We start from the raw sequence: 57,277 nt of genomic DNA on the forward strand, positions 1-57,277 counted from the left end.
ATCGATGAGCCGGCGCTCGGCCGCCGACTTACGCAAATCCCAGCATGATTTCCTCGCCACCCGCGACGCCAGCTTCCGCCGCCCCGGCTACGATCTGAAGAAGGTCATGCAGGACCGGTTGCAGCGGTTGAACGCGATGGAGGGGTAGGCGCTTCTCTCGTCGCCTCTCCCCGCGCGCGGGGCGGGGGAGCGCAGCCGCTGTCCCTCCTCCAAAAGGCCCATCCTTTTCAGCTTGAACCGCGGCCCGTTCCCGGGAAAATAGCCCTCAAACAAGGGCCGGCACTTGATCCCTGTCATGGCGGGACTGACGTCCAGCCGCCAGGTCAAGGCGAGGCCAATAAGGGAACGGGAGCGCGGGAATGAACGTCCGAGGGAACGGCGACGGAAAGAGTGCCTATCACGAGGTCCATGCGCGCTCGCTGGCCGATCCCGCGGGCTTCTGGGCCGAGGCGGCCAAGGAGATCGACTGGATCGAGCCGCCGAAGGCAATCTTCGACCCTAGCCAGGGCGTCTACGGCCGCTGGTTCGCCGGCGGCGTCGTCAACACCTGCTACAACGCGCTCGACCGCCATGTCGAACGCGGCCGCGCCGACCAGGTCGCGCTGATCCATGATTCGCCGCTGACCAATTCGGTCACGAAATTCACCTATGCCGAGCTGCTGGCCGAGGTGCAGGCGCTCGCCGCCGTCATGCAGGACTTTGGCGTCGCCAAGGGCGACCGCGTCATCCTCTATATGCCGATGGTGCCGGAGGCCGTGGTTGCGATGCTCGCCTGCGCGCGCATCGGTGCGGTGCATTCCGTGGTGTTCGGCGGCTTTGCCGCAAAAGAGCTTGCGACCCGCATCGACGACGCGCAGCCAAAGCTCATTCTCTCCGCGAGCTGCGGCATCGAACCCGGCCGCATTGTGCACTACAAGCCGCTGCTCGACGAGGCGATCAAGCTGGCGTCCGCCAAGCCCAAGGCCTGCATCGTGCTGCAGCGTCCGCAGCTCACGTGCGACCTCATGCCGAAGCGCGACTATGACTGGGCGAGCCTGCGCCGCAAGGCGATAAACGACGGAAAGAAGGCGCCTTGCGTGCCCGTTGCCGCGACCGATCCGCTCTACATCCTCTACACGTCCGGCACCACAGGTATTCCCAAGGGCGTCGTGCGCGACAATGGCGGGCACCTGGTTGCGGTGAAATGGTCGATGTTCAACCTCTATGGCGTCAAGCCGGGCGAGGTCTGGTGGTGCGGCTCCGACATCGGCTGGGTGGTCGGCCACAGCTACATCATCTACGGCCCGCTGCTGCACGGCGCGACCTCGATCATGTATGAGGGCAAGCCGGTCGGAACGCCCGACGCCGGCGCGTTCTGGCGGGTGATCAGCCAGCACAAGGCGGTCGCCTTCTTCACCGCGCCGACAGCGTTCCGCGCCATCCGCAAGGAGGACCCGGAAGGCAAGTTCATCCGGCAATACGATCTGTCGACATTCCGCACGCTGTTCCTCGCCGGCGAGCGTGCCGATCCGCCGACGGTGGAATGGGCGGAGCAGCAGTTGAAGGTGCCTGTCATCGACCATTGGTGGCAGACCGAGACCGGCTGGTGCATTGCCGGCAATCCGATCGGCCTCGGCCCGCTGCCGGTGAAGCACGGCTCGCCGACGGTGCCGATGCCGGGCTACCAGGTCGACGTGGTGGATGAGGCAGCGAAGCCCGTGCCGGCGAACACCATGGGCTCGATCGTGATAAAACTGCCGATGCCGCCGGGTTGCCTGCCGACGCTGTGGAATCAGGACGAACGCTTCAAGGAGGCGTACCTCACCGAATTCCCCGGCTACTACAAGACCTCGGATGCCGGCTACAAGGACGAGGACGGCTATGTCTTCGTGATGGGCCGCACCGACGACATCATCAACGTGGCCGGCCATCGTCTCTCCACCGGCGGCATGGAGGAGATTCTGGCGTCGCATCCGGATGTCGCCGAATGTGCCGTGCTCGGCGTCAAGGACGCGATCAAGGGCGAGGTGCCTTGCGGCTTCCTGGTGCTGAAAGCCGGCGTGAAGCGGCAGCCCGCCGAGATCGAGAAGGAGATCGTTGCACTTGTGCGCGACCGGCTCGGCCCCGTCGCCGCCTTCAAGCTCGCTATCACCGTCGGCCGCCTGCCGAAGACGCGCTCGGGCAAGATCCTGCGCGGCACCATCAAGAAGATCGCCGACGGCGAGGCCTGGACCATGCCCGCCACGATCGAGGACCCCAGGGTGCTGGACGAGATCGGCGAGGCGCTGAAGGGGCGGGTGTGAGGCCTTCGACAAAAACCTGAGAGCCACGTCACTTCCGTCTCCGTGTGCGTTCTCTCAGACAGCTGCGAGCCGCAGCTGTGCGGCGCTTTTGACGCTTGATGTACAATTTTGAGTTGTGATATCGTGCTTCGGTAATTTCCGACGGCAAGTCGTTCGATTTTTTGAAAACTCATTTCAGCAGGAGGCAGGAATGCCCAAATACGTTCTGGTCAATCGTCGTGCCGGAAGGTTTACCGAGCAAGCCAAGCTGGCCTCGCGAGCATCGATCGCGAGTGCTTTGTCGCTGGTCCCAAACAACGCCATTCTCGATGACCGCGTTCCCTCGGACAAGCTCGCGCGCCGGGTCGCCGTGCTTGATCTCGACGAGGCCGAAGCGACCAGGCTCGCAAGCCAGGTGACCTCCGACGTTGTCCTCGAACCGCTTATCATTCGCAAGCTTCATCACAGAAAGCCTGCGGAGTTGCGCAATGCAACGCTCGTGACCACCGCCGCCGCAGTAGCGGCAGGCGCAGGCCGCTATCAAGTCACGATCATGGGCGGCGGCAAGCCGCTTGGCGACATCGACGTGATGTTTTATGTCGCCGACCCGTTCGGTACCATCACGACGATTACGGCGCGAGCGTCCGCCAACGGTCAGGCTTCGGTTGCTCTCCGTCCGGGAGACCGCATCAGCTTCGTTGAGCCCATTCCCTATTCCGGCTTCTGGATCATGCTGGCAGAAGCGCCGCCCTCAGGATCGACTATCGATTGTACACCGGTGGCGCCGGCGCCGCAGGGCGGTAAGGCCTGGTGGCACACGGTCACAAAAACTGGCGCCGCGACCGACGGCAAGGGGATCAACGTGGGCGTTATCGATACAGGTTGCGGCCCTCACCCGAATCTCCAGCATGTCACGCTGGTGGGGGCATTCGTCGACGGCGGCGCACTTCCCGCCGCGCAAGCGGTTGATGTCGCGGAACATGGGACCCACACCAGCGGTATCGTCGGTGCGCGGCCACAACAAGCTGGCGACTACATTGGCATGGCACCCGGGAGCAATCTGTTCCATGCCCGCGTATTCAAAGGGGAAGGGCCGGACGATGGTCCGAGCCAGGCGGACCTCATCAACGCCATTGACGCGCTATCGCGCGATCACCAGTGCGATCTCATCAACATGAGCCTTGGCGGCGGCCCGCAATCGGGTGCGGAGGAGGATTGCATTCGCGACGCTCTGGAGCGCGGCACGCTGTGCATCTGTTCCGCCGGAAATGACGGCGGTTCGGTGAATTTCCCTGGTGCCTACCCCGAATGCGTTTCTGTTTCTGCGATCGGGCAAGTTGGTTGGGCGCCGGCGGGGACTTTTTCGGCAGGCAATCGTCCGCGTGAGCCGGGAAAGATGGGGCGGGACAACCTGTTCCTTGCTTCGTTCTCGAGCAATGGTACCGGTCTCGATGCGACCGGGCCGGGTGTGGGGATCGTTTCGACCGTACCCAATCGCGCCGGTGCCACCGGCCTCTATATGGAGATGGACGGAACGTCGATGGCGAGCCCGGCCGTCTGCGCAACCCTCGCCGCAATTCTATCCAGAGACAGCGCCTACGCCGCTCTTCCGCGCGATGCGTCGCGATCCAAGGCAGCCCGGCATCTGCTCGAAGCGAATTGCGTCAGCGTAGGTTTGGCGACTACTCTGCAGGGGTTCGGCCTTCCTGTTGTGGATGATAGCCATGCCCAAGTTTCTAGTAACGTTACGGCGGGATCGACGCCAAAGCCAAAGCGCAAAGCCCGCAGTTGAGGCGGTCAAGCCGTTTCCGGACGTATCGGTCGAACAGGTTCATTCGACCGACATGGTCACTGTGGAGGCGTCGGATGCGGCGGCACAGAAGCTGAAGGACGCGATCGGAGACGACTTTTTCGTCGAACCCGAGATTCGGCGTTCCCTTCACTGAGGGGGCGATTGGGCGCGGCCGTCCGCTTTTGGCTGGCGGTCGCGGTGTCCCGTCATCAGTCTTAGAAATCCCGCATTTGGATTCTTGAACAGGGCGCGCTAATCATCCGCGATGATTGAAGGATGCGTTATGTTCAAGACCAGCGGGCCGCGCCTGCTTGCAGCCGTTGTGCTCGCCATCGCTCTCTCCGCCTGCTCGGCGCGCTACCAGACGCCGACGGCGATGGGCAATGACGACGACGATGCGGTGTGCCAGAGCCGCGGTTACGCTCAGGGCTCGCCGGAATATGTGGCCTGCCGCAAGGACCGCGACGTGCAGCGCAATGCGGCGATCGCTCGCGCCGACAGAAGTCAGCGTAATCTTGGCGAATACATGCTGAACCATCCGTAGCGACGCTTCTTCCGTCATTGCTTCGCTGCGCTCGCAATGACGAGATGGAGCTGCCCAAAACAAAACGCGGCGGTTGCCCCGCCGCGTTTTGCGTTTCGATGACGAAAGAAAGAGCGAGGACTACTCCTCCTCTTCCTCGTGCTTCTTGCCGCCGAGGGTCTTGAGCTTGGCGAACACGGCGTCGACGTTGAGGTCGTCGCTCGACTTCTCGGACGGTTCGTACTCGTCCTTCTTGGTGGTCTCGGATGCCGGCAGCAGGGTGGCGCCGCCATAGGCCGCGTCGATCGGCTTCTCCTTCGCCGCGCGCGCCACTTCGAAATCGAGCTCGATCTGCGAGCAGAGGCCGAGGGTGACCGGGTCGATCGGGGTCAGCTGCGAGGTGTTCCAGTGGGTGCGGTCGCGGACGCTGGCGATCGTGCTCTTGGTGGTGCCGACCAGGCGCATGACCTGGGCGTCCTTGAGCTCCGGATGGCTGCGCAGCAGCCAGAGGATGGCGCTGGGGCGCTCGTGGCGGCGCGACACCGGGGTGTAGCGCGGGCCCTTGCGCTTGGGCTGGGGCGGCAGCACCACCTTGCTCTCCTGGAGGCGGAGCCGGTAGTCCTGGTTCCTCTCGCCCTTCTCGATCTCCTCGCGGGTCAGCTGGCCGTTCGAAATCGGGTCCATGCCCTTGATGCCCTGCGCGGCGTCACCGTCGGCGATCGCGCGTACCTCGAGGGGGTGCATCTTGGTGAAATCGGCGACCTGGTCGAAGGTCAGCGCGGTGTTGTCGAGCAGCCAGACGGCGGTCGCCTTGGGCATCAGAGGTGCGTTGCTCATGGCAAATCTCCTTTGTGCTTCGCCCACCCCTCTGGAGGCGAAACCGGTGGTCATCAGCGATGACAGGGAATTCGCGCTATATAAGCCCGGAGGGGGTAGCCACGCAATGGTTCTGCTATAGATAGTGCCTTGACAGCGCCCGAAAGGGGGCCCAATTCCCTCTCAAGTCGCTATAACGTCCAAGCCGACCGTTTTAGGCCCTTTTCCATCCATCGACCGTCCCCCGCCAGAAGGCGAATGGGTGATTCGGTCCCGAGATCGCTCAATGTCAGCCAAACCAGACCTCAAGATCGTGCTTTGTTCTCCCCGCGGCTTCTGCGCCGGGGTGGTCCGGGCGATCGACACCGTGGAACGGGCGCTCGATAAATACGGCGCCCCCGTCTATGTTCGCCATGAGATTGTGCACAACAAATACGTCGTCGACGGGTTGAAAAAGAAGGGCGCCATCTTCGTCGAGGAGCTGGCGGAGATCCCGGAAAATACCACCGCGCCGGTGGTATTCTCGGCCCATGGCGTGCCGAAGTCGGTTCCGGCCGACGCCACGTCCCGCAATCTGTTTTCGCTCGACGCGACCTGTCCGCTGGTGACCAAGGTGCACCGCGAGGCCGCGATCCACTTCAAGCGTGGCCGCGAGATCTTCCTGATCGGCCATTCGCATCATCCCGAAGTGGTCGGCACGCTCGGCCAGTTGCCGGTCGGCGCGGTCACCCTGATCGAGACCGCCGAGGACGCCAAGACCATCTCGCCGAAGGATCCGAACAACCTCGCCTTCGTGACCCAGACCACGCTGTCGATCGACGACACCGCGGAGATCGTGGCGCTGCTCAAGGAGCGCTTCCCGAACATCAACGGGCCGCACAAGGAAGACATTTGCTACGCCACCACCAACCGCCAGCTCGCGGTGAAGAAGGTGGCGCCGGTGGTCGACGCGCTCATCGTGGTCGGCGCCCCCAATTCGTCGAACTCGCAGCGCCTGCGTGAGGTCGCCGAACGCGAAGGCTGCAGGATCGCGGTGCTGGCGCAGCGCGCCGCCGACATCGACTGGGACAAGTTCGGCAACATCGCGAGCCTCGGTATCACCGCGGGTGCGTCGGCGCCGGAAGTGATCGTCGAGGAGATCATGGACGCGTTCGCCGAGCGCTACACGCTGCATGTGGAGACGGTCTCGGCCGCGGAAGAGAACGAGTTCTTCCCGTTGCCGCGCCAGGTGCGCCCCGAAGCCGCCGCCGAGTAGACCTTTATGGCGGTCTACACCGACGTTGCCGCCGACGAGCTTGCGGATTTCCTGAGGCAATACGATCTCGGCGAGTTGCTCTCCTACAAGGGCATCGCCGAGGGCGTCGAGAACACCAACTTCCTGCTGCACACCAGCAAGGGCTCGTTCATCCTCACGCTCTATGAGAAGCGCGTGGCGAAGAACGACCTGCCGTTCTTCCTCGCGCTGATGACGCATCTCGCCGAGCACGGCGTCAGCTGCCCGCTGCCGGTGAAGGCGAGAGACGGCGAGGCGCTGCACGAGCTGCAGGGACGGCCGGCTGCGATCATCACCTTTCTCGAAGGCATCTGGCCGCGCAAGCCGAACGCGACCCATTGCGCCGGCGTCGGCGAAGGGCTGGCGAAGATGCATCTGGCCGGCGCCAATTTTCCGATCAAGCGTGCCAACGCGCTGTCCGTCGCGGGCTGGCGGCCGCTGTTCGATGCCGCCGCGCACCGTGCCGACGAGGTGCAGCCGGGCCTGCATGCGTTCCTCGCGACCGAGCTCGATTATCTCTCGGGTGGCGTCTGGCCGACCAGTCTGCTCGAGGGCGTGATCCACGCCGACCTCTTCAACGACAACGTCTTCTTCCTCGGCGACAAGCTCTCGGGCATCATCGACTTCACCTTCGCCTGCAACGACATGCTGGCCTATGACGTCGCGATCTGCCTGAACGCCTGGTGTTTCGAGCCGGATCATTCCTTCAATGTCACCAAGGCGCGCGCCTTCCTCAACGCCTATGGCCGTGTGCGAAAGCTCTCCGAGGCGGAAGAGGCTGCGCTGCCGCTGCTGGCGCGTGGCGCTGCGATCCGCTTCCTGCTGACGCGGCTGGTCGACTGGCTCAACGTGCCGCCGGGCGCGCTGGTGAAGCCGAAGGATCCGCTGGAGTATTTTCGCAAGCTGCGCTTCCACCAGAGCGTCTCCAGCGCGCGCGACTATGGGCTGATGCCGTCAGGATTGGTCGCGTGAGCGAGCGTCCCGTTGTCACGATCTATACCGACGGCGCCTGCTCGGGAAACCCCGGGCCCGGCGGCTGGGGCGCGATCCTGAAGTTCGGCGACAAGGAAAAAGAGCTGAACGGCGGCGAGCGCCACACCACCAACAACCAGATGGAATTGATGGCGGCGATCTCCGCGCTCGAAGCGCTGAAGAAGCCGTGCAGCGTCGATCTCTACACCGACAGCCAATATGTCCGGCAAGGCATCACCGGCTGGATCCACGGCTGGAAGCGCAACGGCTGGCGCACCGCCGACAAGAAGCCGGTCAAGAACGTCGAGCTATGGCAGCGCCTCGATGCCGCGCTGAAGGCGCATGAGGTGCGCTGGCACTGGGTGAAAGGCCACGCCGGGCATCCGGAGAACGAGCGGGCGGACCAGCTCGCGCGCGACGGGATCGTGAAGGCGAGGACGCAAGCGCGGGTGGCGGAGTAGGGCGCGCTGTTGGCGCTGTGGCCCAACTGTCATCGCCCGGCTTGACCGGGCGACCCAGTATTCCAGAGACAATTGTGATTGAGCCGAGACGCCTCGGCGTACTGGATGCCCCGCCTTCGCGGGGCATGACAGTGTCTCTTGCCGCTAAGAGATGCTCAGAGCTGCCCCAGCAGCGTATCGCCGCCGGAGACCTCGACCTTGCCGGGCATGGCTTCGAGGTTCAGCTTCTTGACCACGCCGTCCTCGACCAGCATCGAGTAGCGCTTGGAGCGGATGCCGAGGCCGTTGCCGGAGGCATCGAGCTCCATGCCGATCGCCTTGGCGAAGTCGGCATTGCCGTCGGCGAGGAAGATCGCCTCGTCGCGCTGGTCGGTGTCGCGCTTCCAGGCGTTCATGACGAAGGCGTCGTTGACGGAGACGATCGCGATGGTGTCGACGCCCTTGTCCTTCATGGCATAGGCGTTGAGGAAGATGCTCGGCAGATGCATCTTGTGGCAGGTGCCGGTGTAGGCGCCGGGCACCGCGAACAGCGCCACCTTCTTGCCCTTGAAGATATCGTCGGTGGTCTTCACCTGCGGGCCTTCCGCCGTCATCACGCGGAATTTCGCCTCGGGCAGCTTGTCGCCAGTCTGGATCGCCATCGTCAGTCTCCCTGAAAATCGGTCCCGCTTTGTAGACCGTGCGGCCGGGAGGCACAATATTGCCAGCGCGGGAAGCAGTAAGGGCCTCAGCCCTTCACCGTTATGTCATCAGCCGGCAAAACCGCCGCCGTCGAGGAAAGCCTGTTCGTCAGCCGTGGTTTCGCGGCCGAGGACATTGTTGCGGTGAGGGAAGCGACCGAACCGGCGGATGATCTCGGTGTGCTCTGCGGCCGATTTCTGGCTCTCTTTGTTGCCGGTCCCGCGAAACAGCGAGACGCAATGCTCCTGGTCGCCGAGATGCTCGGAATGCATCAGCGGCATATAGAGGAATTCGAGCAGGGCAGGATCGACCCTGCCTCCGGCGCCCCTTTCGATGGCGCGCCGGGCAATGTCGAGCGCCAGCGCGTCGCTGGAAAAGGCCGCTTGCGTACCGCGAAACATATTGCGGGGAAACTGGTCGAGCACGATGAGGAGCGCCAGCGTGCCCTCATCGCTGGCCTCCCAGGACGCCAGCCGGCCGGCAGCGGCCTGTTCCCACACATTGAGATAGCGACGCCTGACCTCGGCGTCGAAAGCGTCGTTGCGCTTGTACCAGGCGTCGCGACCGGCCTCGCGCCAGAAGGCGAGAATGCCGGCTGGCGCCACGTGAGAGATCTCTGACATCAGCAAAAGACGGCTTACGCCGCCTGGGCCTTCTTCTCGTCGCGCAGCTCGCGGCGCAGGATCTTGCCGACATTGGTCTTGGGCAGGTCGGCACGGAATTCGATCTGCTTCGGTACCTTGTAGCCGGTGAGCTGCTCGCGGCAGAACTTGATGACGTCCTCCGCCGTGAGGTTCGGGTCCTTCTTCACCACGAAGGCCTTCACCGCTTCGCCGGACCCGCTGTCGGGAACGCCGATCACGGCGCATTCCAGCACGCCCGGATGGCTCGCGATCACTTCCTCGATCTCGTTCGGATAGACGTTGAAGCCGGAGACCAGGATCATGTCCTTCTTGCGGTCGACGATCTTGGTAAAACCCTTCTCGTCCATCACGCCGATGTCGCCGGTGCGGAAATAGCCGTCCGCAGTCATGACCTTCGCGGTCTCCTCCGGCCTGTTCCAGTAGCCCGACATCACCTGCGGGCCCTTGGCGCAGATCTCGCCGGGCTGGCCGAGCGGGACTTCGTTGCCGTCGTCGTCGCGGATCGAGATCCAGGTCGAGGGCACGGGAATGCCGATCGATCCGGAGAATTCGGTCGTGGTCGCGGGATTGCATGTCAGCGTCGGCGAAGTCTCGGACAGGCCGTAGCCCTCGGCGATGAAGCAGCCGGTCACGTTTTTCCACTGCTCGGCCACCGGGCGCTGCACCGCCATGCCGCCGCCGTTCGATATTTTCAGCTTGGAGAAGTCGAGCTTCTTGAAATCAGGATGATGCATCAGGCCGTTGTAGAGCGTGTTGACGGCCGGGAAGCTGTTGACCTGGTATTTTGCGAGCTCCTTGACGAAGCCCGCGATGTCGCGCGGGTTGGGGATCAGGAGATTGCAGCCGCCGGCGCGCACCGCGAGCAGGTAGCAGGCCGTCAGTGCGAAGATGTGATAGAGCGGCAGCGCGCAGACGATCATCAGCTGCTCGACATGCGGCGGCGCATTGAGTGCCGGCTGCAGCCAGGCGTCGTTCTGCAGCACGTTGGCGACGATGTTGCGGTGAAGCAGCGTGGCGCCCTTGGAAACGCCGGTGGTGCCGCCGGTATATTGCAGGAAGGCGACGTCGCCGGGCGACAGCTTCGGCTTGTTGAAGGTCTGGCCACGTCCGGCCGACAGCGCGTCGTTGAACGAGACCGCGCCCGGCAGCGACCAGGCCGGCACCATCTTCTTGACGCGGCGGACGACGACATTGACGATCACGCCCTTGAAGCCGAGCAGATCGCCCATGCTGGCGACGATGACATGCTTGACCGGCGTCTTCGCGACCACCTGCTCGACGGTGTGCGCAAAGTTCTCCAGCACGATGATGGCTTCGGCGCCGGAATCCTTGAGCTGATGCTCGAGCTCGCGCGGGGTGTAGAGCGGATTGACATTGACGACGGCAAAGCCGGCGCGGAGCACCGCGGCGGTGGCGACCGGATATTGCAGCACGTTCGGCATCATGATCGCGACGCGCGCGCCGCGCTGCAGACCGCGACCCTGCAGGTAAGCGGCGAGCGCCAGCGACATCTGGTCGAGGTCGCGATAGCTGATCGCCTTGTCCATGCAGATGAACGCCTTGCGGTCGGCGAACTTGGTGAAGCTCTCCTCCAAGAGGTCGACCAGCGATGCGTATTGCGTCGGCTCGATATCAGCGGGCACGCCGGGCGGATATTGCTTGAGCCAGATGCGCTCCATGGAAACTCCCCTCTCTTATACCAGAGCCCGTTGTGTCTCGGGCTTGCCTCATTGCCGGCAGTATCGAGCCTGCCGGAACGGCTGGCAAGCGGTCGAGGCTTAGGGCAAAGGCCGGAGAGTGGCTACTGGAATCGTCGCAAGTCGCTGCCGCATGTGCGAAGTGCGGCTCGCGCGTCAACGGGACTGCAGTGTTAACCTAGCTGTTGTTCGGCGCGGGCTTCGGCTTGGTGGCCGCCTTGGGCTTGGCGGGCTTTGCGGCCTGATCGCCGCTCGCCGCCGGCTTATCTGCAGCAGGCTTGGCCGCGGCGTGCTTGCTCGCCGGCGGCTTTGCCGCAGTCTTGGCATCGCTCTTGGCGTCCGCCTTGGCAGCCGCGTCAGGCTTGGCGGCCGCCGGTTTCGCCGCGGCTGTTTTGGCATCGCTGCCGGCGTCGGGCTTCTTGGCGGTACGCGACTTCTTGCCACGCGCCTTCGGTGGGGTCTGCTGATCGGTGTCGGCCGCGACCGCCGCAACCAGGGCCGCGCCGGTGCGGGTCGGGCCGGTGTAGACCACCACGGGCTCCGCAGCTTCCGGGGCCGAGGCCATCAGCTCGGACGCCTTCATCAGCGGCGGCTGGAGGCCGGCGGTGAAGAACGTCACCGGGGCGGCGCCGCCGGTTAAGGAGCCGCTGCCGGTGCCGTTGGTCGCGATCAGCGCATCGTCGTCGTCACTGGCCGGCCGCTTGCGGTGACCGCCGCACATCTCCTCGCGGAGGTTCGGTGGCGAGGCGTCGACCGGCACGAGGTTCTCGACCGTGCCGAGCGAGGGCCGCAGCCACGACAGATTGTCCTGGCTGAAGCCGCGCTCCAGCAGCTGCGCCGCCTTCACCGCGCGTGCGGTGCCGGAATTGGCGCCGAGCACCACCGCGATCAGGCGGCGGCCGTTGCGCGTCGCGGAAGCCACGAGGTTGTAGCCGGAGGCGCAGATGAAGCCGGTCTTGAAACCGTCGGCACCGGGATAGCGGCCGATCAGCTTGTTGAAATTGCCGGTGACGCGCTTGCCGAAGCGGATCGCCGGAATGTGCACGAAGTACTCGTATTCCGGCAGGTCGCGCAGGAACGAGCGGGCGAGAATGCCGAGGTCACGGGCCGAGGTGACGTGTCCGTCCGCAGGCAGGCCGTTCGGGTTGACGTAGTTCGTCTGCGTCATGCCGAGCTTCTTCGCGGTGTCGTTCATCATCACGGAGAAGCCATCGATCGAGCCGCCGAGGCCTTCGGCGAGCACCACGGCCATGTCATTCGCCGACTTGACCATCATCATCTTCAGCGCGTTGTCGACGGTGAGCTGTGTTCCCGGACGGAGGCCCATCTTCGAGGGCGACTGCGAGGCAGCCGTCGGCGACACCGTCAGCAGCGTGTCCAGCGTGATCTTGCCGTCCTTCACCGCCTTCAACGTCACATAGGCGGTCATGATCTTGGTGACGGAGGCCGGATACCAGGGGATCGTTGCGTTGTCCGCCTGCAGCACCTTGCCGCTGTCGGCTTCGATCAGAAGCAGCGCCTCTGCGTTTGCGATGCGCGGTGCGAGCAGCGCGCCGACTGCGAGAGCCGCGGCCAACAGGTTGAACAGGGGCTTGCGAAGCAGCGGGCGAAAGGCGTGCACTATCCGATTCCGGTCCTTGGAGATCCGCCGGTTCCGGTCGGGATCTCGTGATCTCTGTTCGGTTCTGAAATCCAGCGCCGCCGCTCGCGGCAGCGCAAACCTATACCGGCTCTTGCGTCGAGAATAGGGGCTTCGGCCGGGTATTCCGCAACGAAATAGGCCGAATTTCGACGGTGCTGCGGGGACTTGCTAAGGGGATTTGGCGGCAGAGGCCGCGGCCTCGGCGGCAACGCCAGCCTTCGCACGTTCCTGCACCATGAACTGGGCCTTGGCGAGCTCGGCAAAATGGCCGCCTTTGGCCACGAGTTCATCGAAAGTTCCGCTTTCGATCACCCGGCCGTTCTGGAACACCAGGATCCGCGTGGCATTGCGGATGGTGGAGAGACGGTGGGCGATCACGAAGGTGGTGCGGCCCTTCATCACTTCATCGAGAGCAGCGTTCACCTTGGCCTCGGTGACCGCATCGAGCGCGCTGGTCGCCTCGTCCAGGATCAGGATCGGCGGGTCCTTCAGCAGCGCCCGGGCGATCGACAGCCGTTGCCGCTCGCCGCCGGACAGCATGCGGCCACGCTCGCCGGCGTTGGTCTCGAAGCCGCCGCTGCGCTCGATGAATTCGATCGCCTGCGCACGCTCGGCGGCCTTGCGCATCTCGGCCTCGGTCGCGTCAGGCTTGCCGACGCGCAGATTCTCGGCGATCGAGCGGTTGAACAGCAGCGCTTCCTGGAACACGACGCCGATGTTTCGCCGCAGCGATGTCAGCGTGACGCCGCGCACGTCCATGCCGTCGATCCTGATGATTCCGGATTGCGGATCGAAGGCGCGATGCAAGAGCGCAATCGCGGTCGATTTGCCGGCGCCGGTCGGGCCGACCAGCGCGATGGTCTGGCCGGGCAGCGCGGTGAAGGAGAGGTCCTCGATCGCCGGCCGCTTGCCGTCATAGGAGAAGGTGACGTCGTTGAACTCGACGAGGCCGGAGAGGCGCCCCGCATCGATCGCGTCGGGCCGGTCGTGCACCGCGGGCACGGCGTCGAGCACGTTGAAGAACTCGCGCAGGCGCGGCGCTTCCATGAACACGTTGTTGATGAAGCTCACGACCTGCTCGAGCTTCTGGATCAGCAGCGTCGCGAAGCTCACGAACATCACGATCTCGCCGACCGAGGTGAGGCCCTGGTCGTGCAGGGCGATGCCGAGCGTGAAGATCGCGAGCACGGTGATGGTGGTGGAGGCGCGCGTGATCACGGTGACGAGCGCCCACCATGACAGCACCGGCATTTGCGCCGCGAGCAGCTGGTCGGCGACCGAGCGCAACCCCTGCACCTCGGACTCGACGCGCACAAAGCTCTGCACCAGCGCGACGTTGCCGAGCGCGTCGGAGGCGCGCGCGGACAGCTCGCTATACTGCTCCTCGACCGCCATCTGCATGCCGAAGGTCTTGCGCACCACGAAGGTGGTCAGCGCGGTGAAGACGACGCAGAGCACGAACAGCAGGATCGCCAGCCGCCAGTTCAGGTACAGCGACAGCGGCAGCAGCACCACCACCGACAGGATGGCGGCAAAGTGCTCGCGGAAGAAGCCGAGCCAGAGCCGCCACAGCGCGTCCGTGCCGTTGAGCATCACCTTCATCAGCCGGCCCGAATGCGTGCCGGAATGGAACGTCAGCGGCAGTTGCAGGATGTGCTCGAAATAGCTGGTCAGCACCGCCTGGCGCTGGCGGTGGGAGAGACGGTCGGCCTGCAAGGCCACCAGCGCGCTGCAGGCGATGGTGAACAATCCGAACGCGACCCATGCCATCAGGAATGGCCAGGCCGAGTTCGAGCCCGCCACCGTCTTGCCGGAGAGCACATCGACGATCCGGCCGAACAGCACCGGCTCGGCGAATTGTGAACCCGCCAGCAGGAGGTTGGCGAACGCCAGCAGCCAGCCAAGGCGCGCCTCCTTGCCGAGCAGCTCGAGAACGCGGGTGTAGAGACGGAGGATGGGCATGCGGACGAAGAACTCGGGCGGGTCAGGGAGCCGATATTCTAAGCAGGGATTGCCCGCGAGATACAGCAGAAGCTGCCGGTTTTGCTCAATTGATGAGCCGGCTTTCGACCGGTGGCAGGAACCGGTCGTCGAAGATGTCGCCCGCTGCCGGACGCTTGCGGAATCTGAAATCTTCCGCGATCTGGTCGATCGCGCGCTCCAGGCGTGCCGGGTCGACGCCGCCGAGGCCGTTACGCCGGACCTCGTCGGTCAGGATGTTGTCGGCGAGCACCGTGCGCAGGCGCGCGAGCTCGAGGTCGCGGTCGCCGTCGTCGATGCGGCCGGCGGCCTCGTCCGCCGCGCGCGCCGGCTCCTTCGCAGTTGCGTTGATGCCCGCAATCAGCGCGCGGACAAAACCTTTCACCGCATCCGGCTTCGCCGCAGCGAAGGCGGGATTGGCGACGACCGCAAAACCGTAGGCCTCGCAGCCATAGTCGGCATAACGCAGCACGGCGAGGTCGTCGGCCGGCACGCCGCGGTCGCGCAAATTCACCGCCGAGAGATAGGAGAAGCCGGCGACGGCGTCGACCTGTCCCGCCGAGAGCACCGGCTCGCGCACCGCCGCGCTCATCTTGAAGAATTTCACGCGCGAGACGTCGATGCCGTTCTGCCGGGCCAGCGCCGGCCACAGCCGGATCGAAAGATCGCTGTCGGCGACGCCGATGGTCTTGCCGTCGAGATCGGAGAGCAGATGGATGCCGCGGCTCTTGCGGGCGACGATCGCGTAAGGCGCGCGGTTGAACAGCACGAACACCGCCTTGACCCTCGGCGCGTCGGCCTTGTCGCGAAAGCGAATGAGCTCGTTGATGTCGACGAGCGCGAGCTCGCTATCGCCTTTCGCAACGCGCGCAAGTGCCTCCGGCGAGCCGGCCGCGCTGTTGAAGGAGACGTTGAGGTGCTCGGCGCCGAACTGGCCGTCCTTCGCGGCCATGAAGAACGGCGCCATGCTCGCATCGACCGGTCGGTCGAAGGTGAGGTGGATTGCCACAGACGGCGCGGCGCTCTCGGTCGCATGGACGTCGCGTGCGGCAAGCACGAGCGAGAGGACCAACAGGACGTGAGAGACGATCGTCTTGATTCCAACCATCGGTCGCGCCGGTTCCGCATTGTTGTGGTTTCGTGACGCTCGCAGCGCCGGCCGCGGACAACTCTGATCGCCTCAACCTGAACGGTAGATGAGCGGTGGTTGCGTCATGATCACGCAGCCCCATTCATCTCCCGTTCGGGTTGGGGAACCCAACATGGGCTGCGGGTGTTTGGAAGACATGAGCCTGTCTCGAGGCACCAATGACGGTCCCAAGGAGGGTCCAAGCGATGTTTGACCGATTTTCGAAACTTGCCGGCCGCAAGGCCGTTCTCGCCACCGCCGCGGTGCTGGCGCTGACCACCGTCGCCCCCACCGCATCGTTCGCAGGCGGTCGCCACTGGCATGGTGGTGGCGGTGCGGCCTTCGCCGGCGCGGCCATTGCCGGCGCCATCGGCACCGGGCTTGCGATCGCCGCGACCCGTGACGCCTACGCCTACGACGCTCCCGCTTATTACGGTCCCGGTCCGGTCTATTACGATGAGGGCCCCGTCTACTACCATGGCCCGTACACCGGCCCGGGCAGCCGCGAATACCCGGGCAATGGCAGCGTCGGCCGCGACCCCTTCGCCAGCTGCAGCCGAAGCGGCGCCGGTTGTTGGTAAGTCATTGACCACGAAAGGCCGGCGCGCTTGCCGCGCCGGCCTTTTTTGTCCTTTATTGTCAACCGTTAACGCGTCGACCGTTTGTTTAGAGTAGTTTTGCGTACATGAGTGATTCGCTTGAGCGGCTATATCTGGCTGTGCTCGCGGCCAGGGACCTTGATCCGGCAACATCGCGCACTGCCCGGCTGTTTCAGCGTGGGCCCTCCAAAATGGCGAAGAAACTGGCCGAAGAGGCGATCGAGGTCGTGATCGATGCGGTCAACGGCGACACCGAGGCCGTGGTCCGGGAAAGTGCCGATCTGCTCTACAATCTCACCGTGCTCTGGGCTTCCGCCGGCGTGCGCCCCGAGGACGTCTGGCGTGAAATGTCGCGGCGTGAGGACATGTTGGGCATTGCCGAAAAGCTGCCGAAGTCGCCGGCGAAGCTGCCCAAAGTCGCGTCAGCGGGTATCTCGGCCCGGCGGCCAATTGTCGCGCTCGAAGGCCGCGCGGCGCGCAAGCGGCACTAAATCGTCACAAAACTGGCGATGGACAAATCCGTCCCATGGTGCTTCATCGCGGCGCCATGCTGAAACGTATCTACGACTGGTGCATCGACGCCGCCCACAAGCCTTACGCGCTCTGGATCATGGGGGCCGTGGCTTTTGCCGAAAGCTCCTTCTTTCCCGTTCCCCCGGACGTGATGCTGATCCCGATGTCGCTGGCGCGCCCACAGCGCGCCTGGCTTTATGCCGCGATCTGCACGGCCACCTCGGTGATCGGCGGCCTGCTCGGCTACGCCATCGGCGCGCTGCTGTTCGACTCGGTCGGTCACTGGCTGATCCAGGTCTACGGTCTCGGCGACAAGGTCGATGCCTTCCGTGCCTCCTACGCGGAGTGGGGCGCGGTGATCATCCTGCTCAAGGGCCTGACGCCGATCCCCTACAAGCTCGTCACCATCACCTCGGGCTTTGCCGGCTACAATCTCGTCCTTTTCGTCCTGTGCTCGATCGTCGCGCGCGGCGGCCGCTTCTTCATCGTGGCGATCCTGCTCAACCGCTACGGCGACTGGATCCGGCACAAGCTCGAGGAGCATCTCGGATTGTGGGTGGCGCTCGGCGCCGCGGTGTTGGTGCTCGGATTCGTGGTGGCGATCAAGCTGATCTAGGCAAGCTGATCTAGGCAAGCTGATCTAGGACAGAGATCCGCAACGCTTTCACGCCGCGCCGGCTTCGGTTACGGTTGTCCCTATGATGGTTCGATCCGGAAACCCGGCAGTGCGGCTCGGGACGCTGATCTCAGCGGTGCTGCTGCTCCTGCCCGGTGCCGGCGGGATCGGGTGGGCGCAATCGGCGCCGCCGTCGCTCGGGCTGCAGGAGCAGGGGCCGCAGGCTGCGCCGCCGCCGTCGACGCCCGCGCCTTCTGAAAACCCCGGGCTGATCAATGAAATGGGCAAGCTGTTCGACAAGCTGCCCTCGATCCTGCCGCCGATCAAAAGCCCGAGCGAGACCATGAACGATCTGTCGCGCCTGGCGCGGCCGTCCACCATGGTGTCGGGGCGCGTGGCCTGTCCGGTCTCGTCGAACGGCGGGGCCGACTGCAAGCTCGCAGCCAACCAGCTCTGCCAGAGCAAGGGCTACCAGGAAGGCAAGAGCCTCAACACCGATTCAGCCGAGAAGTGCTCGGCCAAGGTTCTCATTCCGGGCAGGCAACGCAAACCGGATGATTGCCGCACCGATACCGTCGTCACCAGCGCGCTGTGCCAGAACTGACGCCGCGCGCGAGCAGCAAGGAGTGCCCATGAGCCGCACGGAGCAGGACTTCCTCGGACAGCGTGAGATCGCCGACGACATCTACTACGGTGTCCAGACCATCCGGGGTAAGGAGAACTTCCACATCACCGGCATTCCCATGAACCAGGAGCCTTACTTCGTGAAGGCGCTGGGTTATGTGAAGAAAGCCGCAGCGATGGCCAACCGCGATCTCGGCGCGATCGACACGAAGGTCGCGGATGCGATCATCCTCGGCTGCGACCGTGTCATCGCCGGCGACATGATGGACCAGTTCGTCACCGACTTCATCCAGGGCGGCGCCGGCACCTCGACCAACATGAACGCCAACGAGGTGATCGCCAACCTCGCGCTGGAATCGCTCGGCTTCCACAAGGGCGAATACCAGCACGTCAGTCCGAACGACCACGTCAATTACGGCCAGTCCACCAACGACACCTATCCGACCGCGTTCCGGCTCGCGCTGATCCTGCGGCTCGAGAGCTACATGACGGCGCTGCGCCAGCTCCAGGAGGCCTTCTTCGCCAAGGGCCGCGAGTTCGAACGCGTGCTGAAGATGGGCCGCACCCATCTTCAGGATGCCGTGCCGATGTCGCTTGGCGCCGAATTCCGGGGATGGGGCACCACGATCGGCGAAGAGGTCGACCGCATCTCGGAGGCGCGCGCGCTGCTGCGCGAGATCAATCTCGGCGCCACCGCGATCGGTACCTCCGTCACCGCGGCGATTGGTTATCCCAAGCTCGCGGTCAGGCATCTGAGTGCGCTGACCGGCGTCGACTTCATTCTCGCCGGCGATCTCGTCGAGGCGACCTCGGACACCGGCGCCTATGTTCAGCTCTCCGGCGTGCTGAAGCGCACCGCGAGCAAGCTGACGAAAATCTGCAACGACATCCGCCTGCTCGCCTCGGGCCCGCGCGCCGGCTTCAACGAGATCAACCTGCCGCAATTGCAGCCGGGCTCCTCGATCATGCCGGGCAAGGTCAACCCCGTGATCCCCGAGGTCGTCAACCAGACCAGCTTCCTCGTCATCGGGCTCGACACCACCGTGACGCTTGCTGCGAGCGCCGGTCAGCTCCAGCTCAACGTGATGGAGCCGGTGATCTCGTTTGCGCTGTTCTTCTCGATCCGCACCATGGAGCGCGCGGTCAACAGCCTGCGCGAGAATTGCGTCGTCGGCATCACCGCCAACGAGGAGCACACCCGCAACATGGTGCTGAACTCGCTCGGCATCGTCACGGTGCTGAAGCCGCTGCTCGGCTACAAGCAATGCGCCGAGATCGCGCGCGAGGGCTACAAGAGCGGCAAGTCGCTGCACCAGATCGTGGTGACCGAACGCAAGCTGCTGACGCAGGAAAAATGGGACGAGATGTTCTCGTTTGAGCGGCTGATCAATCCGGATTTGGTTGGGTGATTCCGTTGCGGCGTTGATGGTGCCACACCTCTCCCATAGGGAGAGGTCGGCGCGCAGCGCCGGGTGAGGGGTTTCGCTTGCTCGTGGACTTGATCCCCTCACCCGAATTGCTGCGCAATTCGACCTCTCCCCATGGGAGAGGTGAAGCAGGAATTCCGCGCGTTGGAATTGCGGTAGCGGCGTCCGCCACGGCGCCAAAACGCAATACTTGACAGTGGAAAGATTGCCTTGTTGGTATGGCCCCCAACCTTCAATGCGTCTGTCAGCAAAGGATCGCTCCGCAATGTCCATGCCTGCTCTGTTCAAGGGACGCCTGTCGATCCCCGTGATCGGTTCGCCGCTCTTCATCATCTCGGTGCCCGACCTCGTGATCGCGCAGTGCAAGGCCGGTGTGGTCGGCTCTTTCCCGTCGCTGAACGCGCGGCCGCCGGAATTGCTCGACGAATGGCTGGCGCGGATCACCGAGGAACTCGCTGCCTACGACCGCGCCCATCCCGACAAGCCGTCGGCGCCGTTTGCGGTCAACCAGATCGTGCACAAGTCGAACAACCGGCTCGACCACGACATGCAGCTCTGCGCCAAGTACAAAGTGCCGATGATCATCTCCTCGCTCGGCGCGCGCGAGGAGCTCAATCAAGCCGTTCACGGCTGGGGCGGCATCGTCTTCCACGACGTGATCAATCAGAAATTCGCCCACAAGGCGATCGAGAAGGGCGCCGACGGCCTGATCCTGGTTGCGGCCGGCGCCGGCGGCCATGCCGGCACCATCTCGCCGCTCGCCTTCGTTGCCGAAACCCGCAAGTGGTTTGACGGTCCGATCGCGCTGTCGGGCGCCATCGGCAACGGCAAGGCGATCCGTGCCGCGCGCATCCTCGGTGCCGACTTCGCCTATATCGGCTCGGCCTTCATCGCCACCAAGGAAGCCAACGCGGTCGAGAAGTACAAGGAGATGATCGCGGGCTCGACGGCCGACGACATCGTCTATTCCAACCTCTTCACCGGCGTGCACGGCAATTACCTGAAGCCGTCGATCCTCGCCGCCGGCATGGATCCGGAAAACCTGCCGACATCCGATCCCTCCAAGATGAACTTCGGCACCGACGCCTCCGGCGAGCGCGCCAAGCCGAAGGCCTGGAAGGAAATCTGGGGCTCCGGCCAGGGCATCGGCAGCGTCGAGGGCATCTTGCCCGCCGCCGATCTGATCGCGCGCTTCAAGAAGGAATACGACGAGGCGGTCGATCCGCCGTTGTGATGGCGCTCGCAATGCCCGCCATCTACCGTGTCGACGGCAACCGCGTCGTCACCAGCCCCGATGCCGCCGGTCCGTGGGACCGGCGCATGCAGCACGGCTCGGCGCCATCGGCGTTGGTGACGTGGGCGGCGGAGCGGATCCCGACGCCCGTGCCGATGCATATCGCGCGCGTCACCATCGATCTGATGCGCCCGGTGCCGGTGGCGCCGCTCGCGATCGAGAGCAAAGTGTTGCGCGAGGGCCGCAAGATCCAGCTCTGCGAGATCAAGCTGCTTGCCGACGGCGTGCAGGTCGTCGGCGCCACCGTGCTCAAGATCAAGCAGCAGTCACAGCCGCTGCCCGACGACGTCAGGGAGTTGCCGGTCACGCTGCCGTCGCCGGAGGACTCGCTGGTCGAGGACGGCCACGGTGCGACCAGTCCGTTCGCGGGAATGATGTCGATGCGCGCCGCGCGCGGCCGCTTCGGCCAGGCCGGTGCCGGCGCGATCTGGTTTCGCCTCGACCATCCGCTGGTCGAAGGCGAGGCGGTTTCGCAGGCGATGCGCGCCGTGGTCGCCGCCGATTTCTCCAACGGCACCGCTTCGACGCTCGACTTCCGCACCTGGACCTACATCAACGCCGACCTCTCGGTGAGCCTGGCGCGTCAGCCGGTCGGCGACTGGATCCTGCTCGACGGCGAATCCTGGATCGGCCCTGATGGCGCCGGCCTCGCGATGTCGCGGCTCGCTGACCGCCAAGGCTATTTTGGCCACGCGGTGCAGAGTTTGGTGATCGAGAAGCGTTGAGCGTTGCGGCATGCGCCGCGGTTGCTGCGTGGGCCGATTGAACGGCAGGCTTCCGCCGCCGCGGAAGGGATGCATGGCCGTGCTGGACCAGGGCATCCTGCCAGTTCACACTCCGTAGAAGATCTTGATCTCCCACAGCACCACGACGATAGCCGTGATCAACGTGATCGCGGCGACTGCACTTTCCAGGGAAGCGACTCTCATTGCTTACTCCGCTTCCCAGCCCCATCAGCGGTCTATTTGATTCCCTGATTCGCCTGCAATCGGGTGGTCGCCACGGGCACGTACTCCGTCACGCATTGTGGTGCCGCGGCCACAACAGCTCCGTAGAATCCCGGATGGGAATGCTGATCATTCCTGCCATTTCGCGCGATACGTGTATTCCGAACCCGTCGCTGCAATCAGGGAGATTATCCGACCATCCGGTCGCGTCCGCTCCAGAAGCCGGCGCGCAGCACCTTCTTGTCGACCTTGCCGACGCCGGTCATCGGCAGCTGCTTGACGAACTGGATCTGTTTCGGCGCATGCGCGGAACCCTTTCGCGTCCGTACCAGATTGATCAGCTCGTCCGGATCGGGCTTGGCGCCCTCGCGCGGCACCACGATGGCCGTGACCGCTTCGCCCCATTTTTCGTCCGGCACGCCGACCACCGCGACCATCGCGACATCGGCGTGTTGCGACAGCACGTCCTCCACCTCGCGCGGAAAGATGTTGAAGCCGCCGGTGACGATCATGTCCTTCTTGCGATCGAGAATGAACATGTAGCCGCGCTCGTCCTGGCGCGCGATGTCGCCGGTGTGGACCCAGCCGTTCTTCAACGTCTCCGCGGTGATGTCAGGCCGCTTCCAGTACTCAGCCATCACATGCGGCGCGCGCACGCAGATCTCGCCGGCTTCACCCGTCTGCACCTCCTGATCGTCGTCGTCGAGGATTTTGACCTCGCACGCTGCGATCGGGAAACCGCAGGACAGGAATAATTCCGGCGTCCTGGGATCGTGATCCTTCTTCCGCAATACCGAGACCGGATAGCATTCGGTCTGGCCGTAGAGCTGCGAGAACACCGGTCCGATACGCTCGATGCCTTCGACCAGCCGGCTCGGCGACATCGCCGACGCGCCGTAGAGCACGAGCTCGAGCGAGGAGAGATCGGTCTTGTCAAGCGCGGGATGATCGAGCAGCACATAGATCATGGTCGGCACGAACAGCGTGAAGTTGATGCGCTCGCGCGCGATCGTTGCCAGCACGGCCTCGGGATCGAAGCCTTTCAGCATGTGCACGGTGCCGCCGCGCATCAGCGTCGGCAGCACCTTTGTGCCGGCGACGTGGCTGATCGGGGCGACGGTGAGATAGCGCGCGGCGTCGGGGATCTCGAAATCGGCGAGGATGGCGCCGGCCGCACCGGCGTTCTCGCGATGATAACGCAGCGCGCCCTTGGATTTCCCGGTCGTGCCGCCGGTGTAGTTGAGCGTGGAGAGATCATCGAGATTTGCGAGGCACCGTGCGCTGGCATGTCCCGCGCCCTCGATCGCGTGCAAGAGGTCGACGCCGTAGTCGGCCGGCCCCATCGTGAAGACCGCCTTGAGTCGAGTTGCTTTCGTAGCGAGCTCGCCGCCGCGATCACGGAAGGCGGCCACATCGACCACCAGCACGTCCGCTTCGGAATCTTCGAGCTGAAACAACTGGTCGCTCTCCGATCCCAGCGGATGCAGCCAGGTCGTGCAGCATCGCGACAATTGCGCGGCGACGCCGGCGCACCAGGTGTCGGCGCGGTTCGCGGTGAGGAAGGCGACGCGGGCGCCGGGCTGCAAGCCGAGCCGCATGAATACGCCCTGGATGCGTCCGATCAGATCGAGCGTGCCCTGATAGCTCAGCGATCCGCCGGGCCATGCGAACGCCGTGCGGCCGGGATAGCGCGCCAACGCCCGTAGCGTCTGCGCACAAGTCGGTGACGATGCGTGGAGCGGATCGGACATATGTTTCCTCGTTGCTTTGTCATCGGCTTGTGTCGTGCCAATGTTTGCGCGCAAGGCTAGCACAGCGAATGCGGGATGGAACGACAAAGCCCGCGCGGGAGATTTGCGTGACATCCGATCGACTTCAACGTTTTCGCGATCGTCTTGGCCTGCCTTTGATCGCGGCGCCGATGTTTCTGGTGTCGGGCGTCGAACTGATGGTCGCGGCCTGCCGCAACGGCGTGATCGGTAGCTTCCCCACCGTGAATTGCCGCAGCACGGAACAGCTCGACGACTGGCTCACCGAGATCGCGACGCGGTTGCGTGCACACGAGGACCAGACTGGCCGCAAGGCTGCGCCGCTCTGTCCGAACTTGATCGTGCATCGCTCCAACGCGCGGCTGGAGCAGGATCTTGCCGTGCTGCTCGAGCACCGGCCCGAGATCGTCATCACATCGGTCGGCTCGCCGGCGCCGGTGTTGAAGCCGTTGCATGATGCGGGTGCATTGGTACTGGCGGACGTTGCCTCGATCCGCCACGCCGAACGCGCGGCGGCTGAAGGCGCCGATGGATTGGTGCTGCTCACCGCGGGCGCGGGCGGGCAGACCGGCTGGCTCAACCCGTTCGCCTTCGTCCGCGCGGTGCGCGCGTTCTACGACGGCATCATCGTGCTCGCCGGCGGCATCGGCGACGGCCACGCGCTGCACGCGGCCGAGGTGCTCGGCTGCGATCTCGGCTACATGGGCACGAAGTTCATCGCGACGCGCGAGAGCATGGCGGACGAACGCCACAAGCAGATGCTGGTCGAGAGCAGCGCCGACGACATTCTGCTGACCACCGCCTTCACGGGCCTGCAGACCAGCATGCTGAAGCCGTCGATCGTCGCGGCCGGGCTCGATCCTGATGATCTCCCGGCGCGCGGCGCCATCGACATCGGCAAGGACATCGACGTCAGCGCGCGCGAGAACCGCCCCAAACGCTGGCGCGACATCTGGAGCGGCGGGCACTCGACGTCCGGTGTCACCGAGGTGGTGGCTGTCGACGATCTCGTTGCCCGGACGGCCGCCGAATACCGTGAGGCGACGGGGCGATAGCGTTCCGCGCCGCCCAGCACGGTTAATCCCGCATGGCTCCGCAAGCCCGCACTTAACGGCAGATTAACCATCGCCCGCCAAGAATCCCCCTCACGGCCGCCAATCAGGACGAGAGGGACAGGCGATGGATTTCGATTTTCTCAACAGCAAGACAGCCGCAACGCTGGACGAGATCCGCGTCCGCGTCGCGCATGCTCTGGCTCGCCACCCGCTCTGCCGCAATGTCCGCTTCGACATCGTCAGCGTTCCCCGCACCCGCCGGGGCGGCAATTGGACGGTGACGCTGCAATCGGTCGAGCCCCGCGCCGTCTGGGAGGCCTCGGAGATCGTCGCCGACATCCAGGATGCCTACGATCTGGCTGCAGCTGCCTGATTTCATTCGGCTTTTTGGCCTCGTCGCCGCAGGCTTGGTGATTGTCGCCGCAAAGGCACACTCAAGCCTTATTTCGTGCCCTTTTGCCGGGCACCGTTGACAACATCGTGAAGCGGTTCTTCCGGAGAGACGTTTGTCCAGAGCCATCACCCTCATTGTGCTGACCTGTTTCCTCGTCCTCGGCGCCGCCACCACTGCCATCCTCGGGCGCGACAGCGTGCCCAGCGTCAGTGCCGAGATGATCACCCAGGCTGCGCCGAAGCCGCTCGCCGCCAACCGGGCCGCGAAGGCCGACCGGCTGGTTCCGACGCTGGCGCTGGCGTCGGCCGCCATTAACCCGGTGCAGGTTCCCGCCGACCAGCTTTCGCAGGCACCCGTCCTGACCGAGCCGCTGCGTCAGGCCTTTGCGGCGGCGACCCCTGCCGATTTCCCGATGCCCAAATCGGCTTCATCGGCGAACGTCAACGAGGCGCCCGCTCCTGCGGAAACCTCCGCCGCCATCGAGGCTGCACCGAAGCCGAAGGCGATCTCGAAGCCGCAGCCGCAAAAGACCTATTCGCTGCTCTCCGAGGTGCAGATCGCCGGCATCAGGGATCGCCTGAAGCTGTCGTCGTCGCAGGAATACTACTGGCCCTCGGTCGAGTCCGCGCTGCGCAACGTCGTCCGCAAGATCTCGGCGAACAGGCTCTCCAATCCGAACGGCCCGAACGTGCAGATCGATCCGAACTGCGACGAGGTTCAGCAGTTGAAGTCGGCCGCAATGCCGCTGCTGTTCCAGCTGCGTGACGACCAGAAGGAAGAAGTGCGCAAGCTCGCCCGCATCATCGGGCTCGAGAAGGTCGCGCAGCAGATCTGAAGCTGGAGTTCCTCAGAGGAACCGCGCGCCCATCAGGAACATCCGGTAATCGACAGGCGTTGCCCGCTCCAAACAGGGAGTGGGCCAAATGCGCGCCTCGACAGCCTATTTCGTCGGTGCCGGATCGATCGTCGCCGCTATCGCCATTGGTCTCGGCGGCGGCATCGTTGCCGGCAATATCATGCATCCGATCGCGCCCAAGCAGGGCCCGGACACGAGCAAGATGGAACGGCGCGCGGAAGCCGCCAAGCCGGCCACGACGAGCGCGCCGTCGGAGCGCGTGCAATATCTCACGGGATCGCAATCCTTCGGCGCGATGATCGCGGCGCCCGCACAGGCACAGGGCGACGCCAAGCCTGAAACCAAGCCCGATGTGACGACCACCCAGGCAAGCGCTGAACCCGCGGCAGCGCCGCCTCCGCAGACAGCGGCCGCGGTCGAGCCGCCCAAACCGGCTCCGCCGCTTTCGCAAGCGACAAAACCCGTCGAGCAACAGGCTTCGACCGAGCCGGCATCCTCGCCTGACAACGCGTTTGCCAAGGCCAGGGAGTCTGACGTGAAGCGTGCTGCGTCCGAGCGGCGGCGTGCGGAGCGGCACGAACGCTGGGCCGAGCGTCGCCGTTACGACACGCGCGATGCACGCGGCGGACGAGATCAGACCGATTGGGATGATGTCGCGCGCAACGTTCGCGCGGATTCCGATAGCCGTGATGTCGTCGTCCGCCGTCCGCGCGGTGGCTTCGCGTTGTTCGGTCCGGATGACGACGACTAGCATCCGACCGGCATGTCGCCGCGCACGCGAACGTGAGCGGCGGTTCGTTCGAGGGCAGCGCTTGCCTTAATTTTCAACTTCCGGATGATCCCTGCGCAAGGCATGATCGACGCAGCCAGCCAGAGGCCGCGTCATGGGAGTAGCGCTGCTAGCTTGGGGACGCTTCTTCGGGCCGCACGGCGAGCGCGTGACCGTGCCGGCGCCGGTCGACGGGCGCGGCGCACCCTGGCTGCTCGATTTCCTCGCCACGCATGTCCGCGCGCTGCGCGATGTCGGCTTCACCGCGATCCAGTTGCCGCCGACGTCGAAGGCGCAAGGCGGAGCGGGGCCCGGCTGTGACGGCTATGGCGTGTTCGATCCCCGCGATATCGGCAGCAAGAGCCAGCAAGGCTCGGTCGCCACGCGCTACGGCCCCAAAGCTTCGCTGACGCGTCTGGTCGCCGTCGCGCATGCCTGCGATATCGACGTCTATCTCGATCTCGTTCTGCATCAACGCAGCGGCGAGAATGGCGGTCCCGGCGTATTCCGCTATCTCGGCGCGGACGGGCAGACGCTGAACGGACGGCACACCACTTCGCCCTCATGGTTTCGCGGCGTGCCGCCGGACGATCTGCCCGATGATGACGTGCCGAGCCCGCCCAACGATTTTCCGTTCGGTCGCGAGCTGTCCTACCAGCGCTGCCGCCCGCCGCGCGTCACGATCGAGGATGCGCTCGACTTCGGCGAATGGGTGTTCCGCACCACCGGCGCGGACGGCGCGCGCTTCGACGACGTCAAGGGCACCTGGGCGCCGTTCGTGCGCGAGTTCATGACGCACGGCGTGATGGCGTCGAAGTTTTTCTATTCGGAGTATTTTGACGGCAATCGCGCCATCCTCAACGGCTGGGCGACGCAGCCGCCGCTCAATGGCCGATCTCTCGTCGCCGACTTCCCGATGCATTGGGCGTTGCAATCCGCCTGCGATGGCGGCAATGCGCGCGTGCTTGATGGCGCCGGCTATACCAGCTGGCGTCCCGATCTCTCCTGCACCTTCGTCGACAATCCCGATACCGACACCTCGCCGGGCCAGCAGGTCATCAGCAACAAGCTGCTCGCCTATGCCTTCCTGCTGTCGATCGAGGGCTACCCGTTCGTCTACGGCAAGGACTACTTCCCGCCCGGCGTCTGGCCCGGCGCCTACGGGCTGAAGCCATGGATCGATAATCTGGTCTGGATCCACGAGCATCTCGCCAATGGGCCGACCAGCGGCCGCTTTCTGGATGACAAGGTGATCGTGCTCAATCGTACCGGTGCACCCGGCCTGCTGACCGCGCTGAATTTCGACACCATGAATGCGCGTACGATCAGCTGCCAGACCGCGTTCGGAGCCAATGTCCAATTGCATGACTATAGCGGCCATCATGCCGATATCCGCACCGACGGAAACGGCGTCGCGACTTTCACGATCCCGAGCAACGCGTTCAGCAAGGGACAGAGCTATCTGTGCTTCTCGCGTGCCGGCCTGAATGTCGCGTCGATCAGGCATCCCCGTCACACCACGCAAACGATCTTCGGCGCCGCCGATCTCGACACGCTGCCGGCCACCAATGCCGAGACCGAGACGGCACGGATCTGGGTGGAGCAGGGCAGCAAGATCGCCCTCAGGGTCAGCCTCGATCGCCACGGCGTGCCGCCAGATGGCTCGCTCAAGATCACCGTCAACGATGCGCACGGACACAACGTGGTCGAGGCCGTGTGCAGCGGCGACCATGTCAGCGCGGCCGGAACGGCCGGCGCGACCGGCGAGCATCATATTCGCGTCGCGGGCCGGCAATTGCCGGAGCACGGCGCGGCGTTTTCAATCGACGTCACCTACCTTGCTCCACAAATCGTTTGAGAGGATTGCCATGTCATTGCATCTGTTGTGGACGTCCGCCGACAGCCTGATTGCCGCCTTCGCGCTGTCCTTCGTTGTGCCGGGGCGGCATGCGCTGCCGCTCGCATTGATGTTCGGCCTGTGCGACGGGCTCGGCTCGGCGCTCGGCGTCGGCATGCCGCTTGCGGGTGGGCTTGCCGCGATGCTGCTGATGGCGTGGGGCGCGGCGCTTCTCGTTGGCCTGCCCATCGCGCAACGCCTGTCGAACGCGCCGGGCTGGCTCTACGTCCTGCCGCCGCTGCTGGCGATCGACAATGTCGTGTCACGTGCGGGCGACGCGCCGGTCCCTGCGGCGTTGTCGAGCGCGATCATGGCCGGGCTCGGCTTTGCCTGCGGAGCCGTCGTGCTGAACGGGGGCCGCGCAGGCTTGCGCAACGCGCGACCGCTGGCTGCGGCCTGCCTGATTGCAGCTGGAAGCCTGCTTGCCTGGGGAGCCTGACCATGGCCGGCTCCGTCACCACCCGCAGCTATGACCTCGCCAGAACCGGCGCGAATAATACCGAGACCGTGCTGACGGCGACCGCCGTCCGCACCAAAGGCATCGTCAAGCTCTTCAGCATTCCCATTCCCGACGATCCCCGGCTCGAGGCGCAGCCGCTGGCCGTCGGTGGCGTGCATACGGTTGATGGCAAGACCCGCGACCTGATCTTCCAGGCCACCATGGGCAACTGGGTCTACGCTTTCGATGCGGTGACCGGCGAAAAAATCTGGGCGACGAATCTCGGCCGCCCCATCGTCGGAACGCCCGCCATCGACGGCCACATGACCAATGTCGATTGGGGAATCCTCTCGACCCCCGTGATCGACGAAGCGGCCGGAATTCTCTACGCCTGCGCCTGGATCAGCGACGATGGCAGCGTGGCCAGGGCCCAGCATTTTCTTGCAGCGCTTCGGATCCGCGACGGCTCGAAGGTGCATGACAAGCTGTTGAACCTGGAAGGCGCGATCTATACCCCGCCGGGTGGCCTGCCCGTGCAGAAATTCGTCTCGATCCAGCGCAAACAACGCAGCGCACTGACGCTGACGCAGAACCACGTGCTGATCCCTTTCGGCACGGTCAGGGAGACCTCGGCGGCGGCGCGGGGCTGGCTGATCGCGGTCGACGTCCATGCCTGGCATATTGCGGCCGCATGGTGCTCCACCGTGACCGGCTCCGGCGGCGGGCTGTGGCAGAGCGGGGCCGGCCCCGCCATTGCCCCCGACGGTTCGATCTATGTCATCACCGGCAACGGCGCGTTCTCGCCGCAGCAGGGCGATTTCGGCGAGAGCGTGGTGCGGCTGGCCTTGCACACCGGGCCTCTCGCGCATTTCGAGGTGCTGTCGTGGTGGACACCGTGGACGGATGCCAACCGTGTCGGCGCCGCGGCTGCGGCGCTGCTCGATGACGACGACGACGACGATGCGCACGCGCTGCCGTCGAACGTGTCGCTGACCGCGGTGATCGGCCACGCCAAGCGGATGGGAATGGCGCTCACGCCGCTTCATGCGCGCGAGTTGGCGCATGTCGCGGTGACGTCCGGGCCCGACCCGATGGATGCGCAGATCGCGCCGGCCGTGGCGCATCACTTGGCGGCGATGAAGGAATCGGCGTGGAGCGACCAGGATTTCGGTTCAGGAGGACCGGTCTATGTCGGATCGGCCCACGCCGTGCTCGCGGCTGGCAAGGACGGCATTCTCTACACCGGGAATGCAACGGCGCTCGGCGACACCCAGCCGGGTGATCTTCAGGCCGGTCACTTCGCCGCCAACTATGCCAAGCTCAAGATGCCGCCGATCCTCTATACGTTCTTCGATCCCGCCGTGCCGCCGGCGCCGGCCTCGCCGATGCAATTGAATCTGTATCCGGGCGGCGCGACGCGGCATCTGCATGGCACGCCGCTGCTGTTCTCGTCCACGACGCATGGCGTGATGCATATCGTCGGCGGCGAGAACAGCGCTCTACGGGCCTGGTCGATCGCGGCCGACGGGACCTCGACCTATCTCGCCGGATCGAACGAGATCGCGTCGCCACAATCGCCGCGTCCATCGGGCGGCATGCCCGGCTGGAGCATCACGCTCGCCGCCAACAACGGGGCTGACGCCATCGTCGTCGCGATGGTCCCCTACAAGGACAGCAACATGATGCTCAGCCCCGGCCGCTTCCTGGTCTATGACGCGCAGAATTTCGCGACCAATCCGGACGGCTCGCAACGGCTCCAGGTGATCTGGGACAGCGAGAACTGGGGCCCAGAGCACGCCTTCATGCATCCCAAGTTCAACCGTCCGATCGTCTGGAAGGGCCGCATCTATCGCCCGACCTATAATGGACAGCTCGACGTTTATGGACTGACGAACTAGGGCGGCTCGATCCGCGAGTCCGAAACCGTAGGGTGGGCAAAGGCGCAAGGCGCCGTGCCCACCAATAGAAGGGGTGGGCACGCCGTCGCGTTGCCCACCCTGCGACACTGCTCATGTGGAAAAGATCGCGCTTCAGCCGCCGTGCGACTCCACCACCTTGCGGCAGCTGTCCGAAAGCTTGGCCTTGTTCTCGCGCAGGCAGGCGTTCATCTGCGGCGGCTTGCCGATATGCTCGGCGCAGAATTTGCCCGCATCGCTGCGGCAGGCCATCTGCTCCTGCGGCGTGGGGCCGGATTGCGCCGTGGCGGGAACGATGGCTGCGGCGAGCAGCAAGGCTGCGAGTACCGAAATCTTCATGAGGCATCTCCTCGGGAATGTCATTGTCGGCTTGGGATCAAGCGGGCCGGACCATCTCGCGGAGATCCATGGCCGGTCCATGCCATGTTCATGGCATCGGCGCGGCGGCTCGCGCATCGCACCCCCATCTTCATGGCATGTCTTGGCGCATCGTCTTTTGCCATTGAGGCTGCACGTCGGCTGCGAGACCCGGTGACTGCATCGGGCGCCGAACGGGAAGCAGGAGAGCAAGATGTCGAAAATGGGACCGCTGAGCGCCGGGCTGACGATGATGATGCTGGCGGGTGCGGCGATGGTGTCGCTGGGCACGAGCCCGGCGCAGGCGGTGGTTTACTGCAAGACGGTCGGCGTGCCCAAGGGTTGCGTGGTGCGGCCGGTCGGAGCGGTGGTGATTGCGCCAGGCGCACCGGTTGCAGCCGCGGCCGTGGCCACGCCCGGCGTCGGTGCGCCCGGTGTCGGCGTCCGCGCTGGCACGCCCATGAATCGTGGCGGTCCGGTCAATCGCGTCGGCGTGCGCTGAGCCTCCTTCCTCACCTCGCCCCGCAAGCGGGGCGAGGGAGAAGAACGACTTCAGCCCGTGGCCGCGTCGCTGTCGGGAAAGACCTGCGGCAATTGCAGCTGCACCCGCGTGCCCGAGGCATCCGAGCTCAGATCGAGCACTGCGCCGCAGCGCGTGGCGCGGTTTCGCATGTTGCGCAGGCCGCGTGCGCTCTGGCTCGCGCCCGCGGCTTCGCAATCGTCACCAAGCACAAAGCCGCGACCGTCGTCGGCGACGCTGATCACGCCGTACGGTCCCTGGCCATCGTCGCGCGTTTCGATGGCAACGGCGATGTGGCGCGCAACCGCGTGCTTGACCGCATTGGTCACGGCCTCGTCCAGGATGCGCACGATCTGGATGACGTGCCAGGGCCGCAGCTCAGGATGCAGCGGCAGGCCCTGCGGCGTCGCCACGCGCCAGTCGAGCGCGATGTCGTGCGGCCGCAACTGCATCGCCGCGCGCTCGCGCCAGGAGCCGAGTGCGAGCATGAGGTCGCCACCTATGTCGTCCATGGAATCGATGACCAGACGCAGATCCTTCAGCGCGGCGCGCGCCGCATCGGTGATGGTCGCACCCTCCTGCCCGCGCTCGGAGAGCGCGACGATGCTGATCAGCTGGCCGCCGAGGCCGTCATGAAGGTCGCGCATCAGCCGCGTGCGCTCGTTGGCGAGGGCCGCGGCCCGCGCGCGGGCCTCCTCGCGGGCAAAACTTGCCTTCAGCCGCTCCTCGGCCTCGCGCACGCGCGCGACCAGCTGGCCGGCAAAGCTGTCGACCTGGTTGAGCGCCCGGGCGAAGCGCCAGGTCAGCCCGGCGCCGATCGCAATCAGCAGCGCCGAATAGGACAGCCGCGAGACAAAGGTGCGCTCGTTGGGCATGATCTCGAACACCGAGAGCATATCGTGGACCCAGCAGGTCAGCACGATGGTGGCCGCGCAGCCGAGCGCGAAGCTCGCCACGTCCTTGCGCTTGAGCACGGCGTAGGCCGCGATGCCGGCCATCAGGACCAGGCAGAACCCGACCGTCGGGATCCCCAAAAGCAGGAAAAGAATGCGCGGCAGCGGCGGACCCGCGATGAGGCCGCCGGCGATCACGATGAGCCCCGGCACGAACAGCAGCGCGCCGTAGCGCGGCCAGCGCCAGCCGAGGAAGAGCACGGCCGACACCACGATCAGCGCGCTCTCGATCGGTGCGGACGAGAGCAGCACGCCGGCGAGCCGGGACGAGGTGGCCGGCGGCACCGGCGGCGTCAGGAAGGCCTGCACCACGCCGAGCACCATCGCCACCGCCAGCACGCCATAGACCGGCTCGTGGCGCCGCATCAGCCACATGATGGCGAGGATGACGGCCAGGATCGACTGCCAGGCCGAGAACACCACGGGCAGCGTGACGAACAGCAGCGTGCGCGTCTCGTAGGCCGGGCGCAAGGCGGCATCCGGGCCGACATAGACGGTGTCGAGAAACCCGCGCAACGGTCCCCACACGAACAGCCGGATAGTGATGTCGTTGCTGCCGTCGTGCAGCAGCGATGGCGGGATCACCGCAATCTCGGGCGTGTTGCGGTCAGGCCGGTTGGCGGTGGGATCGCGCCGGGAGTCCAGGATCGCGACGCCGTTGACCGCGATCTCCGCGCCGTTGCTGAAGCGCGGCAGGAACACCGACCAGGTCGTACCGGCGGCATCGGGCTTGAAGATGAATTTGCCCGAATAGAGCGGCGGATCGGCCAGTGAATAGCGCGACGCCGTGAAATGCGGCAGCGTCACGGGACGCGTCGTGCCGGCCTCGTGCAACGAGAATTCGCCCACCGCAAAATCGTCGGGATCGTGCGGCTCCAGCAGCCGCAGCCCGAGCATGGTGGCAAGCACGATCAGCGCCTGGAGCAGCAGATACGGCACGATGCGCGCGAGCCGCAGCCTGTGCCGCGAGACCACGGCCTTCGCGGCAATCTCGCTCACAGCTTGATCAGGCCCTGCTGGACCGCTTCGAACACGGCTTCGCTGCGCGTGTGCACCTCGAGCTTGCGGTAGATGTTCTTGATGTGGCCGGGCACGGTCTGCCGGGACAGGCCGAGATGGCTCGCGATCTCGGCGTAGCTGAAGCCCTTGGCAATGCCCCAGAGGATGTCGATCTCGCGCGGCGTGAGTTTTGCGGTGTTGAGCACGGGCCCCGGCGGGGGCTCGGCGGAGTTTTGCGTTCGCCGCACGATGAAGCGCGCGATCGAGGCCGAAATCGGCGAATGCCCGGCGACCAGATCGCGCACGGTGGTGGCGATGTCGGTCGGGAAGGCGTCCTTGAGCAGATAGCCGGTGGCGCCGACGGTGATGGCGGAGATCACGCTTTCCTCGTCGCCCAGCGCCGAGATCACCATGATCTCGGTGTCCGGAAAGCGCCGCCTGGTCTCGCGGATCAGCTCGACACCATGGCCGTCGGGCAACCGCAGATCGGTCAGCAGAACGCGCGGTGCGCCGCCAGCAAGCGCGCCGCGGGCCTCGCCGAGCGAGCCGGCGGTGCGCACCTCGTATCCGGCCTTCACCAGCGCGTCCTGAAGACGCCAGCAGGTCGGTGCGTCGTCTTCGACGAGGAGGATGGTGATGGCCTCACCGGTCTCGCCCTGGTCCGTCATGATCATGGTCCCAGCCGCGTGTCCCCCGCGGCGCGCGCGCCAAGCTTAGCCGCGGCGCCACGTGCGCGACACCCATAATCATGGGGGCGGGGGCGCTGGCAACCGCTGGAGCCGGATCGTCGCCGTTCCGCTGTTGTTTTTGTAGAACTGGACGCGCCGGCCCTGGACCGGCAGGAGCCAGCGCGGTGCGTGCCGCGTGGAGATGAATCGCGGGAAGAGCTGGACGGCGTCGTTGACGTAGAAGAACAATTCGCCGGCCTCGGGCGCCTCGAATTCCGCGACGAACAGCTCGGACAAGCCCTGCTTGCGCCAGAGCGCGCGCGCCGCCGGCAGCGCCGCTTCCGGGATCGGCTCGAAATCCCCGAACGGTTTCCAGACGCGATTCAATTCGCTGCCCGGTGTCTTGAACTCGGCGGAGTCCTCGACATGGATCGGGTAGTTGTTCTTGCTGTCGTCGTCATAGGCCGGCACCGTCGCGTTGACGCGCCGCGGCAGCTCGCTCGCTGGCACTCCGTTGATGGCCTGCAGCGGCAGATCGTATGATCCGCGCGCGCCGATCCGCACGACCGGCTGGAACCAGTTCGCGCCCTGAAGCCGCAGGATCGGAACGGCCATGCGATGGGTCAGATCCGGCGGGGTGGTGAATCCGTTCACGCCGGTCATGATGGTGCGGTCGAACCACGGATCGGCCATTTCAATCCAGACGCGGTATTTGCGGCCCTTCTCCACCGCGAGGCGGCTTGGCCAGCAGAAATGGCTGACGTCGAACAATTCGCCGTCGCGCGCCGTCACCGGCGTGTCGCCTATGGCACGCGTCGATGCGCTGCTCTTGCAGAAGTCGCCGACGCCCGCGCGCCAGTCGAGATAGCCGCGCGACAGCAACAGCACAGCGGAGCCGAAAATGGCGATCAGGAAAATGCCCGGCATCAGCACGTTGGTGAAGGCCATGCGCACCGGCCAGGCGTGCAGTCGCATCCAGCGGCCGATCGCGAGCAGCCAGCCGGATTTGCTGACGCGCTTTCGTGAGGCCATCCGGTCGGGCCGGTACCAGGCCAGTCGGGCGCGTTCCTGGATGCTGTCGCGCAGCGCCGCATTCCTGTTCCACGCGATCAGGATGATGATGACGAGGACCGTGGTGACGAAGGGATAATACAGCGCGATCGCAAGCCATGGTGCCGCGTAGGACGGCAGCACGCTCGCGAGCAGATCGGCGAACGGCTTGACGACCGTGCTCGTGCCGTTGTCGATCGCCGTGATCACCTTGAGCAGCGTGGTGTCTTCGAGACCGTGCTCCTTGGTCGACCCTACGACGGAGCGCGCGATCCACGGCCACGCGACGAGGACGCCGAGCGCGATCAGCAGTGAGAAATAGGCGAAGCGGCGCCACCACACGGTGTCGAGAACCTGACGCGCCATCTCGGGATTCGGCGGGCTCATCGCCATGAAGGCGTCGGCTTCGGCCGCCCTGTGGCCATCGCCTTCTCGTTTCGCGTAGGCGGACCTCATGGCCTTGCGCGTTTCGTCCCGCGTCAGCGGCAGCACCTGTCCATCCGGCAGCAGCACCCTCGCATTGGCCGGAAGCATCAGCGGCGCATAATTGTCGCAGCCGTGCAGCATGCGCTCGACCACGCCGAAGTGCACCACCGGCGGTCCGCCATCTTCCACGCGGTCGTGGATCGGCCGCGGACCGTAGCGGTACAGCACGCCGGCGCCGCTGCGCGAATCGTGGATCGGCCCGATCGCCGACTGATATTGGCGGAAGTGCTCGATCGTGCCGTCCTGGAAGCGGAGCTGGTCGCCGAGTTGCTCGGCCATCCACACCAGGGGCACGAAGGACAGCGTGGATTCCGGATAGCCGCCGCCGATGTCGGAATGGACGCCGGCGAACCACACCTCCTTGACGATCTGTCCCTCGGCAAGGCCGGCCTGGTCGATGCGCAGCGGATGGAAGGTGGTACGTTCGTCGTCGAGCGCGAGCGCATGACAGGCGTGCTTCACCTTGCCGGAGAGCCGGTAGTTTCGGAACGAGATCGGCCAGATCGCCCAATCGATCGCGACACGGAGCTCCTCGATCGGCACCCCGAACGCCTCGACCGTGTCGAACAGTCCGAGGAATTCGATTCGGACCTCCTTGCGGCCGTCCATGGCCTCGCGAACCTCCGCATAGGAGCGCTGCCGAAAAACGAGTTGATAGAGATAGATCAGCACGTCGCGGATCCAGCGCACGACCCAGATCGTCGGCAGGCTGTAATAGCCGACCGATTGCTTACGATATGCCCGCCACGCGGCCATCGTGTTGCGCTGCATCTCGGCATGCGACACGGCGACCTTGTCGATGACGGCCGGCACCAGCCCCTGGCTCGCGATCAGCGCTGCCAGCGTGCGCGCGGTGAAGGCGCCGCGGCTGAAGCCGAAGATGTAGATCTCGTCGCCCTCGCGCCAGTTCCAGCACAGGAAGCGATAGAGCTTGCGGACGTTGGCGGGCACGCCGATGCCGGTGGCACCGTCGAGGGCGGCGAGCGGCGCCCAGCCGGCGGTGCCGACACCCTTGATGTAGTAGGCGATCTGGTCGGGCTTGGTATGGTCGAGCGCCTCGTAGAGGCGCCAGACGCTGGATTCCTGGGTGGTGAAGGCGTTGCCGGTGCCATCGGCGAACAGCACCAGCTTGCGGGGCGCACGCGCATCGGCCGCATTCGCCGTGGCATTGGAATCTTCGTGCGTTTGGTCCGGCCTTGCGGGACCGCCATGCAGCGCCCTGTCGTGGTGCGTCATGGGCTCCTCCGAAAATCCAGTTGGGATGCTTAAACCTGCCCGGGCGGCATCCTTCAAAATTCAATCAGTGGTTTTGTCGTGAATGAATGGATGTATTTCGCCCATAATCGCGCTGAGGTAGCAAGGACGATTGCGCCGTTTCGCTGCGGCTGTCTATGATCTCCGCCACAATCGGCAAAAGAAATGCCCGGGCAAGCCCGGGCATGACTCTCATCCGCGAAGCGGTGGTGTGGTCGGCTCTTACCTGCCGTTGCCGCGGCAGGCACCGCCGGGTCCGATATGGTAGCCGCGCGGGCAGGCATGCGCGGCGGGGTTGGCGAAATTGCGCAGGCAGCCGCCATAGGGGCCACGGTGCCAGCCGGCGCCGCAGCCGCCGGCGACCGCGATGACATCGCCATTGCCTTGTGCGCCGAACGGCGCCAGCGGCATGGCCTGGGCCGAGCTGACGATTGCGCCGAGCGCGAGCGCCGCGGCAAACACGGTTCGTATCATGCGTCTTGCTCCCTGATGTCTGCGGTCAGTGGGTGGCTGCGAAAGCGATGCCGGCGCGTACTTCGGTGATCGCCTGGTCGATCAGCCCCAGCGCCCGTTCGCGATGACCGCCCTTGTTGGGCTCGGCCTTGACCAGCTCGGCGCGGGCCGATTGCAGGATCGCCACCGCCTCGTCCATGTGCGGTTGCGCGCCGAGCGCGTAGCCGATGCAGAGGCTGGTTGCGATGGCGCCGCCGAGCACGAGGCTGCGGGGTAGAGAGGTTCGCATGTCGTTGTCTCCTCCAGCGGGCGTCAGGCTGGGGCCGCCCGGTTGCCCGGACGCGATTCGCGTGTGGCGGGATGTCGCATCCGCTGCCTGAATAGGATGGTGGCGTGCGGCCCGTCTTGGACTGTCCGGCGCCCGAGGCCTTGCCGCTTGGACTGACCGGCGCAGCTTGAATCGGGTGACGGTACTGGTAGCCTATGACCGTCGGCCTTCAGCGCGGGTTCATCCGCGGCTTGCAAGGCTCAATCGTTTTCTGCGCGATTTTTTCCGAAAAAGCTTTTCCCGGAAGTCCTTGTCGATGTCCGTCATCAGGAAGTCGCTCTCGACCGCGATGCTGCCGCAGGATCTGTCCGACCGGCAGCGCTTCATCCGTTTCGCCGAGCTGTTCGAGCATTTTTCCAACACCGGCGAGCTCGATCCGGCCTCCGACGTGCCGTTTCGCGCCGCCATGAACTCGATCCATATCGGCACCACCATGCTCGGCCGCTGCGACGGCAGCTTCGTCACGGTGCGCCGGGAAAAGCGCCAGGTGATCGAGACCGGCGATGACCGCTTCTGCCTCGCGCGCAACACCGGCGATCTCTCCTCGCAGGTGATCCATCGCGGCCGCGAATTCACCATGCGGCCGGGATCGATGGTGTTGTTGAAGCTCGACGAGCCGTTCTTCGCCGCAGACGGCGCGAGCCAGAAGCGTTTCACCAACGTGCATCTGCCGGTCGATTCACTGCGCGCGATGGTCGCCGACGTCGACGACCTCGTTGGCTGCGAGCTTGAGCCCGGCGGCGCGCTGTCGCTGATGATGGACTACAGCGATCTGCTGCTTCGTCATCCCTCGGCCGCCGACGAGGCCGGCATGGCGATCGCGTCGCATTTGCTCGATCTCGCCGCGATCGGCCTGGGCGCCCGCAGCGACGTTGCGGCTGCGGCACGGCGCCGGGGCCTGCGCGCGGTACGGCTGAAGGCCGTGCAGTCGATTCTCGAGGCGCGCTTCCACGAGCCGGATTTCTCCGCTCAAAAGCTCGCCACGGCCGCCGGTCTCTCCGAGCGCTATGTCAACGAGCTCTTGTTCGAAGCGGGCGCGAGCTTCACCACCCGGCTGACCGAGTTGCGCCTGCGCAAGGCGGCCGACCTGCTCGCCCATCGCGAGGGGCGCATCAGCGACATCGCGTTCGCCTGCGGCTTCAATGATCTGTCGTATTTCAATCGCTGTTTTCGCCGCAGGTTCGGCCTGACCCCGACCGCGGCGCGGGGCAAGTGAGGCGCGCCTAAGGCGTCTCCACCCTCGGCGGCGGATATCGGCGCGCCAGCATCGACAGCGGCAGGCGCCGCTCGTCCAGCGGCAGCTCCAGCCAGGCCAGCACCAGCGGCCGCTTCCAGTCGCCGACACCGAACTCCATGTCGACCCATTTCTGCGGCTCGGGCCCATCGAGGCCGCGGACCCAGACGAAATAGCGGGGCGGATCGTCGGCGCCGGTGTCCGTCGTCGGTCTCCTGGCCATCACTTGCTCACCGTCTCGACACGCATTATCGCAAGGATATAGGTAGCGGCGCGGCAAAGTCGAACGCGGGCCCCGCGGATTTTGCGAAACCACGAAGCGGCCGGACGCCTGGGTCCAGAGCACATGAACGAAACCGTGATCGATGCTTGGGATGATGCGTCGCAGGTGATGACGCGGCTGGCGGGCCGCTGGTCGTTCGACCGGGTCATCGCAGGTCAAGGGAGCATGCAGGGTCTCGCGACCTTCACGCCATTGGACGCGGAGCGCCTCGCCTATCGCGAGCAGGGACGCTTGAGGCTCCAGAACGGCACCGAGCTTGAAGCGGAGCGGGAGTACGTCTTCCGCAAGTGCGACCGCGGATTCGAAGTCTTCTTCAAGGAGACGCCGCCACGGCTATTCCACGCGATTGAGCTTGCTGCATCCGATGGTGGCGCTCTGAACGGAAGCGCCGGCCATCTGTGCAATCTCGACAATTATCAGTCGACCTACACCTTCCTGGCCGATGGTGGCTTTGTCATTCGTCACGTCGTGTCGGGTCCGCGCAAGGACTACACGATGATCACGACCTACACGCGGGCCGCGTGAGGCTCGGGGATCGCGACAATGACGCTTTCGTCGAAGCGACTGCGGATTGCCGGAGCGTCGTGCGCCACGGACGGCTAGCGCTTCGGCTTGCGAAGCACCATCCTGCCTTTTGAAGTCATGCCATCCCAGCTGGCGGACCAGCTGACTTCCGGGGCAGAGGACTTTTGATCCCAGGCCCCCTGCAGCGCAAACAGGCCGCCTTGGGGATCGACGCATCGCAGGATCCAGCAATCATCCGGCAACTCGATCGGCCCCTGGAGAATCCGGCCTCCGCCGGCATGGACCCGCCTGGCCGCCGCGCCGACGTCGTCGACATTGAAGTAGTGCAGCCAGCACGCGTGCGGCACGCTCGGAAGTTTGGTGAGCATGCCGCCGACCGTCCGTCCAGCCGCCGAGAACAATTCATACACGCTCGCCGGATCGTTTTCGGGAGAGGCCTGTTGCCAGCCAAGCAGCTCTCCGTAAAACGCAAAGATCGTGCTCCGATCCGCGGCAAGCAGCTCGTGCCAGCCCACTCGTCCGGGTTCATCCGATCCGCCCGGTTGCGATCGGCCATATGTCAATCCTGTGACCAGCGCAAACGTCGCTCCTTGCGGATCGGCGACTACCGCAATGCGGCCGATGTTGCTGTCTGTCGGTGAGACCAGGATCGCGCCTCCAAGCAGGCGGATGTGAGCGGCCTTCGCATCAACGTCATCGACGGCAACGTAGCCGAGCCATCTCGGCGTTGCCCCCATGCGCACTCCCTCTTCCGGAAGCGCCATAAGTCCGGCGACCGGAGCGTCACCCGCGTTCAACAGCGTGTAGGCCAGTTCCGCGGTGGACGCATCCTTCGTGGTCCAGCCAACGATCTCGGCGTAAAAAGCAGCGGCCGACCGCCTGTCTGTCGTCAGCAGCTCATACCAGACGAAACCTCCGACCCGATCGATCAAATTGTCTGCTCCGTTCGGGCGGGCAGGCGATTGCGCACTGCATCATGCGCCATGGTCCGGCATGCTCGACGCAAAATTGCCGCGATGTCGTTCATGAAGATTACAAAGCAGCCTCTCGACATCTTGTCGATGCGCAATTCTTGCTCGCTTTGGTTGCTCGGCGTAGGATGCCCTGAGGAAATCATTCTCATTCTTCCCGGATTTGGAGGATGCGGCCATGCGGCGAACGAAGCAAGCTTCGAAAAAAGTTCGGATGACCAAAGCTGCAGTGCCGGCCCTCGGAGTAGCCGGGCTGACTTTTTCGCTGGCAGGCAGCGCATATGCGACAGCCGCAGTTCCGGCAGGCGACGCGCCGCAAAGGCTGAACGTCATGCCTGGCCAGTTTACCCAGCTCAGCGAGGAAGAACTCGCCGATGTCAGCCTTGCCACTTTCCATCTCGCCAGCGATGAGAAAACCTTGAGCGGCATCCTGCTCGCGCGGGGATGCGGTGGCTGTCGTGGCTGCGGCGGTTGTCGCGGCTGCGGTGGTTGCAGAGGCTGCGCGGGCTGCAGAGCCTGCCGCTGCGGCGTCGGTTGTGGCGTTGGCATTGGCTGTGCCGTTGTTGCGCCGATCGCATGCACCGGGTGCTGCGCATCGTGGGGCCGCTGCCGCTGGTGCTAGGCGTTGGCGCTCCCTGACGGGACATCGACAGGTCGCGATTTCATTGGCCGGGCTCGCAAGGACCCGGCCACTTTGCTGCGTGCGTCAGGGCGTTCGCGTCATGCGGTCCGTCCGCTTGCCGATGGCGAGCGAGTATGTTCCAACTCATGCAGAGAAGGTCGGTGCCCGCGCGAAGCGTTCGTCGCGTGACGGCAATCGGAAATGACGGGAACAGGATCAGCGTGCTGCCCCGATGACAGTCGAGCGAAAGAGCCGCACCGCGAAGCAAACCCGCAAGGACATTTTGCGATTCGCGCCAAACTTCACCGCCTATCTGCTTCCTCCCAACGCGGTCTGTCTCTATTCCGAGGCCCGCAAGTTCTTTTTGCACGGCGACCTCTATTGTGAGTTGGCGCGTGCGATCGGAAAGAACGGCAAGGCTGCGTCCGAGCTCATCCGTGAGCTATCGAAGCGTTTTCCCGTTGCCGAGATCGAAGAGGCGATCAGGCGATTGCTGGAGCGCCGATACGTCGTCAGCGGAGCATCGCATGGCGGCGTCGTTGACGGATATTGGGCAAGCCTCGGCCTGCCCCCCGACATCGCGGAAGAGAATCTCCGCAACTGGCCGGTGCGGGTGGAATCGATCGATGTCAAAGGCGCGGGCGAGCTAAGCGCGGCTTTGAGCAAGCTTGGGGTTCAGATCGCCAAGCGATCGCCCCGGCTCGTCGTCACACTCGTGAACGACTATCTCGATCGGCAACTCTCCGAGGTGAACGAGAAGCGCGTGGCTGACGGGGCGCCCTGGCTGCTGGTGCAGCCATCAGGCGTGTTTCCGCTGGTGGGGCCCGTGTTCAAGCCGGGCGAGAGCGCCTGCTGGACTTGCCTGCACGATCGCATGATCCGCAATCGCGAGATCAAGGGATTCCTCGACCGCGGAGCCGCGCAGGCCGTCGCCGTGTCGCCGCTCGTCAGCGGCACCGTCGGACAGACCGCGATCCACTTTGCCGCGGTTGAAATCGCCAAGGCGATCGCCTCCGGATTTCGCACCGATCTCAGCGATCACATCGCAAGCTTCGACCTGACCGGGGCTGTCATCGCCAAGCACTACGTCGCGAAGCGTCCGCAATGTTCGGCCTGCGGCAGCAAGAAGCTCCGGAATCCACGACGAGCGGCGGTGCCGATCGAGATCGCCGAAGGCAGAAAGCTCGTCATGACCAGCGGTGGGTACCGCACCGTGACGTCGCGCGCCACGGTGGCGAGATTTCGCAAACACGTCAGTCCGCTGACCGGCGTGGTGTCGCGGCTCGAGCGGATCGAAGCCGATCTGCCGATGAACACCAATTTCTTCGCGCACCACAATTTCTCCGCGCCGGCCTGGAACGTCGACCAGCTCAGGTCCGGCCTGAGCGGGGGCAGCTTTGGCAAGGGGTCCACGGCCGAGCAGGGCGAGGCCAGCGCGCTGATGGAGGCGATCGAGCGCTACTCGGGCATTTTCCAGGGTGACGAGATCAGGGCGACGCGCCGCTTTGCCGATTTCGCGCCCGGTGATGCGCTTCTTCCCAACGACGTCCAGTTCTTCAGCGATGCGCAGTTTCAAAACAGGCATGTCCCGCTGCCTGACGATTCGCATCCGGTTCCCGAGCCGTTCGATCCCGCGAGCAGGACCGAATGGTCGCCGGTTTGGTCGCTGCGCGACAAGCGCTTCAAATATCTCCCGACCGGCCTGCTGTATTTCTTCTATGGCGGCTTCCACACCGATTCCAACGGATGCGCGGCCGGCAACACCCGCGAAGAGGCCATTGTCCAAGGCTTCCTCGAACTGGTCGAACGCGATGCCTATGCGATCTGGTGGTACAACCGCGTGCAGCGCGCCGAGCTTGATTTGACGCAGTTCGAGGATTCCTACGTGCGGGATCTTCAGCGTCAGTTTGCCGATGCGGGGCGGCGGCTCTGGGTGCTCGACATCACCAGCGATCTCGGCATTCCTTCTTACGTCGCGATCATGCACTGGATGCAGAATGGGCACGAGAATATCGAGTTCGGATCCGGTTCGCATTTCGATCGCCGCATCGCGCTGTTGCGTTCCCTCACCGAGCTGACCCAGTTCATGTCGATAGGCATGATGAGCGGTGGAAGCGGCGAGAAGCCGTCCCTCGACGGTGTTACGCCGCTGCGGCTGGACGATTATCCGTTCCTGATCCCCAGCGACAATCCCGTTCTGCCGCCTGCCCCCGGCCTCGAGGTCCATGACAATACCCGCCACCAGGTCAACGCCTGCGTCGAGATCGCAACGCGTGCAGGTTACGACTTCCTCGTGCTCGACCAGACGCGGCCCGATGTCGAGGTCCCCGTCGTCAGGGTGCTCGTTCCGGGCCTGCGGCATTTCTATCGCCGCTTTGGGCCAGGCCGGCTTTACGATGTGCCGGTCAAGCTGGGGCTGCTGGATCGTCCGCGGCTGGAAAGCGAACTGACTCCGTTCCTGCCACACACCTGAGGGCTGGCCTCGTTGCGCGCTCCCCGGAAAAAGCCGACCAGGACGAGCGCACCGATCATCGCCGCGCGACTGAACGGCCGTTTCTCCTTTCAAATGCAGGCCGATGGAAGCATCGCCGCCGTCTCGGCCGACTATTCGGTCAGTCTCGGGCAATTCGGCATGGCGGCGATCGACCGTGCCGGACATCTCGTCACCGGCCTGCCGCTCACCGCCCTTGCCGGCAAGAGCGCGCCGGCCAAGCAGCTTCACGCGCTGGTGCAGCGACTGGCGCGGCACGGGCTGCTCGACTATCGCCTGTACTCTCCGCATGATGCGCAAGATCTCGTGGTCATCGAGCCGCAGGTCGCCGAATACTGGCCGGAGCGCGCAAAGCTTTCGAGCGGCGATACGATCGTGTTGTCACGCTTCGCCTATCTGCGCCGGCGCGGGAACGAGATGGTGCTGGAATCGCCGCGCGCTGGCGCGTTATTCCGGATTTGCGATCCCGCCATCGCCGCGACGTTGGCTCGCTTGTCGCAGCCTCACAAGGTCAACGCGCTTCGCAAGCAAGTGGCTTCCCTGAACTCCGATCTGCTCGCCTTGCTGCTCGATAGCCGGATGCTGATCAAGCTCGGGGCGAAGGACGGCGACGGCACGCGAATGAGCGAAGGGGATGGCAATCTCGTGCTCTGGGATTTCCACGACCTGATGTTTCACACCCGGAGCACGGAGGGCCGCCATGCCGATCCGGTCGGTGGCGCCTACGCCTATGCAGGCGCCGTTCCGCCGCTGCCCGCAGTGCGCCCGCTCTGGCCCGGCAGGAAAATCTCCCTCGGCCAGCCGGCCAAGCCGGAGGCGGTGTCGCCTTTCGCAAGACTGTTGCGCGAGCGCCATTCGACACGGGATTTCGACGACCAGCATCCGGTCACGCTCGTCGAGCTCGCGCAGTTTCTCGGCACCACCGCCCGCGTGCTGTCGGAATGGAAGAGCGGCGCCGATTTCGACGAGGGCGTTGAGGTCACCTACAGTTCGAGGCCGTATCCGGCGGCAGGCAGCGCATATGAGCTTGAATTGTACCTGGCGGTCTCGAACTGCGAGGGGCTGGCTCCCGGACTTTATCATTACGACGCCGGCGGCCACGTGCTGGTTGCGATCGACGCCGCTGCCCAGCACCTGCGGGCCCTTTCAATGGCCGCCGAGTTTGCCATGGGCGCGTCCGGTCCGCCGCAAGTCCTGATCACGATCGCCGCGCGTTTCGGACGGATCTCCTGGAAATACTCCTCGATCGCCTATTCGCTGATTCTGAAGGACGTCGGCAGCCTGATCCAGACATTCTACCTGGCGGCGACCGATATGGGCCTCGGCGGCTGCGCCATCGGCACCAGCAACATCGAACAGTTTGCAAAGATGACGGGGCTCGCATTCGATGTCGAAGGCCCGGTCGGCCAGTTCGCACTCGGACGCGGTAGCAAACCGCACGGCGCGGGCTAGTCGGATATCTCCGGATGTCGCCGGCGCAAACCGTAAGGGAGGTTCACCTTCGCCACGGCTGCGGCGGGACAGCCTTCGCTGCTTCGCCGGATCGGCCTTTGTGCGGCGTGGTTCGCGGTCCGTCTTCGCCAAGAGGCTTCGCCGGACACGCTTCGCCCGTTCGGCCTTGCGTGGCTGCGCCACGCGAAGCCCAACGGGCGAAGCGTGGTGCCCCTGGCCGATAATCAACTAGTCGCATAACAAATTGAATTTGCGATACTTTTAGTCGTCGATTGCCTCAGATACCGACAGGAATACCGACAAGATGATGGACGGGAGGCGTTCGCAAAAAATAAACTTGCGAGCGCTCTGCATCGGGCACAAGTCTTGCGGTTCTTGTGTTCATAACCGCCGGGCCGGAGCGCGTGGAAGAGCGCCGGACACACCATCGATAGCGGGGACTCGGCCGCCGCAGGCTACCTATGAAGCCTTGATCGCCCACGGTCCGATGCGAACGATACCGTACTCAATTCCTATTCTTTCGAGGCGGGTTGCGGCTGAAGCTGGCAAAGCGATTGGTGATCGCAAGGATCGAGGTGCCACGGTGCCAAGCTTCCGGAAAGCGGCTCTTGATGGCTGATCAATCGGCGCCTGCAGCGCACATCCACCGGCGAGGTCCACGTCGCGCGGACTTGATGGCGATCCTTGCCTTAGGATCCCCGCTCACGCCCGCTCTGCAAAGCTCGCGAGGACCAAAAGCCGGACAGCCTCCGCGAACTGATGTACGCCCAACCGGTCCATCATACGTGAGCGGTGAACCTCGACTGTGCGCACACTGATTCCAAGATCGAATGCAATGACCTTGTTTTGTTGACCGGCCACGAGCGCCTCGAGCACCTGCCGCTCGCGTGGACTGAGCGTATTGATCAACGCCGCCGCCTTACCAATATCATCGGTCCGGCCCTTAGCCGCGCTAGTCTTCAGCGCGGACTCAATCGCTGCTATCAAGGCGTCGTCACTGTAGGGCTTTTCAATAAAGTCCACAGCTCCCGCCTTCATCACTCGGACCGCGGTCTGCACGTCGCCTTGGGCCGTCACCACAATGACCGGCAGGTCGGGGTTTATCAGCCGAAGGCGAGCATGAACCTCGAAGCCGTCCATCTCCGGCATACGAAGATCCAGCAGGACGCAGCCCCCGAGTAAACTGCCTGCGACGTCGAGGAACGCTTTTGGCGTTGCATACGACGCCACCCGGAAACCGACCGCATCTAGCAGCCGCTCCAAAGATCGGCGGATCGCCGGGTCGTCATCAACAACGTAAATGAACCGTTCGGCGGCCATCGATCGACTCATTGTTCCAGAGGAACGGGCAGCGTCACACGAAAGATTGCTCCGCCGCCGCAGTTGGGCTCATATCCCAGCTTTCCGCCATGAGCTTCGACGATCGAGCGACAGATCGAGAGTCCCAGTCCCATGCCATTGATTTTTGTGGTGTGGAATGGCTCGAAGAGGTGTTCCACGATATTGCCTGGCAGGCCCGAGCCACAATCTGCTACTGCGATCTCAATCGACCTGTCATCGAGACGCGCAGTGACCACTTCCAACTCGCGCCGCTCGCTCTGCGCCATCGCCTCGTACGCATTGCGTATCAGGTTAAGCATGACCTGCTGCAGTTGAATTCGGTTTGCAAGCACCGCCTCGGCGCGCGGATCGAAGCTCAGCCGGACCTGCACGCTGTGCGGGCCGGTCCCCGCCGAGGCAAGATCACTGGCTTCACGGATCAGGTCAGACAGGTTTTCGATCCGCGCTTCCGTCTCGCCGCGCGTAACGAACTCTCGCAGCCGCCGAATGATCTCGCCGGCGCGGAGCGCCTGCTCGGCGGCTTCGCCAAGGACATCGCGTACAGCGTCGACCCTGTGGGGCGCGCCGTTTGCCATCATCCGGCGCCCAGCGTTAACCAAATTGGTGAACGCGGTCAGCGGCTGGTTTAATTCATGCGCCAACGCACCGGCCATCTGACCCGCTGCGCTCAAACGAGACGCATGATGGAGCTCCGCTTGGAGCTGCTGCGCGCGGACATCCGCGCATAACCGTTCCTCCGCTGCGAGCGTCAGTCGCTCGAGCGCTTCCGCCAATTCCGATGTCCGTTCCGTCACTCGCTGCTCCAACGACTCGTTGAGGCGTCGAAGATCACCCTCCAGCTTTTTCTGAGGCCTCAGATCGCGGCTGACGGTCGCCATATTCGTAGGACGGCCCGTGCGCTGGTCGTCGATGCGGAACCAATCGACCAGGAAAGGAATGATCTCTCCAGTTTTGAAGTGGCGGAGGTTGAGTTCGCCGAGCCAGCGTCCGGTTCCCATCACCATCGGAAGCGCCTCGCGGTGCGCCCGAGCCCGCTCATCGGGAGCAATGAAATCGAAGATGTTGAGCCGCTGCACTTCCTCAATGCCTGAAAGCCCGAGGAGTTCAAACGCCGCCTTATTGAGATATTGCGGCGTGCCGTCCAGATGGGCGAAACCAACCAACTCGGAGGACCGCTCGATCACGTTCACCAGACGCCGTTGTTCCGCCTCCGCGTGCCAGCGTTGCATGGCGAGCGCTGCTTGGTTTGCCGCAATTCCGAGAAGAAGCCGGTGCGTTTCGCTCGGAAATTGTGGATTGACGGAACCTGCGACGATCCCGGCGTCGCCACCAAATCCCATCGGCGCAGCCGCGATCCGTAATGTTCCCTTTCCGAGCGGGTTGTCCATCGCAGATATCTGCTCGCGGCTTCCGCGCCATGCACCGCGGAGGATGCGTTCAATGCTATCAGATGACCGGGAGGACACCGCTTGGCGCGTGCGCACCACGTCGGCCGCGGCTTCGTCGCGCCGCCCCGGTACAGACACGCAAATGACGTCGGCATTGAGCATCGAAAGCAACGCGGCCGCCACGCTGTCGGCGATCTGCCGTGTATCGTATTCCTTCCAGATTGCCGGCAGCGTCGAAAGCGCGACGAGATCGCGGATGCACCGCCTGAGCTCTTGCGGCTCGGAAAGCTCATCGACCCAAGGCATGTCGTCCGATCCAGTCCACAACCACCCCGCTGAAGGGGACGTACACTTGTGCTATCGACTGATCGGTTTCGACGACCACCTCTGCAAAGGATAGCTTCACGGGCTGGAGGTGCAGCTCAATGCTGGCAAAGACTTCTTGCGGGAGTGCGTTGAGAATGCGATTGGCGCACTGAGACATGACGCGGCTACCGGTGCAGGTTCGGCGGGAGCGCAGGAGCGTCTCTCAGCCACCGAAGCCCTTAAGTCTCTCAATGATAAGAAATATTAGCTCTGCCGTTCCGAAATAGCGAGCCTTAGTTCCAGGCAATCTCTTCTTAGAAAACCTCAACTAGGGCGGTGACGCCGGGACCGACCAGCACGATGTCGCGCAAACGCGCTTTGATTACCGTCGGATTTCTCTGACAGGCATAGCAATTACGTAGAATTACTTAATCTGCTTGGCCACTATCTCCCCTTACATTTCCGCATTCGTTTGGCCGTGACAATGTTGCGGCACGGCGCGCGGAAGCAAAGGCGATGGCAAACCTCAAGGAGCCGCTTGACGCTGCAACTAGGCAACAAATCGACGTCCTCTTGCAGCGACTGAGAAGCTCCAAGGATGTCGGTGCGGATCTGCTGCAGGTCGTCGATATCGCGATCGGCATAACGGGTGCCGACATGGGCACGCTGCAGCGCTTCGACAAAAAAGCCGACTGCCTGACAATTGTTGCCAGTCGCGGATTCTCGACCGAAGCCCTGACTTTTTTCGGCGTAGTGCGCCGCGACACTAACACCACATGTGCTGCCGCGCTCATGCGGCGCATGCGTGTGTTTGTCGAGGACGTCGCAACGAGCTACCTGTTTGTGGGTACGCGCGAGCTCGATGTGCTGCGTGCCGGCGGCACTGCTGCCGTACAATCGACGCCGCTCATCAGCAGCAACGGCCACCTCTGGGGCGTGATCACAACACACTTTCGCGAACCGCAAATAGAGAGCGAGTTCGATCATGCTCCGCTGGATCGGCTCGCCGTCCAGGTCGCTGACGGCCTGGAGCAACGAGAGGGCCTGGTGCCGAGCCAGCACTTTAACGGCAAGCAGGTCCCAGATGACTCTCAACCGGGAGGCTGACATGAACTCAACTGCCGAGCCCATTCCTTTTGGACGATCCATGCTGCGGGAGCACCGGCATGTCTGTGCGTTCTTCAGTTCGGCCGTGGAGGAATACGACACGTTGCTGCCGTTCATTTGCGACGGCATCAACTGCGGCCAGCGCGCGTTTCATGTCCTTCCTTCTCAGCACAGAGAGAATCACCTGAATTCGCTGCGCAACGCCGGCGTCGACGTGGAGAAGACGATGAAAAGCCGCCAGCTCGAAGTCGCGCTGCCGGAGGACACCTATCTCAAGACCGGACGCTTCGACAAGGACGCCATGCTCGTCTTGATCCAGGAGGCCTTGAAGGCCGGGGCCGGGCTCGGTTTCCCGCTGACGCGGATGATCGCGCACGCCGAAACGGCTGTAGACGACTGGAAGAGCGGCGTCGATTGGGCCGAATATGAGATGCGACTCAATAGCGTGCTGCCGAACTACGACGACCCGGTGATTTGCACCTACGACGTCAATATGCTGACGGCACCGCATGCCGTCGATATTTTGCGAACGCATCCTATGGTTATCATCGGTGGTGTCTTGATCGAGAACTCGTTCTTCACGAGCCCGCAGGAGTTTATCCGCGAGGTGCAGTCGCGAACCGGACCAAGCCAAGCCTATCGGGCATAGCCCGCCGGCGCCTTGAGCCCATGCTTGTTTCAGAGGCGCGTCGCTTCTTGACTATCGTCAATGACAAGAGGGCTCTCCCGATCAATCCTCCTTTGCGTTCCTGGCGGCACGACGGAGTTGCGGTGGTTGGAGGCGCTCGGCGATACGATGGGCGAGATCGCAACACGCGAAACCCGCACTGCCGATATGTTCGTCGCAATGCGGCCGAATGGCTCGTCAATGGAGCCCGAACATCTGGTCGAGTGGGTCCTGTTTGGGACGGAACTCCACTCGGCCGTCAAGCGTTTCGCTCGGGTTGGCTCGTGTAAATGTTAGAAATCAGCAAACCTCCTTCTCTAAACACCGCGGGAGATGATCTGCGCGGCTTCGTCCGCGTGCGCGGCGCACGCGAGCATAATTTGAAGAATATCGATCTCGCCATTCCCCGCGACGCCCTGGTGGTGTTTACCGGGGTGTCCGGCTCGGGCAAATCGTCACTGGCCTTTGGAACGCTCTACGCAGAGGCGCAGCGGCGGTATCTCGAATCCGTCTCGCCTTATGCGCGTCGTTTGTTTCATCAGATGGCGGTTCCCGAGGTTGACGGAATCGACGGCCTTCCGCCGGCCGTGGCCTTGCAGCAGCAGCGCGGGTCGCCCACCACGCGCTCTTCCGTCGGAAGCGTCACGACACTGTCCAACCTGCTTCGAATGCTGTACTCGCGCGCCGGCGACTATCCACGGCAACAGGCGCATCTCGATGCCGAGGCTTTTTCGACCAATACGCCGGCGGGGGCCTGCCCCCGATGCCATGGGCTCGGTCGGGTCTACGAGGTGACCGAACGCTCGATGGTGCCGGATGATTCCAAAAGCATTCGCGAGCGCGCGATTGCAGCCTGGCCGCCCGCCTGGCATGGCGGCAACCTGCGCGACATGCTGATTTCGCTCGGCTACGATGTCGATCGTCCGTGGCGCGAATTACCGAAAAAGGCCCGCGACTGGATCCTGTATACCGATGAGCAACCAGTGGTCCCGGTTTACATCGGGTATGACGCGAACGAGGCACGAAGGGCGATCAGACGCAAGGAGGAGCCCAGTTACCGCGGCAATTTCTCCAGCGCCAGGCGATATGTGCTGAACACCTTTGCTACCACTGAAAGCGCGTCGATCAAGAAGCGGGTATCGCGCTACATGGTAAGTACCGAATGCCCGCTCTGTCATGGCAAGCGGCTTCGCCGCGAATCGCTGTCCGTCAAATTCGCCGGCTTCGACATTGCCGATATCTCCAGGATTCCGTTGGCCAAGCTCGCTGACCTCTTGCTTCCCTATGCGGACGCCGCCGCTCCTACGCTGACCAAGCTTAGGGCGCAGCATCCGGAGAAAGCGTTGGTGGTGCAGCGAATCGCCGATGACTTCGGTGGCCGCCTCGCGGTTCTGCTTGACCTCGGACTAGGCTATCTTTCGCTGGAGCGGAGTACCCCGACACTCTCTCCGGGTGAACTGCAGCGCCTGCGACTGGCAACCCAAGTGCGTTCCAATCTGTTCGGCGTCGTCTATGTGCTCGACGAACCCTCCGCCGGACTTCATCCCGCGGACACCGAGGCGCTGCTGACGGCGCTCGACCAATTGAAGGCCTTCGGAAATTCGCTTTTCGTGGTCGAACACGAGATCGATGTGATTCGGCATGCGGATTGGGTTGTCGATGTCGGGCCTGGCGCTGGCGAACTCGGCGGTCAGGTGCTCTACAGCGGTCCGCTACAAGGATTCAAGCAGGTAGAAGAATCGCAAACCCGCCGTTACCTGTTCGGCGACCACATCGTGTCAAGCCGAACGCCGCGCTCGCCCAAGGGCTGGTTGCGATTGCGCGGCGTCAGTCGCAACAACCTCCATGACCTCAATATCGATTTTCCGCTGGGAGTATTCACCACCGTGACTGGCGTTTCCGGCTCGGGCAAGTCGAGCCTGGTGAGCCAAGTCCTGGTGGAATTGATTGCAAAAAGGCTAGGCCATCCCGTGCCGTCGATCGACGATGAAGGCGACGAACTCGAGCGAACCGTCGTGACCACACTCGGCGGCCGGATCGCGAGTGGAATGGAGGGGGTCAAGCGATTGGTGGTCGTCGATCAAAAGGCGATCGGACGCACACCACGGTCCAACCTCGCGACGTACACAGGGCTGTTCGATCACGTTCGCAAGATCTTCGCGGCCACCAAGTCGGCGCGCGCTCGTCACTACGACGCTGGACGCTTTTCCTTCAATGTTGCCAAAGGGCGTTGCGAGACCTGCGAGGGCGAAGGCTTTGTTTGCGTCGAATTGCTGTTCCTGCCCAGTGTGTATGCACCGTGCCCAAGCTGTCATGGCGCTCGCTACAACGCGAAAACCCTTGAAATAAAATACCGCGACAAGAATATCGCCGACGTGCTCGGAATGACGGTCGATGCCGCCTTTGCGTTCTTTGCTGAGGAGACGCAGGTACGACGGTCCCTCGATGTGCTGCGGCAGGTCGGCCTCGGCTATCTGCGACTTGGCCAGCCGGCGACGGAGCTTTCCGGCGGGGAAGCCCAGCGGATCAAGCTTGCCACCGAGCTGCAGCGGACGCAACGTGGCCAGACGCTCTACGTCCTTGACGAGCCCACCACGGGACTACACCCCGCTGACGTCGAGAAACTCGTCGCACAACTCGACGGGCTGGTCGAATCCGGCAACACCGTCATCGTGGTGGAGCACGACATGCGCGTTGTCGCCAGCAGTGACTGGGTCATGGATATCGGCCCGGGTGCAGGCGACGAAGGCGGTCAAGTAATGGCGTTTGGCACGCCTGCCGAGGTCGCTGGATCGTCCATAAGCCGCACCGCGCCATACCTGTCGCGGTTCAGGGCCCGGCTCGCGGCCGACGCATCAATGTCCGATCGCCTCGGGGCACGTCAGTAAACTACGCGCGTGCGCGCTGCCCTCGGACGGCTACCCAAAAGACCGCCAGAGCTTTACTTCACCGATTTGTCCGCGATGATACCCAACTTATGAATTTCCGGCGTCTTTTCGAACATGTCGCCTGCCGTGATCTTCGCCATCAACGCGGCGGCGACCTTCCCGTTGAGGTGCGCGTCGCGTCCAGTCTCGTCGTCGAAAGTATCGAAGATCGCGAATGAGGAAGGTCCTTCCTGAATCGCGTACCATGAGACAGTTCCGGGTTCGGCATTCACCAAAGGGACCGCCGAACGCAGAAAGTCCGCAACTTCTTTCTCCTTGCCGGGCTTGGCCACAAGCGGAACGTACAGCGCGAACTTTGTCATTCTACTCTCCTGTCTCATCTTGGCACGAATCCGCGGGGCAGCTGTTCCATAGAATCTGGTCGTGCTCGCCAACCTTTGGCCAGGCGAAGTACAACGGTCACACGCGAGACTTCTTTCGCTGATCTAACTGTTCAATTATTTGTACCCTGGAGAGATGCGCGCTGCATTGACCAATGTCAGTGTCGGCGAGTGAGATCTTCAATCGATGGAGATCGACTGGCGCGCTCGCCGCAAACGACCTGCCATGAAGCAACAGATGCAAATTCCAAGCGATCCCTCTATGGGCCAACCCATTTGACCTCCTCATGACCGGTAAGTTGCGGCCTTCGTGAAGCGCCTGAGGCGAACGGGGTCGACTATTGGGGTTCGGGAGTAGCGCGGGCGCCGGTCCGCAATTGAACCGCTACGATCGAGCGACCAGGTATTGCGAGATGTCGTTGACGGTTAGGCCGGTCAAATCCTTTGCAAGCTCCGCAACTATGGATCTTTGGACTGTGGGGGAAAATGATCGACGCAGATCTGCGAGCGTTCGCGGCGGTGCTATGATTACAAGATGCTCTGTTTGTAGCTCTCTCAGAAAGCGATCCAGAGCACCGGCGACCGTGCGCGCGAACTTATGTTTCTCGACATCATGCCAATCGGTCTGTTCCATCGCGCTGCGGTTTGGCTCGGTGCCAGACAGGGTTCGTCCCGGCTTGTCCGATCCTTGTTCGTGGGTCGGCGGGTTCTCATCTTCAAACGCCTGTTGGACTTTCAAGCGTGGCTTTAGACCGTCCCCTTCATTGAGTAGAAAAAGGGCTTTGCGGCCGTCTCCGACAAAGACAACAGCGCGATGTGGCAACTTGATGTACGGCTCTTTGTTCGGCATCGAGGCCTCGCAAGGTTCAGCTTTCAATCACGCCCTGTGAAGGAGCTATCGATCGCAGGATGGGGTCCGGATGGCGCACACTCGAACGCACGAAACCCTTCAGGACCTACTTTCCTCCTGTTCGTGATGGCTCTGGTTTTGATAGACTTGGTGCCCTTCGCTAGTTCTGCCTGGGACCCTTGTTGTGCCCGCGTCTCACCTCGCAAACCGGGGTTTCTAACGGAGCAGCTTTTCGCAGCCATGACGGCCGTCAATACTCCGGCAAAAGATTACGTTCGGCTTCTGCGTCCACGTTAAATTCGGGCTGCGCAAACGCGTATTGACTTGTGTTAGGGGACAGGGTGCCACGCTCAAACGCGGCGATATTGAGCGTCCACTGCCGCCGTAGGCGCCAGCGTCGACGACGAAAGCCGCTTGGCGAGTTGACAAATGTCAGTGCGAGCTTGCGGAAACCCAAAGAGCATGCGGTACGCGTGCCATGCGCATAATTCGCTAGGCGACGTGCGGTCGGCAAGCAGATCGTGGATCTTCAATCCCTTGATCTCGACTGAACGAAAGCCGGTATCCTGCTTTTACTGATCGCACTTCGGGGGCGGAGCGGCACGCCGAGGGAAGAAAGATGAATATTGAACAATATACCGAGCGCTCTCGCGGTTTTATCCAATCCGCGCAGTCACTGGCGATGCGCGACGGTCATCAGCAGTTTTCCACCCTGCACCTGCTGAAAGTCCTGCTTGACGACAGCGAGGGCCTTGCTGGCGGTCTGATCGACCGCGCCGGCGGCAATTCCCATGCAATTCTGAAGGCGACCGAGGACGCCCTCAACAAGGTGCCGAAGGTCAGTGGCGGCGGCGCCGGGCAGGTTTATCTCGCCCCCGAACTCGCGCGAGCCTTCGACGCTGCTGAAAAGGCAGCCGAAAAGGCGGGCGACAGCTTTGTCACGGTTGAGCGTCTCCTGCTCGGCCTCGCCATGGACAAGAACAGTGAGGCCGGCCAGCTACTGGCGAAGGGCGGCGTTACCGCGCAGAACCTAAATGCCGCGATCGAATCCTTACGAAAGGGCCGCACCGCGGATTCCGCGACGGCCGAGAATGCCTATGACGCGCTGAAGAAATATGCCCGCGACCTCACGCAGGCCGCGCGCGACGGCAAGCTCGACCCGGTGATTGGCCGCGACGAGGAGATCCGTCGCACCATCCAGGTGCTCTCGCGCCGGACCAAGAACAATCCCGTCTTGATCGGCGAGCCCGGCGTCGGCAAGACAGCCATCGCGGAAGGCTTGGCGCTGCGCATCGTCAATGGTGACGTGCCCGAGAGCCTGCACGACAAGAAGCTGCTCGCGCTGGATCTCGGAGCGCTGATCGCCGGCGCGAAATACCGCGGTGAGTTCGAGGAGCGCCTGAAGTCTGTGCTCCAGGAAGTGACCGCGAGCGAGGGCAATTTCATCCTGTTCATCGACGAGATGCACACGCTGATCGGCGCCGGCAAGACCGACGGCGCAATGGATGCCTCCAACCTGTTGAAGCCCGCGCTGGCGCGCGGCGAGCTGCACTGCATCGGCGCGACCACGCTCGACGAGTACCAGAAGCACGTCGAGAAGGACGCGGCCCTCGCGCGGCGGTTCCAGCCGATCTTCGTCAGCGAGCCCTCGGTCGAGGACACCATTTCGATCCTGCGGGGTCTGAAGGACAAGTACGAGCAGCACCACGGTGTGCGCATTACCGATTCCGCGCTGGTTTCGGCTGCGATGCTGTCGCACCGCTATATCACAAACCGTTTCCTGCCGGACAAGGCGATCGACCTCATGGACGAGGCCGCGGCGCGGCTGAAAATGCAGGTCGATTCCAAGCCAGAAGAGCTGGATTCGCTCGACCGGGAAATTGTCCGGCTGAAGATCGAGCAGGAAGCCCTGAAGAGGGAGAGCGATCCCGGCTCTAAGACTCGGCTGCGGTCGCTGGAAAAGGAGCTCGCCGATCTCGAAGAGAAAGCTGCGGCGCTGACGGCGCGCTGGAGCGCGGAGAAGAGCAAGCTCGTGAACGCCCAGAAGCTGAAATCGGAACTCGATGGTTTGCGCGTCGAACTCGCCAACGCCCAGCGGCGCGGCGAATTCCAGAAGGCCGGCGAGCTGGCCTACGGCCGGATCCCGGAACTCGAGAAGCAGCTTGCCGAGATCGAGGCCAAGGAGAACTCCGGCGAGATGGTGGAAGAGGCGGTCACCGCCAACCATATCGCGCAGGTGGTCTCGCGCTGGACCGGCGTGCCGGTCGACAAGATGCTGGAGGGCGAGAAGGAGAAGCTCCTGAAGATGGAGGAGCAGCTCGGACAGCGTGTGGTTGGTCAGGCCGAGGCGGTGCATGCGGTCGCAACCGCCGTGCGCCGTTCGCGCGCGGGCCTGCAAGACCCGAATCGGCCGACCGGCTCGTTCATGTTCCTGGGGCCTACCGGCGTCGGCAAGACCGAGCTGACCAAGGCGCTCGCCGAGTACCTGTTCGACGATGAGACTGCGATGGTGCGCCTCGACATGTCCGAGTACATGGAGAAGCATTCGGTGTCGCGACTGATCGGCGCACCTCCGGGCTATGTCGGCTACGACGAGGGCGGTGCGCTCACCGAGGCGGTGAGGCGCCGGCCTTATCAGGTCGTGCTGTTCGACGAGATCGAGAAAGCCCATCCTGATGTCTTCAACGTCCTCTTGCAAGTGCTCGACGACGGACGCCT

Annotated in this window: 51 protein-coding genes (2 of these 51 running past the window's edge); 30 read left to right on the forward strand and 21 right to left on the reverse strand. The window is 64.1% G+C overall.

Translation table 11 applies throughout. From position 1 onward, the window contains the following. The 4 genes from NLM32_RS05115 to NLM32_RS05130 all read left to right on the forward strand — a co-directional run. A protein-coding gene (locus tag NLM32_RS05115; RefSeq protein WP_254128174.1) for a tetratricopeptide repeat protein crosses the window boundary here: on the forward strand, positions 1–148 show its 3' end. Its footprint begins 1,226 nt before the window's first position; only the last 148 of its 1,374 coding nucleotides appear in the window; its start codon lies off the left edge, out of view; the stop codon is at positions 146–148. 211 nt (positions 149–359) lie between these two features. Then, complete coding sequence (locus tag NLM32_RS05120; protein WP_254128175.1) at positions 360–2,282, forward strand: propionyl-CoA synthetase; 1,923 nt, start codon at positions 360–362, stop codon at positions 2,280–2,282. A gap of 190 nt (positions 2,283–2,472) precedes the next feature. After that, positions 2,473–4,053 carry a S8 family serine peptidase gene (locus tag NLM32_RS05125; RefSeq protein WP_254128176.1) on the forward strand — a complete coding sequence of 527 codons (1,581 nt, stop codon included), beginning with the start codon at positions 2,473–2,475 and terminating at the stop codon, positions 4,051–4,053. A gap of 283 nt (positions 4,054–4,336) precedes the next feature. Next, entirely contained in the window at positions 4,337–4,597 is a 261-nt protein-coding gene (locus tag NLM32_RS05130; RefSeq protein WP_254128177.1) for a hypothetical protein, read from the forward strand. Between the two features lie 120 nt (positions 4,598–4,717). Here the strand turns inward: NLM32_RS05130 and NLM32_RS05135 are convergent, their stop codons facing one another. Further along, on the reverse strand, positions 4,718–5,413 hold the full coding sequence (locus NLM32_RS05135) for a DUF1013 domain-containing protein (RefSeq protein WP_254128178.1): 696 nt from the start codon (positions 5,411–5,413) through the stop codon (positions 4,718–4,720). A 265-nt stretch (positions 5,414–5,678) separates the two neighbouring features. Between NLM32_RS05135 and ispH the strand changes: the two genes are divergently transcribed. From ispH to rnhA, 3 genes are read left to right on the forward strand one after another with little or no spacing between them, the layout of a single operon-like run. Then, positions 5,679–6,647 carry a 4-hydroxy-3-methylbut-2-enyl diphosphate reductase gene (ispH, locus tag NLM32_RS05140; RefSeq protein WP_254128179.1) on the forward strand — a complete coding sequence of 323 codons (969 nt, stop codon included), beginning with the start codon at positions 5,679–5,681 and terminating at the stop codon, positions 6,645–6,647. A gap of 6 nt (positions 6,648–6,653) precedes the next feature. Next, positions 6,654–7,637 (forward strand): homoserine kinase, encoded by a 984-nt coding sequence (locus NLM32_RS05145; protein WP_254128180.1) that lies wholly within the window; start codon positions 6,654–6,656, stop codon positions 7,635–7,637. Beyond that, positions 7,634–8,098, forward strand: coding sequence for a ribonuclease HI (gene rnhA / locus NLM32_RS05150; RefSeq protein ID WP_254128181.1), 465 nt, complete (start codon positions 7,634–7,636; stop codon positions 8,096–8,098). The genes NLM32_RS05145 and rnhA overlap by 4 nt, the downstream gene beginning before the upstream one ends. Positions 8,099–8,253: 155 nt before the next feature. On the opposite strand, the gene NLM32_RS05155 is transcribed toward rnhA, so the two are convergent. From NLM32_RS05155 to NLM32_RS05180, 6 genes are all read right to left on the reverse strand, one after another. After that, positions 8,254–8,739, reverse strand: a complete 486-nt coding sequence (locus tag NLM32_RS05155; RefSeq protein WP_007597501.1) for a peroxiredoxin — start codon at positions 8,737–8,739, stop codon at positions 8,254–8,256. A 108-nt stretch (positions 8,740–8,847) separates the two neighbouring features. Next, positions 8,848–9,402 (reverse strand): DUF924 family protein, encoded by a 555-nt coding sequence (locus NLM32_RS05160; RefSeq protein ID WP_254128182.1) that lies wholly within the window; start codon positions 9,400–9,402, stop codon positions 8,848–8,850. Positions 9,403–9,416: 14 nt separating this feature from the next. Further along, entirely contained in the window at positions 9,417–11,102 is a 1,686-nt protein-coding gene (locus NLM32_RS05165) for a long-chain fatty acid--CoA ligase (protein WP_254128183.1), read from the reverse strand. 196 nt (positions 11,103–11,298) lie between these two features. Next, on the reverse strand, positions 11,299–12,741 hold the full coding sequence (locus NLM32_RS05170) for a D-alanyl-D-alanine carboxypeptidase family protein (protein ID WP_254128184.1): 1,443 nt from the start codon (positions 12,739–12,741) through the stop codon (positions 11,299–11,301). Positions 12,742–12,930: 189 nt separating this feature from the next. Next, positions 12,931–14,724, reverse strand: coding sequence for a glucan ABC transporter ATP-binding protein/ permease (locus NLM32_RS05175; protein WP_254128185.1), 1,794 nt, complete (start codon positions 14,722–14,724; stop codon positions 12,931–12,933). A gap of 85 nt (positions 14,725–14,809) precedes the next feature. After that, positions 14,810–15,850: an ABC transporter substrate-binding protein gene (locus NLM32_RS05180; protein WP_254128186.1), complete on the reverse strand. Its 1,041-nt coding sequence runs from the start codon at positions 15,848–15,850 to the stop codon at positions 14,810–14,812. 227 nt (positions 15,851–16,077) lie between these two features. Here NLM32_RS05180 and NLM32_RS05185 point away from each other — a divergent pair, with 227 nt between their 5' ends. From NLM32_RS05185 to NLM32_RS05215, 7 genes are all read left to right on the forward strand, one after another. Then, positions 16,078–16,452 carry a hypothetical protein gene (locus tag NLM32_RS05185; protein ID WP_254128187.1) on the forward strand — a complete coding sequence of 125 codons (375 nt, stop codon included), beginning with the start codon at positions 16,078–16,080 and terminating at the stop codon, positions 16,450–16,452. Positions 16,453–16,556: 104 nt separating this feature from the next. After that, on the forward strand, positions 16,557–16,961 hold the full coding sequence (gene hisE / locus NLM32_RS05190; RefSeq protein WP_254128188.1) for a phosphoribosyl-ATP diphosphatase: 405 nt from the start codon (positions 16,557–16,559) through the stop codon (positions 16,959–16,961). A gap of 35 nt (positions 16,962–16,996) precedes the next feature. Then, the gene (locus tag NLM32_RS05195; protein ID WP_254128189.1) at positions 16,997–17,599 is read left to right on the forward strand and encodes a YqaA family protein; all 603 of its coding nucleotides are present in this window, start codon (positions 16,997–16,999) and stop codon (positions 17,597–17,599) included. Positions 17,600–17,681: 82 nt separating this feature from the next. Beyond that, entirely contained in the window at positions 17,682–18,203 is a 522-nt protein-coding gene (locus tag NLM32_RS05200; protein ID WP_254128190.1) for a hypothetical protein, read from the forward strand. A 28-nt stretch (positions 18,204–18,231) separates the two neighbouring features. Next, positions 18,232–19,632 (forward strand): aspartate ammonia-lyase, encoded by a 1,401-nt coding sequence (locus NLM32_RS05205; RefSeq protein WP_254128191.1) that lies wholly within the window; start codon positions 18,232–18,234, stop codon positions 19,630–19,632. A 283-nt stretch (positions 19,633–19,915) separates the two neighbouring features. After that, the gene (locus NLM32_RS05210) at positions 19,916–20,884 is read left to right on the forward strand and encodes a nitronate monooxygenase family protein (protein ID WP_254128192.1); all 969 of its coding nucleotides are present in this window, start codon (positions 19,916–19,918) and stop codon (positions 20,882–20,884) included. Positions 20,885–20,895: 11 nt separating this feature from the next. Further along, on the forward strand, positions 20,896–21,669 hold the full coding sequence (locus NLM32_RS05215) for a thioesterase family protein (RefSeq protein WP_254128193.1): 774 nt from the start codon (positions 20,896–20,898) through the stop codon (positions 21,667–21,669). Between the two features lie 410 nt (positions 21,670–22,079). On the opposite strand, the gene NLM32_RS05220 is transcribed toward NLM32_RS05215, so the two are convergent. Further along, complete coding sequence (locus tag NLM32_RS05220) at positions 22,080–23,642, reverse strand: AMP-binding protein (protein ID WP_254128194.1); 1,563 nt, start codon at positions 23,640–23,642, stop codon at positions 22,080–22,082. Positions 23,643–23,749: 107 nt separating this feature from the next. Here NLM32_RS05220 and NLM32_RS05225 point away from each other — a divergent pair, with 107 nt between their 5' ends. The 7 genes from NLM32_RS05225 to NLM32_RS05255 all read left to right on the forward strand — a co-directional run bounded on the left by NLM32_RS05225 (position 23,750) and on the right by NLM32_RS05255 (position 30,968). Beyond that, the gene (locus NLM32_RS05225; RefSeq protein ID WP_254128195.1) at positions 23,750–24,715 is read left to right on the forward strand and encodes a nitronate monooxygenase family protein; all 966 of its coding nucleotides are present in this window, start codon (positions 23,750–23,752) and stop codon (positions 24,713–24,715) included. A 124-nt stretch (positions 24,716–24,839) separates the two neighbouring features. Beyond that, a complete protein-coding gene (locus NLM32_RS05230) occupies positions 24,840–25,088 on the forward strand; it encodes a hypothetical protein (RefSeq protein WP_194479426.1) in 249 nt (82 codons plus the stop codon). Positions 25,089–25,221: 133 nt separating this feature from the next. After that, positions 25,222–25,944, forward strand: coding sequence for a hypothetical protein (locus NLM32_RS05235; protein ID WP_254128196.1), 723 nt, complete (start codon positions 25,222–25,224; stop codon positions 25,942–25,944). Positions 25,945–26,032: 88 nt separating this feature from the next. Further along, positions 26,033–26,716 carry a hypothetical protein gene (locus tag NLM32_RS05240; RefSeq protein ID WP_254128197.1) on the forward strand — a complete coding sequence of 228 codons (684 nt, stop codon included), beginning with the start codon at positions 26,033–26,035 and terminating at the stop codon, positions 26,714–26,716. A gap of 133 nt (positions 26,717–26,849) precedes the next feature. Continuing rightward, complete coding sequence (locus NLM32_RS05245; RefSeq protein ID WP_254128198.1) at positions 26,850–28,592, forward strand: hypothetical protein; 1,743 nt, start codon at positions 26,850–26,852, stop codon at positions 28,590–28,592. A gap of 10 nt (positions 28,593–28,602) precedes the next feature. Next, a complete protein-coding gene (locus NLM32_RS05250) occupies positions 28,603–29,070 on the forward strand; it encodes a hypothetical protein (RefSeq protein ID WP_254128199.1) in 468 nt (155 codons plus the stop codon). 2 nt (positions 29,071–29,072) lie between these two features. Beyond that, positions 29,073–30,968 carry a PQQ-like beta-propeller repeat protein gene (locus NLM32_RS05255; RefSeq protein WP_254128200.1) on the forward strand — a complete coding sequence of 632 codons (1,896 nt, stop codon included), beginning with the start codon at positions 29,073–29,075 and terminating at the stop codon, positions 30,966–30,968. A gap of 132 nt (positions 30,969–31,100) precedes the next feature. Here NLM32_RS05255 and NLM32_RS05260 read toward each other — a convergent pair whose 3' ends face one another. Beyond that, a complete protein-coding gene (locus NLM32_RS05260; protein ID WP_254128201.1) occupies positions 31,101–31,325 on the reverse strand; it encodes a cysteine rich repeat-containing protein in 225 nt (74 codons plus the stop codon). A 232-nt stretch (positions 31,326–31,557) separates the two neighbouring features. On the opposite strand from NLM32_RS05260, the gene NLM32_RS05265 reads away from it, so the two are divergent. Beyond that, complete coding sequence (locus NLM32_RS05265) at positions 31,558–31,845, forward strand: hypothetical protein (RefSeq protein WP_254128202.1); 288 nt, start codon at positions 31,558–31,560, stop codon at positions 31,843–31,845. 50 nt (positions 31,846–31,895) lie between these two features. On the opposite strand, the gene NLM32_RS05270 is transcribed toward NLM32_RS05265, so the two are convergent. From NLM32_RS05270 to NLM32_RS05290, 5 genes are all read right to left on the reverse strand, one after another. Then, positions 31,896–33,815 carry an ATP-binding protein gene (locus NLM32_RS05270; protein ID WP_254128203.1) on the reverse strand — a complete coding sequence of 640 codons (1,920 nt, stop codon included), beginning with the start codon at positions 33,813–33,815 and terminating at the stop codon, positions 31,896–31,898. Next, positions 33,812–34,483, reverse strand: coding sequence for a response regulator transcription factor (locus NLM32_RS05275; protein ID WP_254128204.1), 672 nt, complete (start codon positions 34,481–34,483; stop codon positions 33,812–33,814). The genes NLM32_RS05270 and NLM32_RS05275 overlap by 4 nt, the downstream gene beginning before the upstream one ends. 78 nt (positions 34,484–34,561) lie before the next feature. Continuing rightward, positions 34,562–37,255 carry a DUF2235 domain-containing protein gene (locus NLM32_RS05280; protein ID WP_254128205.1) on the reverse strand — a complete coding sequence of 898 codons (2,694 nt, stop codon included), beginning with the start codon at positions 37,253–37,255 and terminating at the stop codon, positions 34,562–34,564. Between the two features lie 240 nt (positions 37,256–37,495). Continuing rightward, positions 37,496–37,747 (reverse strand): GCG_CRPN prefix-to-repeats domain-containing protein, encoded by a 252-nt coding sequence (locus NLM32_RS05285; protein WP_254128206.1) that lies wholly within the window; start codon positions 37,745–37,747, stop codon positions 37,496–37,498. 25 nt (positions 37,748–37,772) lie between these two features. Beyond that, positions 37,773–38,015 carry a hypothetical protein gene (locus NLM32_RS05290; protein ID WP_148755338.1) on the reverse strand — a complete coding sequence of 81 codons (243 nt, stop codon included), beginning with the start codon at positions 38,013–38,015 and terminating at the stop codon, positions 37,773–37,775. A gap of 295 nt (positions 38,016–38,310) precedes the next feature. Here NLM32_RS05290 and NLM32_RS05295 point away from each other — a divergent pair, with 295 nt between their 5' ends. Next, positions 38,311–39,270, forward strand: coding sequence for an AraC family transcriptional regulator (locus NLM32_RS05295; RefSeq protein WP_254128207.1), 960 nt, complete (start codon positions 38,311–38,313; stop codon positions 39,268–39,270). Between the two features lie 7 nt (positions 39,271–39,277). Here NLM32_RS05295 and NLM32_RS05300 read toward each other — a convergent pair whose 3' ends face one another. Next, positions 39,278–39,511, reverse strand: coding sequence for a hypothetical protein (locus NLM32_RS05300; RefSeq protein WP_254128208.1), 234 nt, complete (start codon positions 39,509–39,511; stop codon positions 39,278–39,280). A gap of 123 nt (positions 39,512–39,634) precedes the next feature. Between NLM32_RS05300 and NLM32_RS05305 the strand changes: the two genes are divergently transcribed. Then, on the forward strand, positions 39,635–40,096 hold the full coding sequence (locus NLM32_RS05305; protein WP_254128209.1) for a DUF6314 family protein: 462 nt from the start codon (positions 39,635–39,637) through the stop codon (positions 40,094–40,096). A 74-nt stretch (positions 40,097–40,170) separates the two neighbouring features. Here the strand turns inward: NLM32_RS05305 and NLM32_RS05310 are convergent, their stop codons facing one another. Together NLM32_RS05310 and NLM32_RS05315 are read right to left on the reverse strand one after the other, a co-directional pair. Beyond that, positions 40,171–41,028, reverse strand: a complete 858-nt coding sequence (locus NLM32_RS05310) for a VOC family protein (protein WP_254128210.1) — start codon at positions 41,026–41,028, stop codon at positions 40,171–40,173. Between the two features lie 42 nt (positions 41,029–41,070). After that, positions 41,071–41,496, reverse strand: coding sequence for a hypothetical protein (locus tag NLM32_RS05315; RefSeq protein ID WP_254128211.1), 426 nt, complete (start codon positions 41,494–41,496; stop codon positions 41,071–41,073). Between the two features lie 425 nt (positions 41,497–41,921). Between NLM32_RS05315 and NLM32_RS05320 the strand changes: the two genes are divergently transcribed. Together NLM32_RS05320 and NLM32_RS05325 are read left to right on the forward strand one after the other, a co-directional pair. Then, the gene (locus NLM32_RS05320) at positions 41,922–44,162 is read left to right on the forward strand and encodes a TOMM precursor leader peptide-binding protein (protein WP_254128212.1); all 2,241 of its coding nucleotides are present in this window, start codon (positions 41,922–41,924) and stop codon (positions 44,160–44,162) included. Between the two features lie 93 nt (positions 44,163–44,255). Next, positions 44,256–45,632 (forward strand): SagB family peptide dehydrogenase, encoded by a 1,377-nt coding sequence (locus tag NLM32_RS05325; protein WP_254135217.1) that lies wholly within the window; start codon positions 44,256–44,258, stop codon positions 45,630–45,632. Between the two features lie 702 nt (positions 45,633–46,334). Here the strand turns inward: NLM32_RS05325 and NLM32_RS05330 are convergent. After that, the gene (locus tag NLM32_RS05330) at positions 46,335–46,952 is read right to left on the reverse strand and encodes a response regulator transcription factor (protein ID WP_254128213.1); all 618 of its coding nucleotides are present in this window, start codon (positions 46,950–46,952) and stop codon (positions 46,335–46,337) included. Between the two features lie 8 nt (positions 46,953–46,960). Further along, positions 46,961–48,667, reverse strand: coding sequence for a sensor histidine kinase (locus NLM32_RS05335; RefSeq protein WP_254128214.1), 1,707 nt, complete (start codon positions 48,665–48,667; stop codon positions 46,961–46,963). Between the two features lie 516 nt (positions 48,668–49,183). Between NLM32_RS05335 and NLM32_RS05340 the strand changes: the two genes are divergently transcribed. The 3 genes from NLM32_RS05340 to uvrA all read left to right on the forward strand — a co-directional run bounded on the left by NLM32_RS05340 (position 49,184) and on the right by uvrA (position 53,329). Next, on the forward strand, positions 49,184–49,774 hold the full coding sequence (locus NLM32_RS05340; protein ID WP_254128215.1) for a GAF domain-containing protein: 591 nt from the start codon (positions 49,184–49,186) through the stop codon (positions 49,772–49,774). 1 nt (position 49,775) lies between these two features. Beyond that, on the forward strand, positions 49,776–50,423 hold the full coding sequence (locus NLM32_RS05345) for an MEDS domain-containing protein (protein ID WP_254128216.1): 648 nt from the start codon (positions 49,776–49,778) through the stop codon (positions 50,421–50,423). Positions 50,424–50,731: 308 nt separating this feature from the next. Then, entirely contained in the window at positions 50,732–53,329 is a 2,598-nt protein-coding gene (uvrA, locus tag NLM32_RS05350) for an excinuclease ABC subunit UvrA (RefSeq protein ID WP_254128217.1), read from the forward strand. 53 nt (positions 53,330–53,382) lie between these two features. On the opposite strand, the gene NLM32_RS05355 is transcribed toward uvrA, so the two are convergent. Beyond that, entirely contained in the window at positions 53,383–53,691 is a 309-nt protein-coding gene (locus tag NLM32_RS05355) for a putative quinol monooxygenase (RefSeq protein WP_254128218.1), read from the reverse strand. Positions 53,692–54,094: 403 nt separating this feature from the next. Further along, a complete protein-coding gene (locus NLM32_RS05360) occupies positions 54,095–54,559 on the reverse strand; it encodes a host attachment protein (protein ID WP_254128219.1) in 465 nt (154 codons plus the stop codon). A gap of 619 nt (positions 54,560–55,178) precedes the next feature. On the opposite strand from NLM32_RS05360, the gene clpB reads away from it, so the two are divergent. Then, on the forward strand, positions 55,179–57,277 hold the 5' portion of the coding sequence (gene clpB / locus NLM32_RS05365) for an ATP-dependent chaperone ClpB (RefSeq protein WP_254128220.1). 541 nt of this gene lie beyond the right edge of the window; 2,099 of the gene's 2,640 nt are visible here — the first part of the coding sequence; it begins with the start codon at positions 55,179–55,181; its stop codon lies off the right edge, out of view.

Source organism: Bradyrhizobium sp. CCGUVB14 (assembly GCF_024199935.1).
In the GTDB taxonomy this organism is placed as follows: Bacteria; Pseudomonadota; Alphaproteobacteria; order Rhizobiales; family Xanthobacteraceae; genus Bradyrhizobium.

Excerpts from the sequence above, each read along its gene's own strand:
- NLM32_RS05120 (WP_254128175.1), top strand. The coding sequence starts at position 360 with ATGAACGTCCGAGGGAACGGCGACGGAAAGAGTGCCTATCACGAGGTC.
- NLM32_RS05125 (WP_254128176.1), top strand. The coding sequence starts at position 2,473 with ATGCCCAAATACGTTCTGGTCAATCGTCGTGCCGGAAGGTTTACCGAG.
- NLM32_RS05130 (WP_254128177.1), top strand. The coding sequence starts at position 4,337 with ATGTTCAAGACCAGCGGGCCGCGCCTGCTTGCAGCCGTTGTGCTCGCC.
- NLM32_RS05135 (WP_254128178.1), bottom strand. The coding sequence starts at position 5,413 with ATGAGCAACGCACCTCTGATGCCCAAGGCGACCGCCGTCTGGCTGCTC.
- ispH (WP_254128179.1), top strand. The coding sequence starts at position 5,679 with ATGTCAGCCAAACCAGACCTCAAGATCGTGCTTTGTTCTCCCCGCGGC.
- NLM32_RS05145 (WP_254128180.1), top strand. The coding sequence starts at position 6,654 with ATGGCGGTCTACACCGACGTTGCCGCCGACGAGCTTGCGGATTTCCTG.
- NLM32_RS05155 (WP_007597501.1), bottom strand. The coding sequence starts at position 8,739 with ATGGCGATCCAGACTGGCGACAAGCTGCCCGAGGCGAAATTCCGCGTG.
- NLM32_RS05160 (WP_254128182.1), bottom strand. The coding sequence starts at position 9,402 with ATGTCAGAGATCTCTCACGTGGCGCCAGCCGGCATTCTCGCCTTCTGG.
- NLM32_RS05165 (WP_254128183.1), bottom strand. The coding sequence starts at position 11,102 with ATGGAGCGCATCTGGCTCAAGCAATATCCGCCCGGCGTGCCCGCTGAT.
- NLM32_RS05175 (WP_254128185.1), bottom strand. The coding sequence starts at position 14,724 with ATGCCCATCCTCCGTCTCTACACCCGCGTTCTCGAGCTGCTCGGCAAG.
- NLM32_RS05180 (WP_254128186.1), bottom strand. The coding sequence starts at position 15,850 with ATGGTTGGAATCAAGACGATCGTCTCTCACGTCCTGTTGGTCCTCTCG.
- NLM32_RS05185 (WP_254128187.1), top strand. The coding sequence starts at position 16,078 with ATGTTTGACCGATTTTCGAAACTTGCCGGCCGCAAGGCCGTTCTCGCC.
- hisE (WP_254128188.1), top strand. The coding sequence starts at position 16,557 with ATGAGTGATTCGCTTGAGCGGCTATATCTGGCTGTGCTCGCGGCCAGG.
- NLM32_RS05195 (WP_254128189.1), top strand. The coding sequence starts at position 16,997 with ATGGTGCTTCATCGCGGCGCCATGCTGAAACGTATCTACGACTGGTGC.
- NLM32_RS05200 (WP_254128190.1), top strand. The coding sequence starts at position 17,682 with ATGATGGTTCGATCCGGAAACCCGGCAGTGCGGCTCGGGACGCTGATC.
- NLM32_RS05205 (WP_254128191.1), top strand. The coding sequence starts at position 18,232 with ATGAGCCGCACGGAGCAGGACTTCCTCGGACAGCGTGAGATCGCCGAC.
- NLM32_RS05210 (WP_254128192.1), top strand. The coding sequence starts at position 19,916 with ATGTCCATGCCTGCTCTGTTCAAGGGACGCCTGTCGATCCCCGTGATC.
- NLM32_RS05215 (WP_254128193.1), top strand. The coding sequence starts at position 20,896 with ATGCCCGCCATCTACCGTGTCGACGGCAACCGCGTCGTCACCAGCCCC.
- NLM32_RS05220 (WP_254128194.1), bottom strand. The coding sequence starts at position 23,642 with ATGTCCGATCCGCTCCACGCATCGTCACCGACTTGTGCGCAGACGCTA.
- NLM32_RS05230 (WP_194479426.1), top strand. The coding sequence starts at position 24,840 with ATGGATTTCGATTTTCTCAACAGCAAGACAGCCGCAACGCTGGACGAG.
- NLM32_RS05240 (WP_254128197.1), top strand. The coding sequence starts at position 26,033 with ATGCGCGCCTCGACAGCCTATTTCGTCGGTGCCGGATCGATCGTCGCC.
- NLM32_RS05245 (WP_254128198.1), top strand. The coding sequence starts at position 26,850 with ATGGGAGTAGCGCTGCTAGCTTGGGGACGCTTCTTCGGGCCGCACGGC.
- NLM32_RS05250 (WP_254128199.1), top strand. The coding sequence starts at position 28,603 with ATGTCATTGCATCTGTTGTGGACGTCCGCCGACAGCCTGATTGCCGCC.
- NLM32_RS05255 (WP_254128200.1), top strand. The coding sequence starts at position 29,073 with ATGGCCGGCTCCGTCACCACCCGCAGCTATGACCTCGCCAGAACCGGC.
- NLM32_RS05260 (WP_254128201.1), bottom strand. The coding sequence starts at position 31,325 with ATGAAGATTTCGGTACTCGCAGCCTTGCTGCTCGCCGCAGCCATCGTT.
- NLM32_RS05265 (WP_254128202.1), top strand. The coding sequence starts at position 31,558 with ATGTCGAAAATGGGACCGCTGAGCGCCGGGCTGACGATGATGATGCTG.
- NLM32_RS05275 (WP_254128204.1), bottom strand. The coding sequence starts at position 34,483 with ATGACGGACCAGGGCGAGACCGGTGAGGCCATCACCATCCTCCTCGTC.
- NLM32_RS05280 (WP_254128205.1), bottom strand. The coding sequence starts at position 37,255 with ATGACGCACCACGACAGGGCGCTGCATGGCGGTCCCGCAAGGCCGGAC.
- NLM32_RS05285 (WP_254128206.1), bottom strand. The coding sequence starts at position 37,747 with ATGATACGAACCGTGTTTGCCGCGGCGCTCGCGCTCGGCGCAATCGTC.
- NLM32_RS05290 (WP_148755338.1), bottom strand. The coding sequence starts at position 38,015 with ATGCGAACCTCTCTACCCCGCAGCCTCGTGCTCGGCGGCGCCATCGCA.
- NLM32_RS05295 (WP_254128207.1), top strand. The coding sequence starts at position 38,311 with ATGTCCGTCATCAGGAAGTCGCTCTCGACCGCGATGCTGCCGCAGGAT.
- NLM32_RS05300 (WP_254128208.1), bottom strand. The coding sequence starts at position 39,511 with ATGGCCAGGAGACCGACGACGGACACCGGCGCCGACGATCCGCCCCGC.
- NLM32_RS05305 (WP_254128209.1), top strand. The coding sequence starts at position 39,635 with ATGAACGAAACCGTGATCGATGCTTGGGATGATGCGTCGCAGGTGATG.
- NLM32_RS05315 (WP_254128211.1), bottom strand. The coding sequence starts at position 41,496 with ATGCCGCTCAAGGTTTTCTCATCGCTGGCGAGATGGAAAGTGGCAAGG.
- NLM32_RS05320 (WP_254128212.1), top strand. The coding sequence starts at position 41,922 with ATGACAGTCGAGCGAAAGAGCCGCACCGCGAAGCAAACCCGCAAGGAC.
- NLM32_RS05325 (WP_254135217.1), top strand. The coding sequence starts at position 44,256 with ATGCAGGCCGATGGAAGCATCGCCGCCGTCTCGGCCGACTATTCGGTC.
- NLM32_RS05330 (WP_254128213.1), bottom strand. The coding sequence starts at position 46,952 with ATGGCCGCCGAACGGTTCATTTACGTTGTTGATGACGACCCGGCGATC.
- NLM32_RS05335 (WP_254128214.1), bottom strand. The coding sequence starts at position 48,667 with ATGCCTTGGGTCGATGAGCTTTCCGAGCCGCAAGAGCTCAGGCGGTGC.
- NLM32_RS05340 (WP_254128215.1), top strand. The coding sequence starts at position 49,184 with ATGGCAAACCTCAAGGAGCCGCTTGACGCTGCAACTAGGCAACAAATC.
- NLM32_RS05345 (WP_254128216.1), top strand. The coding sequence starts at position 49,776 with ATGAACTCAACTGCCGAGCCCATTCCTTTTGGACGATCCATGCTGCGG.
- uvrA (WP_254128217.1), top strand. The coding sequence starts at position 50,732 with ATGTTAGAAATCAGCAAACCTCCTTCTCTAAACACCGCGGGAGATGAT.
- NLM32_RS05355 (WP_254128218.1), bottom strand. The coding sequence starts at position 53,691 with ATGACAAAGTTCGCGCTGTACGTTCCGCTTGTGGCCAAGCCCGGCAAG.
- NLM32_RS05360 (WP_254128219.1), bottom strand. The coding sequence starts at position 54,559 with ATGCCGAACAAAGAGCCGTACATCAAGTTGCCACATCGCGCTGTTGTC.